48 protein-coding genes (1 of these 48 running past the window's edge) are annotated in these 53,996 nt (G+C 73.4%); 27 read left to right on the top strand and 21 right to left on the bottom strand.

The genetic code is table 11. The features are described from left to right. Nucleotides 1-590: 590 nt before the first annotated feature. From LG395_RS34005 to LG395_RS33955, 11 genes are all read left to right on the top strand, one after another. Entirely contained in the window at nt 591-1,430 is an 840-nt protein-coding gene (locus tag LG395_RS34005; RefSeq protein WP_225812490.1) for an alpha/beta hydrolase, read from the top strand. Between the two features lie 66 nt (nt 1,431-1,496). Continuing rightward, nucleotides 1,497-2,000 (top strand): nuclear transport factor 2 family protein, encoded by a 504-nt coding sequence (locus tag LG395_RS34000; protein WP_225812477.1) that lies wholly within the window; start codon nt 1,497-1,499, stop codon nt 1,998-2,000. A gap of 255 nt (nt 2,001-2,255) precedes the next feature. Beyond that, nucleotides 2,256-3,278 carry a methyltransferase gene (locus tag LG395_RS33995; protein WP_225812476.1) on the top strand — a complete coding sequence of 341 codons (1,023 nt, stop codon included), beginning with the start codon at nt 2,256-2,258 and terminating at the stop codon, nt 3,276-3,278. 90 nt (nt 3,279-3,368) lie between these two features. Continuing rightward, complete coding sequence (locus LG395_RS33990) at nt 3,369-4,289, top strand: LLM class flavin-dependent oxidoreductase (RefSeq protein ID WP_225812475.1); 921 nt, start codon at nt 3,369-3,371, stop codon at nt 4,287-4,289. A gap of 273 nt (nt 4,290-4,562) precedes the next feature. After that, nucleotides 4,563-6,185, top strand: a complete 1,623-nt coding sequence (locus tag LG395_RS33985; protein ID WP_225812474.1) for an ABC transporter substrate-binding protein — start codon at nt 4,563-4,565, stop codon at nt 6,183-6,185. Nucleotides 6,186-6,234: 49 nt separating this feature from the next. Next, nucleotides 6,235-7,194 (top strand): ABC transporter permease, encoded by a 960-nt coding sequence (locus tag LG395_RS33980; protein ID WP_171159309.1) that lies wholly within the window; start codon nt 6,235-6,237, stop codon nt 7,192-7,194. Next, nucleotides 7,191-8,123 carry an ABC transporter permease gene (locus LG395_RS33975; protein ID WP_225812473.1) on the top strand — a complete coding sequence of 311 codons (933 nt, stop codon included), beginning with the start codon at nt 7,191-7,193 and terminating at the stop codon, nt 8,121-8,123. The genes LG395_RS33980 and LG395_RS33975 overlap by 4 nt, the downstream gene beginning before the upstream one ends. Beyond that, nucleotides 8,120-10,036 carry a dipeptide ABC transporter ATP-binding protein gene (locus tag LG395_RS33970; protein ID WP_171159311.1) on the top strand — a complete coding sequence of 639 codons (1,917 nt, stop codon included), beginning with the start codon at nt 8,120-8,122 and terminating at the stop codon, nt 10,034-10,036. The genes LG395_RS33975 and LG395_RS33970 overlap by 4 nt, the downstream gene beginning before the upstream one ends. Continuing rightward, the gene (locus LG395_RS33965) at nt 10,027-11,079 is read left to right on the top strand and encodes an LLM class flavin-dependent oxidoreductase (protein WP_225812472.1); all 1,053 of its coding nucleotides are present in this window, start codon (nt 10,027-10,029) and stop codon (nt 11,077-11,079) included. Before LG395_RS33970 ends, LG395_RS33965 begins: the two co-directional genes overlap by 10 nt. Next, the gene (locus LG395_RS33960) at nt 11,072-11,458 is read left to right on the top strand and encodes a TIGR03618 family F420-dependent PPOX class oxidoreductase (protein WP_171159313.1); all 387 of its coding nucleotides are present in this window, start codon (nt 11,072-11,074) and stop codon (nt 11,456-11,458) included. The genes LG395_RS33965 and LG395_RS33960 overlap by 8 nt, the downstream gene beginning before the upstream one ends. Nucleotides 11,459-11,537: 79 nt before the next feature. Then, the gene (locus LG395_RS33955) at nt 11,538-12,404 is read left to right on the top strand and encodes a sulfurtransferase (protein ID WP_225812471.1); all 867 of its coding nucleotides are present in this window, start codon (nt 11,538-11,540) and stop codon (nt 12,402-12,404) included. A gap of 9 nt (nt 12,405-12,413) precedes the next feature. On the opposite strand, the gene LG395_RS33950 is transcribed toward LG395_RS33955, so the two are convergent. Further along, the gene (locus tag LG395_RS33950) at nt 12,414-14,048 is read right to left on the bottom strand and encodes an LLM class flavin-dependent oxidoreductase (protein ID WP_225812470.1); all 1,635 of its coding nucleotides are present in this window, start codon (nt 14,046-14,048) and stop codon (nt 12,414-12,416) included. A 15-nt stretch (nt 14,049-14,063) separates the two neighbouring features. Next, nucleotides 14,064-15,542 carry an MFS transporter gene (locus tag LG395_RS33945; protein WP_225812468.1) on the bottom strand — a complete coding sequence of 493 codons (1,479 nt, stop codon included), beginning with the start codon at nt 15,540-15,542 and terminating at the stop codon, nt 14,064-14,066. A 148-nt stretch (nt 15,543-15,690) separates the two neighbouring features. Between LG395_RS33945 and LG395_RS33940 the strand changes: the two genes are divergently transcribed. Then, nucleotides 15,691-16,191, top strand: a complete 501-nt coding sequence (locus LG395_RS33940) for a MarR family winged helix-turn-helix transcriptional regulator (RefSeq protein ID WP_171159317.1) — start codon at nt 15,691-15,693, stop codon at nt 16,189-16,191. A 155-nt stretch (nt 16,192-16,346) separates the two neighbouring features. Then, a complete protein-coding gene (locus LG395_RS33935) occupies nt 16,347-17,150 on the top strand; it encodes an SDR family NAD(P)-dependent oxidoreductase (RefSeq protein ID WP_171159318.1) in 804 nt (267 codons plus the stop codon). A gap of 70 nt (nt 17,151-17,220) precedes the next feature. Here the strand turns inward: LG395_RS33935 and LG395_RS33930 are convergent, their stop codons facing one another. After that, entirely contained in the window at nt 17,221-18,732 is a 1,512-nt protein-coding gene (locus LG395_RS33930) for an FAD-dependent oxidoreductase (RefSeq protein WP_171159319.1), read from the bottom strand. A gap of 502 nt (nt 18,733-19,234) precedes the next feature. On the opposite strand from LG395_RS33930, the gene LG395_RS33925 reads away from it, so the two are divergent. Next, on the top strand, nt 19,235-19,939 hold the full coding sequence (locus tag LG395_RS33925; RefSeq protein WP_171160350.1) for a response regulator transcription factor: 705 nt from the start codon (nt 19,235-19,237) through the stop codon (nt 19,937-19,939). Here LG395_RS33925 and LG395_RS33920 read toward each other — a convergent pair. Together LG395_RS33920 and LG395_RS33915 are read right to left on the bottom strand one after the other, a co-directional pair. After that, complete coding sequence (locus tag LG395_RS33920) at nt 19,911-20,993, bottom strand: bile acid:sodium symporter family protein (RefSeq protein ID WP_225812466.1); 1,083 nt, start codon at nt 20,991-20,993, stop codon at nt 19,911-19,913. The genes LG395_RS33925 and LG395_RS33920 overlap by 29 nt on opposite strands. A 36-nt stretch (nt 20,994-21,029) precedes the next feature. Further along, on the bottom strand, nt 21,030-21,188 hold the full coding sequence (locus LG395_RS33915) for a hypothetical protein (RefSeq protein WP_225812464.1): 159 nt from the start codon (nt 21,186-21,188) through the stop codon (nt 21,030-21,032). Between the two features lie 317 nt (nt 21,189-21,505). On the opposite strand from LG395_RS33915, the gene LG395_RS33910 reads away from it, so the two are divergent. Then, on the top strand, nt 21,506-22,438 hold the full coding sequence (locus LG395_RS33910) for a quinone oxidoreductase family protein (protein ID WP_225812489.1): 933 nt from the start codon (nt 21,506-21,508) through the stop codon (nt 22,436-22,438). A gap of 354 nt (nt 22,439-22,792) precedes the next feature. Here the strand turns inward: LG395_RS33910 and LG395_RS33905 are convergent, their stop codons facing one another. Further along, nucleotides 22,793-23,359, bottom strand: a complete 567-nt coding sequence (locus tag LG395_RS33905; protein ID WP_225812462.1) for a TetR/AcrR family transcriptional regulator — start codon at nt 23,357-23,359, stop codon at nt 22,793-22,795. A 110-nt stretch (nt 23,360-23,469) separates the two neighbouring features. Here LG395_RS33905 and LG395_RS33900 point away from each other — a divergent pair, with 110 nt between their 5' ends. The 4 genes from LG395_RS33900 to LG395_RS33885 all read left to right on the top strand — a co-directional run bounded on the left by LG395_RS33900 (nt 23,470) and on the right by LG395_RS33885 (nt 27,405). Further along, nucleotides 23,470-24,483, top strand: a complete 1,014-nt coding sequence (locus tag LG395_RS33900) for an NADP-dependent oxidoreductase (RefSeq protein WP_225812460.1) — start codon at nt 23,470-23,472, stop codon at nt 24,481-24,483. Between the two features lie 467 nt (nt 24,484-24,950). Further along, nucleotides 24,951-25,754, top strand: coding sequence for an alpha/beta fold hydrolase (locus LG395_RS33895; RefSeq protein WP_225812458.1), 804 nt, complete (start codon nt 24,951-24,953; stop codon nt 25,752-25,754). Next, a complete protein-coding gene (locus LG395_RS33890; protein ID WP_225812456.1) occupies nt 25,754-27,070 on the top strand; it encodes a PP2C family protein-serine/threonine phosphatase in 1,317 nt (438 codons plus the stop codon). Before LG395_RS33895 ends, LG395_RS33890 begins: the two co-directional genes overlap by 1 nt. Continuing rightward, nucleotides 27,067-27,405, top strand: coding sequence for an STAS domain-containing protein (locus LG395_RS33885; protein ID WP_225812454.1), 339 nt, complete (start codon nt 27,067-27,069; stop codon nt 27,403-27,405). The genes LG395_RS33890 and LG395_RS33885 overlap by 4 nt, the downstream gene beginning before the upstream one ends. Nucleotides 27,406-27,537: 132 nt before the next feature. Here the strand turns inward: LG395_RS33885 and LG395_RS33880 are convergent, their stop codons facing one another. From LG395_RS33880 to LG395_RS33870, 3 genes are read right to left on the bottom strand one after another with little or no spacing between them, the layout of a single operon-like run. Beyond that, the gene (locus LG395_RS33880) at nt 27,538-28,230 is read right to left on the bottom strand and encodes a 3-oxoacid CoA-transferase subunit B (RefSeq protein ID WP_372463505.1); all 693 of its coding nucleotides are present in this window, start codon (nt 28,228-28,230) and stop codon (nt 27,538-27,540) included. Continuing rightward, complete coding sequence (locus LG395_RS33875; protein ID WP_225812453.1) at nt 28,227-28,922, bottom strand: 3-oxoacid CoA-transferase subunit A; 696 nt, start codon at nt 28,920-28,922, stop codon at nt 28,227-28,229. The genes LG395_RS33880 and LG395_RS33875 overlap by 4 nt, the downstream gene beginning before the upstream one ends. Next, nucleotides 28,919-30,115, bottom strand: a complete 1,197-nt coding sequence (locus tag LG395_RS33870) for a thiolase family protein (protein ID WP_225812450.1) — start codon at nt 30,113-30,115, stop codon at nt 28,919-28,921. Before LG395_RS33870 ends, LG395_RS33875 begins: the two co-directional genes overlap by 4 nt. A 71-nt stretch (nt 30,116-30,186) precedes the next feature. Here LG395_RS33870 and LG395_RS33865 point away from each other — a divergent pair, with 71 nt between their 5' ends. Further along, entirely contained in the window at nt 30,187-31,068 is an 882-nt protein-coding gene (locus LG395_RS33865) for a LysR family transcriptional regulator (RefSeq protein WP_225812448.1), read from the top strand. 81 nt (nt 31,069-31,149) lie between these two features. Here LG395_RS33865 and LG395_RS33860 read toward each other — a convergent pair whose 3' ends face one another. The 6 genes from LG395_RS33860 to LG395_RS33835 all read right to left on the bottom strand — a co-directional run bounded on the left by LG395_RS33860 (nt 31,150) and on the right by LG395_RS33835 (nt 37,440). Further along, nucleotides 31,150-32,049 (bottom strand): PfkB family carbohydrate kinase, encoded by a 900-nt coding sequence (locus LG395_RS33860; RefSeq protein ID WP_225812446.1) that lies wholly within the window; start codon nt 32,047-32,049, stop codon nt 31,150-31,152. 114 nt (nt 32,050-32,163) lie between these two features. Next, nucleotides 32,164-33,165, bottom strand: coding sequence for an SIS domain-containing protein (locus LG395_RS33855; protein ID WP_225812444.1), 1,002 nt, complete (start codon nt 33,163-33,165; stop codon nt 32,164-32,166). Between the two features lie 73 nt (nt 33,166-33,238). Then, nucleotides 33,239-34,084, bottom strand: coding sequence for an ABC transporter permease (locus LG395_RS33850; protein WP_225812442.1), 846 nt, complete (start codon nt 34,082-34,084; stop codon nt 33,239-33,241). After that, nucleotides 34,081-34,956, bottom strand: coding sequence for an ABC transporter permease (locus tag LG395_RS33845; protein WP_225812441.1), 876 nt, complete (start codon nt 34,954-34,956; stop codon nt 34,081-34,083). The genes LG395_RS33850 and LG395_RS33845 overlap by 4 nt, the downstream gene beginning before the upstream one ends. Then, nucleotides 34,953-36,224, bottom strand: coding sequence for a polyamine ABC transporter substrate-binding protein (locus tag LG395_RS33840; RefSeq protein ID WP_263983355.1), 1,272 nt, complete (start codon nt 36,222-36,224; stop codon nt 34,953-34,955). The genes LG395_RS33845 and LG395_RS33840 overlap by 4 nt, the downstream gene beginning before the upstream one ends. Nucleotides 36,225-36,240: 16 nt before the next feature. Then, nucleotides 36,241-37,440, bottom strand: a complete 1,200-nt coding sequence (locus LG395_RS33835) for an ABC transporter ATP-binding protein (protein ID WP_225812438.1) — start codon at nt 37,438-37,440, stop codon at nt 36,241-36,243. Between the two features lie 264 nt (nt 37,441-37,704). Here LG395_RS33835 and LG395_RS33830 point away from each other — a divergent pair, with 264 nt between their 5' ends. Next, the gene (locus LG395_RS33830; RefSeq protein WP_171159336.1) at nt 37,705-38,778 is read left to right on the top strand and encodes a LacI family DNA-binding transcriptional regulator; all 1,074 of its coding nucleotides are present in this window, start codon (nt 37,705-37,707) and stop codon (nt 38,776-38,778) included. Nucleotides 38,779-38,990: 212 nt separating this feature from the next. Next, the gene (locus LG395_RS33825) at nt 38,991-39,764 is read left to right on the top strand and encodes an HAD family hydrolase (protein WP_225812436.1); all 774 of its coding nucleotides are present in this window, start codon (nt 38,991-38,993) and stop codon (nt 39,762-39,764) included. Between the two features lie 12 nt (nt 39,765-39,776). On the opposite strand, the gene LG395_RS33820 is transcribed toward LG395_RS33825, so the two are convergent. After that, entirely contained in the window at nt 39,777-41,210 is a 1,434-nt protein-coding gene (locus tag LG395_RS33820) for a gluzincin family metallopeptidase (RefSeq protein WP_171159338.1), read from the bottom strand. 451 nt (nt 41,211-41,661) lie between these two features. On the opposite strand from LG395_RS33820, the gene LG395_RS33815 reads away from it, so the two are divergent. Then, a complete protein-coding gene (locus LG395_RS33815) occupies nt 41,662-42,009 on the top strand; it encodes a DUF6191 domain-containing protein (protein ID WP_225812434.1) in 348 nt (115 codons plus the stop codon). Between the two features lie 245 nt (nt 42,010-42,254). Here LG395_RS33815 and LG395_RS33810 read toward each other — a convergent pair whose 3' ends face one another. Next, nucleotides 42,255-42,596, bottom strand: coding sequence for a WhiB family transcriptional regulator (locus tag LG395_RS33810; RefSeq protein ID WP_171159340.1), 342 nt, complete (start codon nt 42,594-42,596; stop codon nt 42,255-42,257). Nucleotides 42,597-43,098: 502 nt separating this feature from the next. Between LG395_RS33810 and LG395_RS33805 the strand changes: the two genes are divergently transcribed. The 4 genes from LG395_RS33805 to ku all read left to right on the top strand — a co-directional run bounded on the left by LG395_RS33805 (nt 43,099) and on the right by ku (nt 47,269). Beyond that, complete coding sequence (locus LG395_RS33805; RefSeq protein WP_225812432.1) at nt 43,099-44,184, top strand: alkene reductase; 1,086 nt, start codon at nt 43,099-43,101, stop codon at nt 44,182-44,184. Nucleotides 44,185-44,353: 169 nt separating this feature from the next. Further along, the gene (locus tag LG395_RS33800; protein ID WP_225812431.1) at nt 44,354-44,875 is read left to right on the top strand and encodes a MarR family winged helix-turn-helix transcriptional regulator; all 522 of its coding nucleotides are present in this window, start codon (nt 44,354-44,356) and stop codon (nt 44,873-44,875) included. Nucleotides 44,876-44,949: 74 nt separating this feature from the next. After that, complete coding sequence (locus LG395_RS33795; RefSeq protein WP_171159343.1) at nt 44,950-46,242, top strand: hypothetical protein; 1,293 nt, start codon at nt 44,950-44,952, stop codon at nt 46,240-46,242. Between the two features lie 106 nt (nt 46,243-46,348). Continuing rightward, nucleotides 46,349-47,269 (top strand): non-homologous end joining protein Ku, encoded by a 921-nt coding sequence (gene ku / locus LG395_RS33790; protein WP_225812430.1) that lies wholly within the window; start codon nt 46,349-46,351, stop codon nt 47,267-47,269. Nucleotides 47,270-47,407: 138 nt separating this feature from the next. Here the strand turns inward: ku and LG395_RS33785 are convergent, their stop codons facing one another. From LG395_RS33785 to LG395_RS33770, 4 genes are all read right to left on the bottom strand, one after another. Beyond that, the gene (locus tag LG395_RS33785) at nt 47,408-50,392 is read right to left on the bottom strand and encodes a helix-turn-helix transcriptional regulator (RefSeq protein WP_225812429.1); all 2,985 of its coding nucleotides are present in this window, start codon (nt 50,390-50,392) and stop codon (nt 47,408-47,410) included. Between the two features lie 197 nt (nt 50,393-50,589). Further along, nucleotides 50,590-51,693: a Gfo/Idh/MocA family protein gene (locus tag LG395_RS33780; protein ID WP_225812428.1), complete on the bottom strand. Its 1,104-nt coding sequence runs from the start codon at nt 51,691-51,693 to the stop codon at nt 50,590-50,592. Between the two features lie 382 nt (nt 51,694-52,075). After that, nucleotides 52,076-53,188 carry a Gfo/Idh/MocA family oxidoreductase gene (locus tag LG395_RS33775; protein WP_225812427.1) on the bottom strand — a complete coding sequence of 371 codons (1,113 nt, stop codon included), beginning with the start codon at nt 53,186-53,188 and terminating at the stop codon, nt 52,076-52,078. Between the two features lie 8 nt (nt 53,189-53,196). Then, on the bottom strand, nt 53,197-53,996 hold the final stretch of the coding sequence (locus LG395_RS33770; RefSeq protein ID WP_225812425.1) for a Rossmann-fold NAD(P)-binding domain-containing protein. Its footprint extends 859 nt past the window's final position; only the last 800 of its 1,659 coding nucleotides appear in the window; its start codon lies beyond the right edge, outside the window; its stop codon occupies nt 53,197-53,199.

Raw genomic sequence — 53,996 nt, 5'->3', positions numbered from 1 at the left:
TGTGCCGATGAGGAGACGCGGCCCTACCGGCCCGCTGACGGGGGCGGACGTTCCGTCCAGGGCGGGGGACGGCCTGCCGGCGCGGGCCCCGGCTCCGGCGGGCGTGCCGACGAGGTCACGCCGGCCGTTCGGCGCGCGGGCGAGGGGACGCGTTCCCCGCGGGGCGCGAGCGCGGGCACGCGTGCCGTCCGGAGCGGCGACCGGCCCGCCGGAGGTGCCCCGCGCCCCGTTCCGGGCGGGGGCACCGGACGGGAGCGGCCGGTCGGCACGGGGCACACGGCGTCGGGCGGCGGCTCCGGCCGCGGCCCCGTGCTCCCGGCCCTGCCCGGCGGGCTGGTGCCCTGGGCCGGGAACATCGGCGCGGCCGACGCGGGCGGCGGCGAAGGCGCCGGGCGGCTCGCCGCCGCCGGGGGCGACCGGACCGGCACGCCCGGGCCCCGCCCGGCCGGCCGATCCGTCCGGCCGTGGCCGGGCAGACCCGGGGGCGGCGTACCGGCCCCCGGGACGGCCGCCGCCGGGGGAGCGGCGTGAGCCGGGCGACCGTCGCCGCCGGCCGGGCGACGACGGCACCGGCACCCGTGTCCAAGGGCGTGCGCCGCATCGAGCTGGACGCGGCCGGCACGGTCCTGTCCGCCCTGCTGAGCGAACCCGCGCGCGGAGCGCCGCGGGCGACCGTCGTCGCCGTTCACGGAGGCGGTCTGCGCGCGGGCTACTTCGACGGGCAGGCCCATCCGGACGTGTCCCTGCTGACGCTCGGGGCCCGGCTCGGCTGCTCCGTGCTCGCCGTCGACCGCCCCGGTTACGGCCGGTCGGCGGCCCAGCTGCCCGCCGGGCTGCCGCTGGCCACGCAGTCCGTACTGCTGCGGGCGGCCCTCGACGACTTCACGGCCCGTCACCCGGCCGGCGCGGGACTGTTTCTGCTCGGCCACTCCTTCGGCGGAAAACTCGTCCTGCGGGCCGCCGCCGACGGACTCGGGGTACTCGGCCTGGACGTCTCCGGGTGCGGTCACCGCCCCGCCGTACCGCTCACCCCTGCGCGGGCGCACCACGGGGCCCCGGCATGGACCCGGTACTGGGGGCCGCTCGGCCTCTACCCCCCGGGCACGTTCAGGGCGTGCGAGGCACTGACGGCGCCGGTGCCCTCCCAGGAGGCGGCCGAACTCCCGCACTGGCCCCGCTACTTCGACCGGATCGCGCCGCTCGTCAGAGTCCCGGTGCGGCTGACCTTCGCCGAGCACGAGCGCTGGTGGCGGCACGGCGCGCAGGACCTGACCGACCTGGCGGCCCGGTTCACCGGCTCCCCCCGCGTCCTGGTGGAGCGGCAGCCGGCCGCGGGCCACAACATCAGCCTGGGCTGGGCGGCCCGCCCCTACCACCTGCGCGCCCTGGCCTTCCTGGAGGACTGCGTGACCGGTTCCGCACCGCGCTGACTGCCGTACCGCACACCGTCGTACCGCCCGCAGACACCCGAGCCCGCCCCACCGGAAGGGAACGCCATGTCCACCACCTCCGCCCCCGCCTCCACCTCCCTGACCGAGGAACTGCGGGAGCTGCGCGGCCAGGTGCGGCTGCTCACCGACCGCGCCGAACTGACCGCCCTGGCCGACCGCTACCTCGCCCACCTCGACCACGACCGGGACCGCGACGACTGGTTCGGCTCGGTGTTCACCGAGGACGCCCACCTGGTCTTCCCGATGGGCGAGTACCAGGGGAGCGCCGGACTCGCCCGGTTCCAGCAGCTGGCCCGCACCACCTTCGAGCGGACCCACCACCAGGGAACCAACTACGCCGTCGACATCGACGGTGACCGCGCCCTCATCCGGGCCCACCTCACGGCCGTCCACGTCGAACGGGCCGCGGAACCCGGTGCGCACTTCGACATCGGCGGCCACTACGAGGCCGAGGCCGTACGCACCCCGGACGGCTGGCGGCTGCGCCGCTTCGTCTTCGGCCTCGTCTGGCACGCGGGCAGTGGTCCGCTGACCAGGGCCGGCCACTGACCGCTCCACCCCACCGCCCCGGGGCACCGCCGGCGGTCCCCTCACCCGGGACCCCACCGGCCGCCACCCCGGCCGCTCCACCCCGGCCGGCCGCCACCGCGGCCGTGCCCGGCCGCTCTGCGAAAACCTGACGCGAGTTCACCAAAACCTGACACAGGACCGCCTTGAACGGGCCACCCGCAGCGAAGAGGCTTCAGGTGGGACCCGTCGGGTGCGTCCCGGTCCGCTCATCCGGTACTCAGGAGGAAGTTCGTCATGCCGTCAGACACCTCCCGGCTCCCCGCACCCGCCCGCATCCTGAACCTGCTCGCCGGCGGCTGGCTCGCCCAGGCCGTGAGCGCGGTCGCCGAGCTGGGCGTCGCCGACGCGCTGGCCGACGGCCCGCGCTCCGTCCACGACCTGGCCGCCGCCACCGGGACGCACGCGCCCAGCCTCCACCGGCTGCTGCGGACCGCTGCCGACGCCGGCCTCCTCGAAGAGCTCGACGACCAGGCCTTCGCCCTGACAGAGCTGGGGCAGGCGCTGCGCGAGGACAGCCCCGGCTCCCTGCGCAACTTCGCGATCTGGACCGGGCTGCCCGCCGAACGCCACGCCTGGACGGGGCTGGCCGACGCCGTGCGCACCGGCCGCACCGCCTTCCCCGACGTGCACGGCACGTCGGTCTGGGACTACCTCGGCGAGCACCCCGACATCCTCACCGTGTTCGACAAGGCCATGACCGAGGCGTCCCGGGGGATCATCGCCCCCGTCGTGGCGGCCTACGACTTCGGCGCCTTCCGTACCGTGGTCGACGTCGGCGGCGGCCGGGGCGCGCTCCTGGCCGCCGTCCTCGACGCCAACCCGGGGGTGAGCGGCACCCTCTACGACCGGCCCGAGGTCGTGTCCCAGGCCGAGGACACCCTGCGGGCCGCCGGAGTGCGCGACCGGGTACGGCTGGTCGGCGGCGACTTCTTCGACACGGTGCCCGGCGGCGGCGACGCCTACGTCCTGTCCAACATCATCCACGACTGGGACGACGAACTCTCCCGGCGCATCCTGCGCAACTGCCGTACCGCGCTCGGCGACGACGGCCGGGTGCTGCTGGTCGAGGCCGTCCTGCTGGAACGGCCCCGTCCGACCCCCACGGTCTCCCTGATGGACCTCGACATGCTGCTCGTCGCCGGCGGGAAGCAGCGCACCGCGGGCGAGTTCGAGGTCCTGCTGGAGAAGTCGGGCCTGCGGCTGACGCGGATCGTCCCCGGCGGCCACTGCAGCGTGGTGGAGGCCGTACCGGCGTAGCACACGCGCACCGGCGGCCGGCGCACGCTCCCGGCCGCTGACCCGGCACCACGTCCCTGACCCGTCCAGCGAAAGAGGTACGCACCAGCCATGCCAGAACGGCTCGCACGCAAACTGTGGTTCGGATACGGCCCCGGCTCGACCCTCGCCGAGGCCGACGAGATCGTGCGCGGGGTGGAGCACGCCGACCGCGCCGGACTCGACTTCTTCGCCGTGTCCGACCACCCCTACTACGGCAGCCGGCTGGAAGCGTACGCCGCCCTGGGACTGCTCCTCGGCCGCACCCGCGCCATCACGGGTGTCGTCACCGTCACCAATCTGCCGACCCGGCCGGTACCCCTGCTGGCGCGCACGCTCAGCACGCTCTCCGCGCTCGCCCAGGGCCGTGTCGTCCTCGGCATCGGAGCCGGCGGTTACTGGGACGACATCGTGAGGTTCGGTGTGCCCCGGCTGGAACCGGCCGCCGCCGTGCGCGCCCTGGAGGAGGCCATCGGCCTGGTCAGGTCGCTGTCCGGCGGCGGCGCGCCCGTCACCGTCGAGGGCGAGTTCACCCGGGTGGAGGCGCTCGACCCGGCCCCCGTGCCGGCTCCGCCGGTGTGGACCGGCTCGGTCGGGCCCAAGTCGCTGGCCGTCACCGGCCGCCGGGCCGACGGCTGGATACCCGGCAACGCGGCCGACTGGCACAGCCCCCGCTACCAGGCCTCGCGGCGGATCGTCGAGGAGGCCGCCGTCGCCGCCGGCCGTGACCCGGCGGACATCGCCACCGTCTTCAACCTGCCGGTCCGCATCACCGACCGGCCCGTCGACGCGCCACGGGACGAGAGCGGACGGTGGACCGGCGGCTCCGTCCAGCAGTGGATCGACGAACTGACCGAAGCGGTGCTGGAGCACGGGGCCTCCGGTTTCGTGTTCTTCGCGGCGGGCGATCCCTCCCGCGCGAAGGGCCTGGAACGCTGGACGCAGGAGATCGTCCCGGCCGTACGCGAAGCCGTGGCCAAGGAACGGGGCTGACACACCCCTTACCGGACGGTCCATCCCGCCGCATCACCCGCCTCCCCGGCCGCCGCGCCCTCCTCGGGCGGCCACCGCGCCGTCCCGCCCGCACCAGCCCCCACGTCAGTCCCCACGTCACTCCCTCGACGTCCCCGCGTGAGCGCCATGTGACAGCCCCACGCGAGTCCCCCCACATGCGAGTCCCTGCACCGCGTGCGCCGCGGCACCGCTCGACCCGGGCGGCGCCGCAGGCGTGCGCCGCACGTCAGTACGTCCCAGAAAGGGCCTTGGATGTCCAGAAGCCGAACCGGTCCGAGCCACTTCGACCGGCTGCCCCTCCGCCCGGCGGCACTCGCGCTGCTCGCGCTGGCGCTCACCGCCACCGCCTGTTCCGGGGACGGCTCCGGCACCTCGGCCGGCGGGGCGGCCGGCGCACCGCGCGACGGCGGCACCCTGGTGGTCGGCGCGGAGGCCGACCCCGCCTGCCTCGACCCGCAGCAGACCGGGCAACTGGCCGCCGTGGACATCACCCGCTCCATGGTCGACACCCTCACCGACCAGGACCCCAGGACCGGCAGGATCGTGCCGTGGCTCGCCAAGTCCTGGAAGCGGAGCACCGACGGCCGCGACTTCACCTTCGTCCTGCGCGACGGCGCCACCTTCAGCGACGGCGCGCCCGTCGACGCCAAGGCCGTGAAGCTCACCTTCGACAACCTGATCAAACAGCCCGCCAACGGCGCCCCCGCCTACCTACGCGGCTACCAGGGCACCACCGTCAGGGACGCGCACACCTTCACCGTCCGGTTCGACGCGCCCAACGCGCAGTTCCTGCAAGCCAGCTCGGGCGTCGGTCTGGGCATCCTGTCACCGGCCACCTTCGAGAAGTCCAACGCCCAGCGCTGCCGCGGCCAGTTCCACGGCTCCGGCCCGTACGTACTGGACCACTACACCGCCAACCAGGAAGTCGTCCTCAAACGGCGCAAGGACTACGCCTGGCCGTCCTCGCTGGACGACAACCGGGGCGCGGGCCACCTCGAGGAGGTGAAGTTCACCTTCGTCTCCGAGGCGGGCGCCCGCACCAGCGCCCTCAGCTCCGGACAGGTCCAGGTCGCCAAGAGCGTCCAGCCCACCGACCAGGCGCAGTTCCAGGGCAACGGCTTCCACCTGCTGTCCAAGCCCGCCCCCGGACTGGTGCCCCCGCTCTCCCTGAACCACGTCGGCGCCCTCGCCGACGAGAAGGTGCGCAAGGCGCTGCTGGTGGGCATCGACCGCGAGCAGCTCGTCGACACCGTCTTCAACTCCTCGTACAAACCCGCCACCAGCATCCTGGCCTCCACCACCCCCTACTACACCGACGACAGCGACAAGCTGGGCTACGACCCGGACGGCGCCGCGCGGTTGCTGGACGAGGCGGGATGGAAGAAGGGCGAGGGCGGCATCCGGGCCAGGAACGGCAAGCGGCTCACCCTGACCTGGCTGATCCCCGCCCCGATGCCGCCGGTGGACGAGTACGTCCAGCAGCAGCTGCGCAAGCTGGGCGTGGAGGTCAGGCTCAAGGCCGTCCAGCCCGCCGCCTACGTCGAGCAGCAGCAGAAGGGGCAGTTCGACATCACCGCGGTCGCCGTGACCCGGGCCGACCCCGACGTGCTGCGCAACATCTTCTACTCCAAGGGCTCCAACCTCTGGCACCTGCCGGCGAGCCGGCTCGACACCTACCTGGAGCAGCAGGCGTCCGCGACCGACGACAAGGCCCGCCGCGAGGCCGTCACCAGGGCCACCGACTGGATCCTCGACCACGCGGACACCGTCCCGCTGTACGAGGGCTCCCTGGTGCACGGCGTGTCCGACCAGGTGCACGGGCTGACCCTGGACGCGTCGACCCGGCTGAACCTCCACGACGCGTGGCTCGGGTGATGCCGGTGCGAGCCCCACACAAGGCCGGCACCGGACCGGGCGGTGCGCCATGACCCCCGCGCGGTACCTGGCGGGACGTGTGCTGCGCGCGGTGTTCGTCGTCTGGGCGGCGTTCACCCTCGCCTTCGCCGCCCTGCGGCTGCTGCCGGGCGACCCCGTCGCGCTCATGCTGAGCGGACGCGGCGGGTTCGACACCCTCAGCCCGCGGGACATCGCCCGGGCCAAGGCCGAACTCGGCCTGGACCGGCCGCTTCCGGTGCAGTACGGCCACGCTCTCCTGGACGCCCTCCACGGTGACCTCGGCGCGTCGCTGCAGACCGGGCAGCCCGTCACCCGCATGATCGCCGACGCGTTGCCGTCCACGCTGGCACTCGGCGGCACCGCCCTGGCGCTCGCGTTGACGGCCGGGTCCGCGCTGGCGGTCTCCGCCCACCTCGCCGTCTCCCCGGCGGTACGGCAACTGCTGCGCTCCCTCCCCGCGTTCGCCGTCTCGCTGCCGTCGTTCGCGGTCGGACTGCTGCTGATCCAGCTGCTGTCGGTCAGATGGCACCTCTTCCCGTCGCTGGGCGGCACCGGGGTGGCCGGACTCGTCCTGCCCGCCTGCACCCTGGCCATCCCGGGGGCGGCGCTGGTGGCCCAGGTGCTCGGCAAGAGCCTGCACACCGTCCTGCGGGAGCCGTACGCCGACACGGTCCGCGCCACCGGCGCGGGCCGGGCCCGGCTGCTCCTCGGGCACGGGCTGCGCAACGCGGCCATCCCGGCGGTGACAGTCGTCGGCCTCCTGGTGGGCTACCTCATCGGCGGTGCGGTCGTGGTGGAGACCGTCTTCTCCCGGCCCGGCATGGGCCGGATCACCCAGGCCGCCGTCGCCACCCAGGACCTGCCCGTCGTCCAGGGGGTGGTCGTCCTCGCGTCGTTCGTCTTCGCCGTGGTGAACCTCGGCGTCGACCTGCTGTACCCGGTCCTGGACCCGCGGATCAGGGCGACCGGCCGGCTGGTGACGTCATGAGCGGCCACGGTACGGCCCCCGGCGCCGTGGCCGACCGGACCCCGGCCGATGACGCGCCGGTGTCGTCCGGTTTCGGTGCCGTGGCCGGCCGCCGCCTGCGGGGCGTGCGCGGCGCCACGCTCCGGCACGTGCCGCGCTCGCCCGGCGCGGTCCTGTCCGTCCTGGTGCTCCTGCTGGTGCTGGGCTGGGCGGTCGCCCCCGAGTGGTTCACCGGCCAGAGCCCCACCGCCGGGACACCGGCCGAGCGGTTCCGGCCGCCGAGCGGCGCACATCTCTTCGGCACCGACCAGCTCGGCCGGGACGTGTACGCCCGGGTGGTGCACGGGGCGTCCCTGTCGCTGCGGGCGACGGTCGTCGCCATCGCCGTGGCCCTGGTCGTCGGCATCCTGCTGGGCCTGGCCGCCGGATCCTTCGGCCGGTGGGCGGACGCGGTGATCATGCGGCTGGTCGAGGTGATGCTCTCGGTGCCGCCGGTCCTGCTCTCGCTGACCATCGTCGCCGCCATCGGTTTCGGCACCGTCCAGGTGGCCGTCGCCGTCGGTGTCACGAGCGTCGCCGCGTTCGCCCGCGTGATGCGGGCCGAGGTGCTGCGGGTGCGCACGGCCGGCTATGTCGAGGCCACGATGCTGCTCGGCTCCCGCTGGTGGCGCGTGCTGTTCCGCTACGTCCTGCCCGCCGCCGTCGGCCCCGTACTGGCCCTCGCCGCGCTGGACTTCGGGCTGGTCGTGCTGGCCATCGCCAGCCTCAGCTTCCTCGGCTACGGGGAGCCGCCGCCCGCCCCGGAGTGGGGCGCCCTGGTCGCCGACGGCCGCAACTACCTCGCCACGGCGTGGTGGCTGACGACGCTGCCCAGCCTGGTCGTGACCGCCGTGGTCCTCGCCGCGAACCGGCTGTCGAGGATCCTGGAGACCCGAGGAGAACGCCCATGACCTCCGCACCGGCCGGGACGACCCGTCCCGAGGCCGTGTCGCAGGACACCCCGGTGCTGCGGATCACGGACCTGCGGGTCGGCTACCGTACGGCGGCCGGGACCCGGACCGCCGTCGACGGCCTCGACCTGACGGCGGCGCCGGGCCGGATCACGGCCGTCGTCGGCGAGTCCGGTTCCGGCAAGAGCACCACCGCGCACGCCGTGATCGGCCTGCTGCCCCCGGGAGGCCGGGTGGAGCACGGTTCCGTCCGCCTGGAGGGCGAGGAACTGACCGGGCTGAGCGAGCGGGCGTGGCGGGACGTACGCGGCCGGCGCATCGGCTTCGTGCCCCAGGACCCCGGCGTGTCGCTGGACCCGGTGAAGCCGGTCGGCCGGCAGGTCGCCGAAGTGCTGCGCGTCCATCACCTGGCCACCGGGCGGGGCGCCGCGCAACGGGCCGTCGACCTCCTCGCCGCGGCGGGACTGCCCGACCCCGCCCGGCGGTCCCGCCAGTACCCGCACGAACTGTCCGGCGGCATGCGCCAGCGCGTGCTGATCGCGATGGCGACCGCGGCCCGGCCCCGGCTGCTCGTCGCGGACGAACCGACCTCCGCCCTGGACGTGACGGTGCAGCGGCAGATCCTCGACCACCTGGAGGCACTCGCCGCGGACACCGGTACCGCCGTGCTGCTGATCACCCACGACCTGGGTGTGGTGGCCGACCGGGCCCAGCACGTCGTGGTGATGTCCCGGGCGAGGGTCGTGGAGGCCGGACCGACCCGGGAGGTGCTCGCCGACCCACGGCACCCGTACACGCGCCGGCTGCTCGCCGACGTCCCCCGTCTCACCCCCCGCGCCCGCCCGGCCACCCCGCCGGCGCCACCCGCCGAGGCGACGTCCCTGCCCCGGCCGTCACCGGGACCGGCCCCCGGGTCCCGGCCGGCCCCCCTGTCCGGATCGGCACCACCGGTCCCCGGACCCGGCCCGGCGTCCGCGGCCGGCCCGTCCGGCGACGCGCCGGACCCCGGCGTGCTGCTGCGGGTGCGCGGTCTCACCCTCTCCTTCCCGTTGCGCGGCCCCGGCCCCCGGCGCCGGCACCTCGCCGTCGACGGAGTCGGCTTCGACATCCCGCGCGGCCGCACCCTCGGCCTGGTCGGGGAGTCCGGCTCCGGCAAGTCCACCACCGCCCGCCTGGTGCTCGGCCTGGAACGGCCCGAGGCAGGCACCGTGGAGCTGGACGGCGTCGACGTCACCGCGGTACGCGGCGCGGCCCGGCGCCGCCTGCACCGCCGCGTCCAGCTCGTCCACCAGAACCCGTACGCCTCCCTCAACCCCCGCTTCACCGTCGAGGAACTGCTCACCGAGCCGCTGCGCAACCACCGCGTCGGCGACCGCGCGCAACGCGCCGCGACCGTACGGCGGCTGCTGGACGACGTGGCGCTGCCGGCGGACGTACTGCGGCGCAGGGCCGCGGAGCTCTCCGGCGGACAGCGCCAGCGGGTGGCCATCGCCCGCGCCCTCGCCCTCGGCCCGGACCTGCTGGTCTGCGACGAACCGGTCTCCGCGCTCGACGTGACCGTGCAGGCGAGGATCCTGGAACTCCTGCTCGGACTCCAGGAACGCCACGGGATGGCCTATCTGTTCATCTCCCACGACCTGGCCGTCGTCGGACAGGTCAGCGACCGCGTCGCGGTCCTGCGCGCAGGACACGTCGTCGAGGAAGGCGCCACCGACCAGGTCCTGCGCACACCCCGGCACCCCTACACCCGCGAACTGCTGGCCGCCGTACCCGGACGGCGGAACCCGCACACTCCGCACGATCCGGACACCCCGGACGTCCCGGAGGAGGAGCCGGGGGAGACGCCGGGGGAAGCCGCCGCCCGCACCCCGCACCGCCACGACCGTCCCACGGAGGACACCCCATGGAGCTAGGCCTCATCACCTTCGGCAGCCTGCTGCCCGACCCGGTCACCGGGACCGTCCTCACCCAGCGGGAACGGCTGCGGGACGTCGTCCGGGCGGCGGCCGAGGCGGAGCGGTTCGGCTTCTCCTGGTACACCCTCGGAGAGCACCACTTCGGGGAGCGGGACGTCATCCCCTCCCCGGCGCTGGTCCTGGCCGCGATCGCCGAACACACCTCCACCATCCGGCTGGCCACCGGCACCACCCTGGTCGCCAACCGCGACCCGGTACTCGTCGCGGAGGACTACGCGCTGCTGGACCTGCTGTCCGACGGGCGTCTCGAGATGGTCGTCGGCGGTTCCTTCTTCCCCGAGCCGTACGCCGTCTTCGGCCAGGCACCCGAGTCCAAGGCGGCCCGCAAACGCGAGAACACCGAACTGCTGCTGCGGCTGTGGACCGAGGAGCGGGTGACCTGGCAGGGGCGGTTCCGTCCGCCCCTGGACAACGTGCTGGTACAGCCGCGCCCCCTGCAGCCCCGGCCGCCGTTCTGGATCAGCGGGGGAGTGGGCTCGGAGTCGGTCGGGCTGGCCGTCGACCACGGGCTGCCCCTGGTGGTCGGCACGACGGCGCGCCGCCCCGACGTCTTCGTCCCGGTGTTCGACTCCTACCGCGCGCTCTGGAAGGAGCGGCGGACCGGGCCCACGGGCCGGCTGGGCGCCGCCAGCCACGTGTTCGTCGCCGAGACCTCGCAGGAGGCCCGCGCCCGCTGGGCCCCCTACATCGAGACGTATCTGACGGTGAGGAAACCCGGCGACGTCGGTCCCCCGGCCCCGCCGGACTTCGACACCTACGTCGGCCCCGACGGCCCCGCGATCTGCGGCAGCCCCGCCGAAGTGGTCGACCGGCTCGGGCGGTTGCAGGAGCTGTGGGGTCACGACCTGCACCTGCTCGCCATCGACGTCGGCGGCCTGCCGTACGCCGACGTCCAGGCGGCGACGGAACTCGTCGCCTCCGAGGTACTGCCCCAGGTGCGCACCCTGGGCCGGGACGACAGGGTGGCGGCCGGTGCTTGACGACGACGTCCGTGAACTCGCCCTGGCCCGGACCCTCGGCGTCTTCACCACGCTGATGCCGGACGGCGGACCGCAGACGAGCCTCGTGTGGCCGCACGCCGACCGCCGGCACATCCTCGTCGGCACCAACACCGCGCGGCAGAAGTACCGCAACGTGCTCGCCGACCCCCGCGTCAACATCCTGCTGCTCGACTCGGAGAACAGCCGCCGGTACATCGAGGTCCGGGCCCGGGTGGTGGACATCGAACCCGGCGAGGCCGCGCTGCGGCTGGCCCGCACCACCTTCGGCAAGTGGACGGGCAGCGACCGGGTGCGGCAGGCCGAGGGCGAACGGGTGCTGCTCCGGCTGGAACCCGACCGCGTCCACCGCAAGGAATGACCCCGGCCGCCCCGGACACGCACCGCGCCCCACCCGCCGACGGCTCCGCCACCGCCCTGATCCGAGAGGAAGCCCCCACATGACCGTTTCCCCCGCACCGCCCCCCGCACCGCCGTCCGCCGTCGTCGACGCCGGCTGGGTGCGGGAGCACCGCGGGCGGATCGTCCTGGCCGACGTCCGCTGGTACCTGGACGGCCGCGACGGACGCGAGGCCCACCTCGCGGGGCATCTGCCCGGCGCCGTGTGGGTCGACGTGGACACCGTGCTCTCCGCGCCGCCCAGCGAGTCGGGGGGACGCCATCCGCTGCCCGACGAGCGGGAGTTCGCCCGAGCGCTGGGCGCGCTGGGCATCGGCGACGACACGACGGTGGTCGCCTACGACGACAACGGCGGCGCCTACGCGGCACGGCTGGTCTGGCTGCTGCGCCGCACCGGAGGCGGGGCCGCCCTGCTGGACGGCGGTCTCCAGGCCTGGGACGGGGACCTGGAGACCGGGCCGGTCGCCCCCGCGCCGGCGAGCCGCACCCCGGTGGCCTGGCCCAAGGAACTCCTCCGGTCGGCCGACGAGGTCGAGGCGGCGCTCGCCGCGGGCACCGCCGTCGTCCTGGACGCCCGCGCCCCCGACCGGTACTCGGGCGCCACCGTGCTGCCCAGCGACGTGCGCTCCGGACACGTCCCCGGGGCCCGCAGCGCCCCCTGGGCCGCCAACCTCACCGACGAGGGCCGCTTCGCCCCGGCCGCGCGGCTGGCCGCGCACTACGCGGCCCTCGGCGTCACCCCTGGCACCGACGTCGTCGTGTACTGCGGCAGCGGCGTCACCGCCTGCCACGACCTGCTGGCGCTGGAACTGGCCGGCGTGCCCACCGCGGCCCTCTACCCAGGCTCGTGGTCCGCCTGGTCGGCGGACACCTCGCGCGCCGTGGCGACGGGCGAGGCGCCGCGGTAGCCGGCCGGTTCACCAGCCGGTGCCGAGCCGGGCCATCGGCTCGATCAGCTCCCGCTCCTCGTAGGCCAGATGGGACAGCAGCGCGTCGGTGAGGAGGTCCACCGCCGCGCGCAGTCCCCCCGGACGGACCGCCGCACCCGGCCCGCCCCCGATCCGGGCGACCAGCTCACGGTCGATGCGCTCGATCACCCCGTGGATGGCGTGGTGCTCCTCGGTCAGCCGGTCGAGCACCGGCGCGAGCCGAGGGTCTCCCCGCCGCAGGTGCGGGAAGAGATCCTCATCCTCCCGGGTGTGGTGCACGGTCGTGATCCGGCAGTACGAGGCGCAGTAGGCGCCCAGCGTCCAGGAGTTCTGCCGCAGGCTCAGTTCCTGGAGCCCCGACCGGGCGTCGCCGGGGTCCAGGGTCTCCGCCAGCACCTCGTCGACGATCTCACGCAGCCGCGCCAGGTCCGCGCGCAACTGGTCGTGGGCGGCGACCAGGTTCCCGGCCGGGGCCTGCCGGGCGCGCGAGTAGCGCCGCTGTGGATCCGGGGCGGGGCCGGTGGGCCGGTGCTCCTCGTCCCACAGTCGCTCGTCGCTCAGCCACTCGGCGGGCGCGGGCGTGGGTTCGACGAAGAGGGAGCCTCCGGCCGCCGCGCCGCCCGCCGCGGCCGGACGCTGCTGAGGGCGCGGGGTGACGGCCGGCCCGGAGGCGGCGGGCGCGCCGGACCCGACGGACGCGACGGACCGCGCGACGGACGCCACGGACCGTGTGGCGGCCCCGGCGGGCCGCTCGCGTGCCGCGGCGACCAGTGCGCGGGTGGCCGGGGCGACCTCCTCGCCGAAGACCCGCAGCAGCTCCGGGTGGTGCGCGGGCAGCAGATAGGCGCTGGTGCCCACGTCGACGGTGAGCGCGGCCAGCTGCTCGGGCCAGTCGCGCGGACCGCCCCGGGGGAAGCCGCCCGCCGCTCCGGGCGAGAGGTTGTACAGCCGTCGTACGGCCGACGGCTCCCGCCCCGCGGCCGCGGCCCCCTCGTCGACGAGCCGCTGGCCCGCGGCGAGGCGGGCCGGCGGCACGTGCGGCACGCTGGGCAGCCAGCCGTCCGCCAGCTCGCCCGTCAGCCGCAGCATCCGGGGGCCCACCGCGCCGATCCACACGGAGATGGCGTGGGCGGGCGCCGGCCCGGCGGCGGCCCCGTCGAGCGCGTAGTGCTTGCCGTCGCTGCGTACCCGCCCACGGCCCGACCACAGGGCGCGCAGCACCCCGACGGCCTCCCGGGTGGCGGCCAGGGCCTCACCCGGAGTGCGCCGAGGACCGCCCTCGGCGGCGATGTCGTCCCAGTACGCCCCCGCGCCCAGCCCGAGTTCGACCCGGCCGCCGCTGAGCAGGTCCAGGCTCGCGGCGGCGCGGGCCAGGGCGGCGGGGGGCCGCAGGGGGAGGTTGGCGACATTGGGGAGGACCCGGACGCGGGAGGTGACGGCGGCCATGCTCGCCAGCACCGTCCACGCGTCCAGGAACTCCGGCCGGTAGGGGTGGTCCGGCACGCTCACCAGGTCCAGCCCGGCCCGCTCCGCCGACCGGGCCGACGCCACGGCGTCGTGCGGCTGTCCGGAGGAAGGCACCAGTACGGCGCCGAAGAGCAGGTCGTGCCCGTAGTCGGTCATGCGCGTGTCCCGTCCTCAGCTCGCGGCGGGGCCGCTGGTCTCGGGCCGGGGCCCCGGCGCGGCCGCCTTCGCCGGGGTGCGCCACAGTGTGCCCGGCCCGGAGAGCGCGGCCAGCGTGGCCACACCCAGGGCGATCGCGGACATCACGAAGGCGGTGGTGTAGCCGGACTCCGCGGGCAGGCCGCTGCCGGCGAGGGTGTGGGAGGCCACCAGCGAGGCGGACACCTGCGCGCCCAGCGATCCGCCGATGGTGCGCATGATCGTGTTGATGCCGGTCGCCTCGCCGGTCTGCCGGGGGTCGACCGCGGCGACGACGAGGTTGGCGAGCGCCGCGAAGGCGAAGCCCACGCCGATGCCCAGGATGCCCGAACCGACGTACAGCGCCCACTCGGTGTCATGGGCCCCGGCGTACACGGCGAAGCCGACGACGCCGATCAGGCAGGCGAGGACGAGGGGCAGCTTGAAGCCGACGGCGGCACCGATCCGGCCCGCGAGCGGACTGGCGACCAGCATGGTGGCCGCCATGGGCACCATGAACAGTCCGGCTCCGGTGACCGAGGCGCCGAACCCGTAGCCGGCCTGCGGAGGGGTCTGGGCCAGCAGCGGCACCAGGGTGAACGCGCCGTACATCCCGAAACCGATGATGAGCGCGGTGACATGGGAGGCGGCGACCGCCGGACGGCGCAGCAACTCCATGTCGATGAGCGGTTCGGACAGGCGCCGCTCCACCAGGGCGAACACCGTCAGGAGCAGCACCGCCGCCACGAACAGACCGATCACACCCGCGGACGCCCAGCCCCAGGACTTGCCCTCGCTGATGGCGAGCAGCAGGGCGACGACACCCGCGCTGAGCAGGACGACACCGGTCCAGTCGATCCGGCCGGGGGAGCGGACGGGCGACTCCTCGACGAAGGTGACGACGGCGAGGACGCCCAGGACGATCACGACGAGGCCCAGCCAGAAGATCCAGTGCCAGTCCAGGGCGTCGACGATCGGGCCGGGAATGACGAGCCCGACGCCGAATCCGATCCCGAACGTCGAGCTGATGAGCCCGATGGCCACGGGCACGCGTTCGCGCGGGAACTGGTCGCGGACGATGCCGAACGCGAGGGGGAACGCGGCGGAGCCGACCCCCTGCACGGCGCGGGCGGCGATGAGCAGCCCGATCGAGTCCGACAGGGCAGCCAGCAGCGTCCCGACGGCGAACACGGTGAGGCTGGCGACGAGCACGCGCCGCTTGCCGAACATGTCGCCGACCCGGCCGAGCAGCGCGGTGGCCACCGAGGCCGTGAGGAGGAAGGCGCTGAGCACCCAGGAGACCACGGTGGTGCTCACGTCGAACTCCCGTCGCAGGTCCGGGAGTGCGGGCACGACCATCGTCTGCATCAGGGAGAAGGAGAGCACGGCGATCAGCAGGGCGGTGAACGGGGCCGCGACGCCCCGCCGCGCCTCCGCGGCCGGCGGGTGGGCCGGGGTGGTCGTCGGATCGGTCATGGAAAGGTCCTCCGCTCTGATCGGCGGGTGCGTGGGCGCGGGCGGCACCACACGCCGAGCACCGGCACTCGCGAAATCGTGTCGTGTCGTAATGATTACATCGCGACATGCTTACGTCCAGTCGCTTTCCGTGGTTATGCTGCGCTCCATGAACGACGCCTCGGACTGCGGAGGGCAGACCCCCCGGCCGGACACGGAGATCCGCCCGCCGAGCCTGCTCGCGCTGCCCTCCTACCTGGTCAGCCATGTCGCCCGGCTCGGCCACGACGTACTGATCGCCGCGGTCGCGGAGCACGGCCTGAGGCTCCCCCACTTCGCCGCGCTCACGGCGCTCGCCGACTTCGGCCCGCTCCCGCAGCACGTCCTCGCCGACCGGCTCGCCCTCAACCGCAGCCACCTGGTCGGCTACCTCGACACCCTGGAGCAGCGGGACCTGGTCCGGCGCACCCGCGACCCCGCCGACCGCCGGCGCCAGGTCGTCGAACTCACCCCCGGGGGCGAGGACCTGCAGCGCCGGCTGCTGGTCGTGGCCGAACGCTCCCAGGAGGCCTTCCTGCACGACCTGTCCCCGGCCGAGCGCGCCACCCTGATCGCCCTGCTGCGCAAGGTCCTGGTCACCGAGGACCACAGCGCGCGGACAGGAGGCTGAACCCGCCTGCCGCACGCCGCCCGCCCCTCGGGGGGCGTGCCGTCCACCCCTCCCGGGAACCGGATCGATCGCGACACGTTCCCGCAGCACGGCCTTCACGCGAGTCCGCCAGAATCGGGGGCGACTCCCCGTCCTGAACGAGAGGTCGTCGACCGATGGGCAATGGAACGCACTCCCTCGCCGGCAAAGTGGCCGTGGTCACCGGCGGGGCGGGAGGGATCGGCGTCGCCACCGTGGAGGCGCTCGCCACGGCCGGTGCCGACGTCGTACTCGCCGATGTCGCCGAGGCGCCGACCCGGGCCGCAGCCGAGGAACTGGCCGCCAAGGGCCTGTCGGTGGTCGGGCACACCGTCGACATCGCCTCGGAGGACAGCGTCAAGCGCCTGGTCGACTTCGCCGTGGACACCTTCGGCGGCATCGACGTACTGGACAACAACGCGGCCCTGACATCGGCGATCCGGCAGGACCGGGACGTGGTGTCGATGTCCGTGGAGCTGTGGGACGAAGTCCTCGCCGTCAATCTGCGCGGCCCCATGCTGCTGTGCAAGCACACCGTGCCGGTGATGATCGAGCGCGGTGGCGGCTCCATCATCAACATCACCAGTGGCCAGGGCCTGTCCGGGGACCGCGTGATGGTCGCCTACGGCAGCTCCAAGGGCGGACTGGTCGCGCTGACCCGCTTCGTGGCCGCCGCGTACGGCACGGACGGCATACGCTGCAACGCCGTCGCGCCCGGACTGGTCCGCACCCCGGCGCTGGAGGCGGACATGCCCGTGCCGGTGCAGCGGATGTTCCAGAGCGCGAACCTCATCCCGCGGCTGGGCACCCCGGACGACGTGGCCCACCTGGTGACCTTCCTGGCCTCGCCCGCCGCCTCCTTCATCACCGGGCAGGTGCTGTCCGTGGACGGCGGCTTCCTCTCCCACCTGCCCACGCTCTCGCCGCTGCCGCCGCGCTGAGGACGCGGCCCGGTGCGAGCGGCCCCCGCAGCGGGGCCGCTCGGCGAGGGGTTCCGCCGGGCGGGCCCGCTCACCCCACCCACGGTGCGATGCCCGCCTCGATCGACGGTCCGTCCGCCGCTCCGGCCCAGGCGTAGTAGCCGTCCGGCCGCACCAGGACCGCCTCCCGGGCGGCGTCGACGCCGTCCGCACGGCGGGCGAGGACCAGCCGCCCCCGCCGGCCGGCGGTGTCGGGCCCGGCCGGGGCGCCGGACTCCCCGTCAGGCGGCAGGACCAGGACGAACCGCCCTTCCCGCAGCGCCTCGTAGAGCCGGCCGCCCTCCAGCTCCAGGTCCGGCGCCCGTCTGCCCACCAGCGGGTGCGCCCCGCGCGCGGCCGGGTAGGAGTGGCCGATTCCGGTGATCTCCCCGACCGCCTGCCGCGTCACCGGCCGCACATGGGTGACCACCAGCTTCCGTACCGTGCGCAGCGCGATCTCCAGCGGATTGTGCGCCATGGCCAGCCGAAGGTTGAGGCCACTGCTGCGCAGCACCGCCCGGCCGATCGGGTGGCGCTCACTGTGGTAGGTGTCCAGCAGCGCGTCGGAGGCCCAGCCACCGAGCACCGCCGCCAGCTTCCAGCCGAGGTTCACGGCGTCCTGGAGGCCGGTGTTCATCCCCTGCCCCCCGGCCGGCGAGTGCTGGTGGGCGGAGTCGCCGGCCAGCAGCACGCGGCCCACCCGGTACCGGGGCACCTGGCGCTCGTCGCTGTGGAAGCGCGAGATCCAGCGCGGGTCGTGCATGCCGAAGTCGGAGCCGAAGGCACGCTCGATCAGGGAGCGCAGCTCCTCGAACGCGACCGGGGAGTCGTCGGGTTCCCCCCGGTGGGCCCGGTCCCAGCCGCCGACGCGCCAGTAGCCGTCGCCGAACGGGGCGATGAAGCCGAAGGCGTCGCCCGTACCGTGCACCTGCACCACCAGGCTGGGCCGCTCGGTGAACTTGACGTCGGCGAGTGCCACCGACCGGATCACCACCTTGCCGGGGAAGGGGAGCCCGAGGGCCTGGCGCACCGCGCTGCGCGTTCCGTCCGCGCCGACCAGATAGCGGGCCCGCAGAGCCGTCCCGCCCGCCGCGTCGCGCACCCGCACGGTGACACCCCCGTCGTCCTGGGAGAGACCGAGGACCTCGGTCCCGTAGCGGATGACCGCACCGTTCTCCAGGGCCCGGCGCAGCAGCAGCTTCTCCACCTCGTACTGCGGAGTGACCAGCAGGAAGGGGAAACGGGAGGGCAGCGCGCCGATGTCGAACGGTATCGCTCCGAACAGCCGCAGCTCGCGGATGACCTGCCCGGTGGCGACGAGTTCGTCGGCGAGACCGCGGGCGTCGAGGAGTTCCAGGGTACGGGCGTGGACACCGAAGGCCCGGGTCAGGTTGCTGATGCCTTCCGGGCGCTTCTCGACCACCACCACGTCCACGCCGGCCGCGGCCAGGTCTCCGGCGAGGAGGAGACCGGTGGGACCGGCCCCGGCCACCACGACCGAGTGCGGGCCGGGAGGCGTCGTCCCGGGGCCGTCGACGGCGGAGGACTGAGAGGTGTGCGACATCCGCAACTCGCTTCCTGTGAGAGGGAATCGGGTTCCTGCCCTGGGCCGCCGGCGCCGGAGGAGCGGACGTACCGGCCTCCGGCCGTGTCCATCCTGCACCGCGCGTGTGAAGCCGGTACTGCGGCAGCGTGACGGACCGGTCGCCGCGCCGATCCCGTCGCGGCCGCACGGTGCGTTCGGCGCGGCCCGCGCATTCACCCCGCGGCCCGCGGAGGCTCTCCACGGCCGGCCGGCGACAAACCCGTGGGCACGTCAGAACGCCGCGCACAACCACAGATCGATGACCATGTAATGCACCTTCATGAACCCGCAACGATGTATTTACGACAGAAGTCTTTGAATGGACTACAAGCGACCGATAAATTTTCGAGCGCAGGTTCGACATCCACGCTGACCGGATGAGCCGGGGGAGGCCATGGGTCCATACTCATCAGCGGTGAAGCCGGAGAACCATCCGCCCATCGAGCGCGTCGCACGCGGACCGCAGACCGTGCTGGAGGACATGCCGGGGCCGGCACGGACGGTGCCCGCACCCGCGGCCGGCTGGCAGATCCTCCTGGTGGAGAGCGACTCCGCCGACGCCGAGTCCCTGGCGGCAGGACTGCGCAGACACGGACACGAGGTCACCCACGTGGCCCTCGGCGTCGCCGCCCTCGAAGCCCACGAGGACGCGGACCTGATCCTCCTCGACCTGGAGCTCCCGGATCTCGACGGACTGGAGGTGTGCAAGAGCATTCGCTCCGTCAGCTGTGTGCCGCTGCTCGTCGTCACCGGCCGCGGATCCGAACTCGACCGTGTGTTAGGGCTTCAGGCCGGCGCGGACGACTACCTCGTCAAGCCGTACGGATTCCGCGAACTGATGGCACGCATCGAGGCCGTCATGCGCCGCACCCGGTCCTCGCGCACCGTCGACCGGGAAATCACGCACGGCCCCCTGCACATCGACGTGAATGCGCGTCAGGTCAGCCTGGCCGGCCGTGGTGTGGGGCTGACCCGAAAGGAATTCGACCTCCTCTGCATTCTCGCCTCGCACCCCGACACCGTGATTCCCAGGAAACGGCTGTTGCAGCAGGTGTGGGGCGATTCCTGGTCCAGGAGAACCGTCGACACGCACGTCAGCAGCCTGCGCACCAAGCTCGGGGACAGCGACTGGATCATCACGGTCCGGGGCGTGGGCTTCAAACTGGGCACCGGCTGCTCCGTGTGACGTGCCGGCGCCCGGGGCCGCGGCGCACCACCCGGTTCGCCGCCGTCTTCTGCAACAGCCCGTAGGCGAGGACCGGCAGGAGCAGGTGGGGCTTGTCGGGCAGCGTGGTGGTGATCAGGACGGCACTCGCGCTGCTGTTGTTCATGCCGCAGGCCAGCGTGAGGGACGACGCCGCCGGGGCGTCCAGCTTCAGCAGGCGTGCGGCGCCGTGGCCGAGGGCGAAGGACAGCAGGCAGACCAGCGTGGCCACGGTCAACGCGGCGGCGAGCAGCAGCGGTCGCGGGCGTGCGAGAAAGGAACCGAGGGCGCCACTGGCATTGACGTAGGTCAGGAGGAGGGAGCCGGCCAGGGCGGTCGGCACGACGGCGCCGAGCACCCGGCCGAGCAGCGGCGCGGGCAGTGCCAGGCGGCACAGGACGCCGGCCGCGCAGGGCAGGACGACGCCGAGCAGGGCGAAACCGCCGTGGGCGTCCTCGATCCGGCCGAGCGTGGACCCGTAGCCGCCGCCGAGCAACGGCAGCAGGGCGCCGATGACCAGGGGGGTGGTGAGGGGGCTGAGGAGGGTGGAGGCGAGGACGAGTCCGACCATGGTCGGCTGGTCGCCGTCGCCCTTGCCGGTCCACACGGTGGCTCCGGCGGCGACGGGCATGGTCACGATCAGGATCATCGCGGTGACCAGGCCGCTGCCGCCGTCGGTGTCGGGGGTCCGGCGCAGCAGGAACGCGACGGCCGGGATGGCCAGCAACGGGATCGACAGGTGCAGGGCCAGCCCGGCCAGCAGGGCGACCGGGCGCCGCAGCAGGGTGCCCAGCGCGCTCAGGGGGACCTGGAGCCCGGCCGAGAGGAGCACCAGGGAGAGCAGGAACTGCGGGAGGGGTAACGGCAGGGCGCGTCCCCAGCCGAGCGGCAGCGCGTGGGTCCGGCGCAGCCACAGTCCGGGGCCCGGCAGGAGCAGTGCGGCGGCGTAGGCCAGGACGACCGCGCGGCCCAGCCGGTGCCGCAGCCAGCCCGTGGCCCGGTCGGCCGGTGAGGGGGCGGGAGTTCGGGTGTACAAGGCGACCCTCTTCCGTGTCACCGAAGAGTCAGGAGGTCAGCGGCGGGGCGGCTGGGCGGCGGGTGGCGGGCCACCGTGCCGAGGTCGCGGACTGCCGAAGAACAGGGCGATGGCAGCGGGGGCGGATATCGCCGCGTGGTCGCCGGGGAAGGACCAGTCGGGCCGGCTGGTGGCCGGGTGCGGGGAGCTGGTCATGGGGGCCTTCCGTACGGAGCGGGCGCACAGGGGCACCCGGAACCAGACGACTACAGCGCAGTAGACCGTCTACCGAACTGTAGACGAACGGCGGCCGGTGCGCGTCCCGAGCGGTGCACCCGTGCACCGGGCCCTGCCACGACGGCGTGCGCCTCGGCGGCGGCTCCGCCCGGCCGGCCGGAGCCGACGCCGGCGCGCAGCACGCCCGCCCGGTGCGCGCCGTCCGCCAGGTCGTCCAGCGCCGCGCGCGACCGCTGCGCGGCGGTGGAATGACCGTTGTCGGCACCGTGTTGCCCATGGGCATGAGCGAAGCAGTAGTGGCGAGCGCCTACGGCGGTCCTGAGGTCCTGTCAGTGATCGACGTGACCGTCCCGGAGCCCGGGCCCGGTCAGGTGCGCATAGCGGTCCGTGCCGTGGGTGTGAATCCCTTCGACTACAAGATGTACAGCGGCGCCTTCGGGGCCGATCCGGCGAAGCTGCCGCTGCCGCTGGGCAGCGAAGCGGCCGGGGTCGTCACCGCGGTCGGCGCCGACGCGACCGGCCCCGCGGGTCCCGTCCGGGTGGGCGACGAGGTGATCGTCTACCGCGCGCCCGGCGCGTACGCCGCGGAACTCCTCGTCCCGGCCTCGTCCGTGGTGCCGAAGCCGGCCGTCCTGTCCTGGGAGCAGGCCGGCGGACTCATGGTCGCCGGCGTGACCGCCGTACACGTCCTCGAAGCGGTCGGGCTCGCCAAGGGTGAGACGGTGCTGGTCCACGGGGCCGCGGGAGGGGTCGGGCTGGTGGTCGTCCAGCTGGCCGTGGCACGCGGCGCCACCGTCGTCGCGACGGCGAGCCCCGCCAAGCACGAACTCCTCAGGGAACTGGGCGCGGTCCCGGTCGCGTACGGGCCCGGCCTGGCGGACCGCGTACGCGCGGCGGCGCCGCGGGGGATCCAGGCGGCGGCCGACCTGGTGGGTACCGACGAGGCGGTGGACGTCTCCCTGGAACTCGTGAGCGACCGCTCCCGCGTCGCCACCATCGCGGCCTTCGAGCGCGGGGCCGAGGCCGGGATCAAACTCCTCGGCGGCGGGCCCGGCGCCGACCCCGGCACCGCCATCAGGCAGGCCGCCCGCCTCCAGCTCACCGAGGCCGCGGCGGCGGGTCGGCTGCGCATCCTGATCGCGTCCAGCCACCCGCTGCGTGAGGCTGCCGCCGCCCACCGCGAGAGCATGGCCGGCCGCACCACCGGCAAGATCGTCCTGCTGCCGTAACCCGTCCCCGCTCAAGGGGCCGCCTCAGCCGCCGCTCGCGCGCCGACCGGTTCCGGCTCACGCCGGATCAGCTCGGGGTCGGGGCGCTGAGGCGGCCGAGGCGCGCTCGTGCATCGCACGCGGCGGCGAGCGGGAAGGGCGGGCGCATGCCCGCGAGGCTGCGGGCCGGTGGGCAGGGCGCCGCGGGACAGGCCATTCGGGCCGTGTCCACACGCTCGCGTGCGGCGGTTTCCCTTACGGGCGGCACGGCCGCCGAGCATGGCTCCGGCCGGCACCGTCATGGCCGCTGAGCGCCCCCCGTGCCTTCCGTACCCGGCCCGCCGCGAACGACGCGGGGACGCCGGGCGGCGGCGTTCACTCGGCTCCGGTCCTCGCCGGGCTCGTCACGATCGCGTGCGCGACGACCTCGAAGAGGTGGTCCGCCCGTGGCGCGAGCGAGGGCTGATCACCGAGCCACGCGAGCGCCGCCACCAGCGCGAACAGATCGGCTCCGTCCACGTCGGTCCGCGCCGCGCCCGCGGCCTGGGCGCGTGCGAGGAGGCGCGCCCCGGCCGCGCGCAGGGTGACGCACGAAGCGTGGAGTGCGGATTCGGTGTCCTCGATGGCGGCCGCCATCAGCACGGTCACGCCACGGTACTCGGTTGTCCACGCGACGCAGTCCCGCAGCCACGAGACGAGCGCGTCCCGGGGCGAGTCGGACGCCTCGAGCGCCTCCGCCCTCGCCGTCAGCTCGTCGAAGCTCGTGCGCAGCAGGGCGTCGAGCAACGCCTCGCGCGTCGGGAAGTGCCGCAGCAGCGTCGCGAGTCCGACATCGGCCCTGCGCGCGATGTCGCGCAGTGACACGTCGGCACCATGCTCGGCGATGGCGGTGCCCGCTGTCGCGAGCAGGTGGTCGCGGTTCTTCCTGGCGTCGGCCCGCATGTGTCCCTCTTGACGATCCGGATCAGTGGTCCATATATTCGGATCAGTGGTCCGTTTATGTGGACCGCTGCTCCGGATAGCGTATCCCGCAGCGCGGGCAGGAGAAGACGATGCCGACACACACGATGAGGGCCGTCCGGCTCCATGAGCACGGTGGCCCCGAGGTGCTGCGTTTCGACGAGGTGCCGGTCCCCGTACCGGGACCGGGCGAGGTGCTGGTCCGCGTGCACGCGGCCGGCGTCAATCCGCCGGACTGGTACCTGCGCGACGGGCTGACCACGCTGCCCGGGGAGACGGAGCCGTCGGTGAGCCTGCCGGTGATTCCGGGAACGGACGTGTCGGGCGTCGTCGAGGCCGTCGCCGCGGACGTGGAGGGTTTCGCCGTGGGTGACGAGGTCTTCGGTCTCCTGCGCTTTCCCGGCTTCCACGGCAGCGCGTACGCCGAGTACGTGGCCGCTCCCGCGTCGGACCTCGCACGCAAGCCGGCCGGCATCGACCACGTGCACGCCGCCGGAGCGCCCATGGCCGGACTGACGGCGTGGCAGTTCCTGATCGAGCTGGGCCACGACCACCCCTCGCCCTTCCAGGACACACGGCACCGCCCGACGGCACTCGACGCCGGTACGACGGTGCTCGTCAACGGCGCGGCGGGCGGCGTGGGCCACTTCGCCCTGCAACTGGCGAAGTGGAAGGGCGCACGGGTCATCGCGGTGGCGTCGGGCGCGCATGAGACGTTCCTGGGCGAACTGGGCGCCGACCGGTTCGTCGACTACACCAAGGACCGTGCCGAGGAACTCGTGCGCGACGTCGATCTCGTCCTCGACGCCGTCGGCGGCCCCGGCAGCAAGCGTTTCTTGCGCACACTCAGGCGTGGCGGTGCCCAGTTCCCCGTGCTCCCCGGGGACTTCGACGAAGAGGAGACCGCGAAGCTGGGCGTCACGGTCTCCAGCACCCAGGTCCGCTCCAACGGCGCGCAGCTCGCCGAACTGGGGCGCCTGCTCGACGCGGGCACGGTCCGCGTCGCGATCGACAGCACGTACGCTCTGGCGGATGCGCGAGCGGCGCACGAACGCGCGGCCCGGGGGCACATCCAGGGCAAGATCGTGCTCACGGTCGCCCGGTAGCGAGGAGCCCGCGGCACAGGCAGTCCGGCGACCTGGCACCCGCCTGTCAGCCCCGGCGACGGAGCGACGGACGGGTGCGGGCGGCGGCCCGCACGAGGAGGGCACCGCGCTCCCGCCGCACCGGGCAGCCAGGGCCCGAGGCAGGATTCGGGCGGGCGGGGATGGCCACCAACCTGGCCCCCACCCCCGCCTGAACGGTCCCGGCACCGCGCGCGACGGCGAACAGCACGGCGACGGCGAACTGCGCCGCGACGGCGCACCGCCACCACACGGCGGCCGGCCGCTCACCCCCGGACTCCGCGAGCGCCGAACGGCTCAGCGCAGAGCACGGCCCCGCCGAAAGGCCGGCCGTGTGCGACGGGCTCGGAGGCCGGACGGCCCGCCGGGTCCGTGTCGGAACCGCGGCGAAGGGGGCCGGGCCCGGGGCCGTGTGGGAGAGGTGGTCCGGGCCTGGGAGACTGGCGGGTATGGATATCGCTCGCAGGAACAACGTCGCCGTCACCGGCAACCCGCACGGGCGTACCGTGGTGCTGGCCCACGGGTTCGGCTGTGACCAGAACATGTGGCGACTGACGGTGCCTGCCCTGGCCGAGGACTACCGGGTGGTGCTCTTCGACTACGTCGGTTCGGGCCGCTCGGACCTGTCCGCGTTCTCGGAGAACCGTTACGGCTCTCTGCACGGCTACGCCCGGGACGTGGTGGAGGTGTGCGAGGCGCTCGACCTGCGGGACGCGGTGTTCGTGGGCCACTCGGTCAGCGCCATGATCGGGGTGCTGGCCGCGGAGGCGGCCCCGGAGCGCATCGGGGCACTGGTGATGGTGGCTCCGTCCCCGCGGTACATCGACGACGACGGTTACCGCGGCGGGTTCAGCGCGCAGGACATCGACGAACTGCTGGCCTCCCTGGAGTCGAACTACCTGGGCTGGTCGGCGGTGATGGCGCCGGTGATCATGGGGAACCCGGATCGCCCCGACCTCGGCGAAGAACTCAAGAACAGCTTCTGCGCCACCGACCCGGACATGGCGCGCGTCTTCGCCCGCACCACGTTCCTGTCGGACTCGCGGGCCGACCTGAAGAGCGTACGGGTGCCGACCCTGGTGCTCGAATGCAGCGAGGACGCCATCGCCCCCCGGGAGGTCGGCGCCTTCGTCCACCGGGCGGTCCCGGGATCGACCCTGGTGACCCTGCGGGCGACCGGGCACTGCCCGCACCTGTCCGCGCCCGAAGCCACCAACGAGGCGATCCGGGGCTTCCTGGCCGGCCTGCGGTGATGTGCCGCACCGGGCAGCAGCCCGACCCCCACGACCCCTACGACCCCCACGACCCCCACGACACCGGAGACGACAAGGCGGCGGACGCGGCCTTCGCCGCGTTGCTGGAGGACAGCGCCGAGGAGCTGTACGAGAACGCGCCGTGCGGATACCTCTCCACGCTCATGGACGGCACCATCGCCAAGATCAACGCCACCCTGCTGGGCTGGCTGGACATGGAGCGGGAGGCGGTGGTGGGCCGGATGCGCTTCACCGACCTGCTGACCGTCGGCGGCAAGCTGTACCACGAGACACACTTCGCGCCGCTGCTGCGCATGCAGGGCGAGATCAGCGGGATCGCCCTGGAGATCAAGCGGACCGACGGTGACCGGATACCGGTGCTGGTCTCCTCCGTGGTCAAACGCGGCGGCGACGGCGAGCCCCTGCTGATCCGCACCACTGTCTTCGACGCCAGGGACCGCCGGGCCTACGAAGAGGAACTGCTGCGCGGCCGGCGGGCGGCCGAGGCGGCACGCGGACAGGCGGAGGCCGATCGGGCCCGGTTGCAGGACGCCCTCGCCGTGCTCCAGCAGTCCCTGCTGCCCGACACCCTGCCCTCCATACCCGGCGTGGAGACGGCCACCCATTACCACACCGCCTCTCCCGACCGGCTCGGAGGCGACTTCTACGACGTCTTCCCCCTCGACGGCAGACGCTTCGCCTTCTTCCTCGGTGACGTGTGCGGCAAGGGACCCAAGGCCGCCGCGCTCACCTCGCTCACCCGCTACACCCTGCGCGCCGCCGCCCTGCACGACCCCGACCCCGTCGCCGCGCTGACCACCCTCAACAAGGTGCTCCACGAGCGCTACGCCGGCAGCGGCGACCCGCGCTACTGCACCGCCGTCTTCGGCACCCTCGATCCCGACCCGGCGACCGGGCAGCTCACCGTCCACCTCGCCTCGGGCGGCCACCCGCCGGTCATCGTGCTGCGGGCCGACGGCACCGCATGCTTCCTTCCCACCCCCGGCGGCCAGCTCGTCGGCGTGCTGCCCAGCGCGCGTTTCACGCCCGCCACGACGGTCCTCGCGCCCGGCGACACCCTGCTGCTCTACACCGACGGCCTCACCGAGGCCCGTACCGGCCCGGACCGCACCAGCCTGTACGGGGACGAGGCACTGCTCGCCTTCACCGCCGGCCACGGCGGCAAGCCGCCCCACGCCCTGATCAAGGCCCTCACCGGCCTGCTGGACAGCTTCGGCGACGGCCTCGACGACGACACCGCCCTGCTCGCCCTCGGTATCCCGGCCGCCGACCACCCGATGAGAAACACACGATGAGCCCGCTGAAGATCACCACCCGCGACGCCCCGACCGGTCCTGTTCTGGAGATCTTCGGCGAGCTCGACTACGCCAACGCCGGCGAGCTGCGCGAACGGATCGCCGCTCTCACCCTCCAGCCCGGGCAGCGCCTCGTCCTGGACCTGGGCGGCATGCAGTTCTGCGACTCCAGCGGCATCACCGCCCTGATCGCCGCGCGCAGCCACGTCCAGGCCGCCCGGGCGGACATCGCGCTGGCGGCGGTACCCGCCAACACCCTGCGGATCCTGCGGATCGTCGGCCTCGACCAGATCTTCGCTCTCCACCCGGACAGCGACACCGCCATCCGCTCCTGAGCCGTCGGCGGACGGGGCCGCGCACACCGCCGGTCCGCACCCGCGGCACGTCTCGCCGGGCTGGGCGTGAGCGTGCGTCGAACCGGCCGTGCACGGGGAGCACGGCCGGAAGCCGCCGACCTGTCGAGAGGGTCAGTGCAGCGCGACGTCGAGGCGTGAGCGCAGCTCGTCGAGGGTGACGCCGTAGGTCTCCCGCACATGGACGCCCTCGGGCCCCAGGTCGAAGGTGGCGACCTCGGTGTAGACCCGGCTGACGCAACCGGTGCCGGTGAGCGGGTAGGTGCACCGCCGCACCAGCTTGGGCGCGCCGGACTTCGTGAAGAGCGACATCATCACGTAGACGTCCTTCGCGCCGATGGCGAGGTCCATCGCGCCGCCGACGGCGGGGATGTCGCCGGGCTTCCCGGTGTGCCAGTTGGCCAGGTCGCCGTGCTCGGAGACCTGGTAGGCGCCCAGGACGCAGACGTCGAGGTGGCCGCCGCGCATCATGGCGAAGGAGTCGGCGTGGTGGAAGTACGCCGCTCCCGGAAGCTCGGTGACCGGGACCTTGCCGGCGTTGGTGAGATCGGGGTCGATCTGGGAGCCTTCCGCCTTCGGGCCCATGCCGAGCATGCCGTTCTCGGTGTGCAGGACGACGCCGAGTTCCTCGGGCAGGTGGTCGGCGATCCCGGTGGGCCGGCCGATGCCGAGGTTGACGAACGCGCCGGCCGGGATGTCCCGTGCGATCACGGCGGCCACCTCGTCCATGCTGAGCGGACGGTCGGCGGTCATCGGCGCCTCGCCCGGGGGCGCCGAGCGTGCCGCGGCGGTGGTGTCGGTGGTCATCGTGCCCCCTGGACGGTGTAGTGGCGGGCCTCGACCGGGACGACCCGGTCGACGTAGATCGACGGCGTGACGACCGCCTCCGCGTCGAGCGCACCGAGGGGGACGACCTCGTCGACCTGGACGACCGTGGTGGTGGCGGCGGTCGCCATCACCGGGCCGAAGTTGCGGGCGGTCTTGCGGTAGACGAGGTTGCCCATCGGGTCGGACCGGTGCGCGGAGACGAGGGCGTAGTCGCCCTTGATCGGATACTCCAGCAGGTAGTCGCGTCCGTCGATGGTGCGCACCTCCTTGCCCTCGGCGAGCGGGGTGCCGACCGCCGTCGGACAGTAGAACGCGCCGATCCCGGCGCCGGCGGCCCGCATCCGCTCGGCGAGTGTGCCCTGGGGAACGACCTCCAGCTCGATCCTCCCCTCGCGGTAGAGCGCGTCGAAGACGTGGGAGTCGGCCTGCCGCGGGAACGAGCACACCACCTTGCGGACCCGGCCGGCCGCGAGCAGCGCCGCCAGCCCGACGTCGCCGTTCCCGGCGTTGTTGGAGACGATCGTGAGGTCCTTCGCGCCCTGCCGGATGAGGGCGTCGATGAGGTCGAACGGCATCCCGGCCAGCCCGAAGCCGCCGACCAGGACGGTGGAACCGTCCTCGATCCCGGCCACGGCCTCGTCGGCCGAGTCCAGCACGCGCGCGCGGCTCACTCCGACACCTCCGGGTTCTCCAGGACGACGGCCAGCCCCTGGCCGACGCCGATGCAGATCGCGGCCACGCCGTACCGCTCGCGGCGTTCCCTCAGGACCGCGGCCAGGGTCGCGAGGATCCGGCCGCCGGAGGCACCCAGCGGGTGCCCGATCGCGATGGCCCCGCCACGCTGGTTGACGACCCCGGGGTCGCGCAGGCCGTCCTCCAGCCAGGCGTCGACGCAGGCCAGCGACTGGACCGCGAACGCCTCGTTGAGCTCCACCGCGCCGACCTGGTCCCAGGTGATCCCGGCGCGGGCGAGCGCCCGGTTGGCGGCCTCGACCGGGGCGTAGCCGAACTCCCGGGGGTCCAGCGCCATGGCGCCCCTGCCGGCGATCCGGCCGAGCGGGTCGGTGCCGAGGGCCGCCGCCGCTGCCTCGCTGCCCAGGAGCAGGGCGGACGCGCCGTCGGAGAGCGGGGAGGCGTTGCCCGCTGTGATGGTGCCGTCCGGCCGGAACGACGGCTTGAGCGCGGAGAGCTTCCCGGTGTCCGAGTCCGGGCGGACGCCCTCGTCGCGGACCAGGTCGCCGACGGGGGTGACCAGCGCGTCGTAGAAACCGTCCTCCCACGCCCGGTGCGCGAGGCGGTGGGAGCGGACGGCGAACTCGTCCTGGCGTTCGCGGGAGATGCCGAAGCGCTCCTGGAGCTGCTCGTTGCACTCGCCCAGCGAGACGGTCCACTCCTTCGGCATCCGCGGGTTGACCAGCCGCCAGCCCAGCGTCGTCGACACCGCGGTGACGTCGCCGGCCGGGAAGGCCCGCGACGGCTTGGGCAGTACCCACGGCGCCCGTGTCATCGACTCGACACCGCCCACGAGCACGATCTCGGCGTCGCCCGTCTCGATCGCGCGGGAGCCGGTCATCGCCGCGTCCAGGCTCGACCCGCACAGCCGGTTGACCGTCGTGCCGGGCACGCTCGCCGGCAGGCCGGCCAGCAGCGCGGCCATCCGGCCGACGTTGCGGTTCTCCTCGCCGGCGCCGTTGGCGTTGCCCCACACGACCTCGTCGATCGCGGCGGGATCCAGCGCCGGTGCCTGCCCGAGGACACCGCCGATCGCCGTGGCGGCCAGGTCGTCGGGCCGGACGCCGGCCAGCGCTCCGTTGAACTTGCCGAACGGTGTCCGCGTGGCGGCGTAGAGGAATGCGCTCTTCATGGGTCGAAGGCTAGACGGCGGCGTCGATACCGGGAAGTATCGATATCGCCCTCGATTGATATCCTGAGCATATGGATCTGCGTCAGCTCCGCTACTTCCTCGCCGTCGCGGAGGAGCGCCACTTCGGGCGTGCGGCCGAACGGCTCCACATGGCACAGCCACCGCTCTCGCAGGCCATCCGGCAGCTGGAGGGCGAACTCGGCATCGCTCTGTTCCACCGCACCACACGCCGGGTCGACCTCACCGAGGCCGGCCGCGCCTACCTCGAACGGGTGCGAGCGATCCTCACCGAGGTCGACCAGGCCGCCGACCACGCCCGCCGGGTCGCCGCCGGCTCGGTCGGCCACCTCACCCTGGGCTGCGTCGGCTCGGCGACGTACAGCCTGCTGCCGACGCTCTCGCGTCACCTCGCCACCGAACTGCCGGGCATCGACTTCTCCTTCCGCGGGGAGATGCTCGCCCCCGACCAGGTGGAGGCGCTGCGCGGCGGCGCCATCGACGTGGCCCTGCTGCGCCCGTCCGCGGCCGACCCCTCCCTGGTCGTCCACACCCTGCGCCGGGATCGTCTCGTGGTGGCCCTCCCGGCCGAGCACCCCCTCGCGGCGAAGACCCGGGTGCGCGCCGCCGACCTCGCCGGCCTCGACATGATCATGCACTCGGCGGACCGCCGCTCGGTGATGCACGACGTCGTGCTCGGTGTCCTCCGCGACGCCGGCATCGAGCCGCGGATCCGGCACGAGGTCGGGGAGACCTCGACGCTCATCACCCTCGTCGCCGGCGGCCTCGGAGTAGCGGTCGCGCCCGAACCGGTGACCGCGCTCGCGCTCGACGGCGTCGTCTACCGGCCCCTGGTGCGCCCTACGGCGTCGGTCGAACTGGCCGTCGCCCACCGCGCCGACCGCGGCGAACCCCACCTGGCACGCGCGGTCGAGGTCATTCGCCGGCTCTTGTGAACCGAAGGCCCGCGCCGAGCCGGGCGCGGGGAGGTGTCCCGCGTACGCACCGGCGCGTGCGCACCGTCCGCGCGCCGCTGCTCAGGCACCAGCCGGGGAGGACGTCGCCGCCTTGAGTCCCGGGGCGGGCCGGCCGTGGCCGAAGGCGGCCTCGACGAAGCACTGGTCGTGGGCCGACCGCGCGCCGTGCCGCAGGGCGCGTTCCAGGAAGGTGCGGGACGGCGGATTGCGGCGGGACCAGCCGTCGTGGAGCAGGGACACCGTGAAACCGGCGAGGAACGCGTCACCGCAGCCCATGGTGTCGGCCATGGTCCGTGCGTCCGCGGCGCGGGCCGGCGCCGTGGCCAGGGTGCGGCCGTCGTACACGGTGGCCCCCGCCAGACCCCGGGTCGCCAGGGCCATGCGCGCGCCCCGCGCCACCACGGCTTCCAGCAGCCGCCGCGTGGCCGTCTCGTCCAGGTCCGAGCAGGACAGCAGGGCCAGGTCGAGGTGGGGGCAGACCCGGTCGAGGTAGGCGGGGGAGCGGAACTCGGCGTCGTCGGAGAGGTCGAAACTGACCAGCGGACCGGCCGCGGCCAGCTTGGGCAGCTCGCTCTCGGTGCGCGAGTAGACGCTGGAGTGCACGAGCGAGAACGACGCCGCGTACGCCAGCAGCGCGTCGTCCAGGAGGAGCGGTTCGCGCACGGTGACACCGCCGCCGTTGTAGCCGAGGAACACCCGGTCGCCGCCTTGCACATGGAGGGTGGAGACGCCGGACTCACCGTGACGCACCACGCTGCGCTCGACCGCGACGCCCTCGGCCGCCACGGCCGTACGGAGGAAGGCGCCGAGGTCGTCGTCGCCGAACACTCCCAGATAGGCGGTGTCGAGACCGAGACGGCGGGCGTACACGGCGACGTTGACGCAGTTGCCGCCCGGGTAGTCGATGCCGCGGTCCACGAAACGGTCCACGACGTTGTCGCCGAAACCGAGGATGTTCATCAAAGTCTCCAGGAGGGCGGGCGCCGCGCGGGTGCGCGGCGCCCGCTCGGGGCGTGCCGGTGCGCGGGCACGGGCACGCCGGGGCGGATGGAGGCGGGGCGGGGCGGACCGCGGTCAGTAGTCCATGACGCGGTAGTAACGGCGCAGGTCCAGGGAGTGGTCCCGCACCCGCTCCAGGTGCTTGCTGACCCGGTCCATCACGGTGTCGAGCACCAGCGGCGCCAGCAGCCCCCGGAACTCGGGGCTGATGCCGGTAAGGGGGTAGTCACGGGTGTCGAAGACGGTGACGTCCTTGGAGACGCGCCGGGCGAAGGCCTCGGCCCGGTCGGTCAGCGCGCGGGTCTCGTCCTCGCCCTGGAAGACGATGACGCTGGTGTCCTCCTCCAGCAGTTCCAGCGAGCCGTGGAAGAACTCGGCGCTGTGCACCCGGGTGGTGCGCAGCCACTGCATCTCCTCGAGGATGCACATGGAGTACAGGTAGGTGAACCCCCACAGGTTCCCGCCGCCGATGAGGAAGTGGTAGTCGGTGTCCTTGTGGGCCTCGGCGAAGTCGGACGCCACCGGCTCGGCCTGACGGGCCACCTCCACCAGGATGCGCGGCAGGCCGGCGAGTTCGTCGGCCAGGCGGTCGTAGCCGGTGAACTCGCCCCTCCGGGACAGCAGCCGGCCCATGAACAGCAGCAGCTGGACGTCGAACGGCCAGGCCTTGGGCGCCGAGAGCAGCGCGGTGTCCACCCGCTGGGCGACGGGGGAGTCGGGGTGGCCGGTGAAGCCGATCGTGTACGCGCCCCGCTCCTTGCAGTGGTCGATGGCCTTGAGACTGTCCTCGGTGGTGCCGGAGACGGAGGTGAACACGGCGGCGGTCCGTTCGCCCAGGCGGGCGTCACCGGAGACGACCAGCTCCGCCGCGATGGCCGCCCGCACCGGCAGCACCGAGGCGCGCCGGGCCAGGTGCTCGTAGGGCCACATCTGCGCGTAGGTGCCGCCGGCGCCCACCAGCAGGACGTTGTCGTACCCCTCGTCCACGAGGCGGTCGGCGACCTCCTCGATCCGGGGGCGCAGCGCCACGAGGCTTTCCGTCTGGGCGACGAACTCGGCTTCGTTGAAAGAGAGCACGGTGATGGTTCCTTCGAGGGTTGTTTCCGACCGGCCGCGACGTGGCCGGTGTTCTGGCGGGACGGGAAAGGTCTCAGGCCGCGCGGCGCCGGGAGAACAGCACGTTCGCACCGGCGATGACGAGGCCGCCGACGAAGATCAGCGTTCCCATGACGTTGACCTGCGGGGGCACGCCGGTGCGGCTGGCGCTGTACACCCACAGCGGGAAGGTGACCGTCCGGCCGGCGTTGAAGCTGGTGATGACGTAGTCGTCGATGGACAGGGCGAAGCACAGCAGGGCACCGGAGGCCACACCGGGCAGCAGGGCCGGCAGGGTGACCAGCCGGAACGCCGTCCACGGCCCGGCTCCGAGGTCCCGGGCGGCCTCCTCCAGCGTCGGGTCGTGACCCGCCATGCGGGCCCGTACGGTGATGGCGACGTAGGGGATGCAGAACGCCACGTGCGCGATGACGACGGTCCAGTAGCCGCGCGGCACACCGAGGACGATGAACAGCGACAGCAGGGCGGCGCCCAGGGCGATCTCGGGGGCGGCGATGGCGGAGAACAGCAGCAGGTCGACGGAGCCGCGGCCGCGGAAGCGGTGGCGGCCGAGGGCCAGGCCGATCGGGGTGCCCAGCAGGGTGGCGACCACCGTCACGACCAGCGCGACGGTCAGGCTGTTGACCAGCGCCGCGGTCAGGTTGGGGATGGCGAACAGGTGCCGGTACCAGGTGAGCGTGAAGCCCTGCCAGGTGAAGTTCACCTTGCTGTGGGTGTCGTTGAAGCCGAACAGGACCATGACGGCGATCGGCAGCAGCAGCCAGGCCAGCACCAGCCAGGTGTACAGGGTGAGTGCGGGACGGCGGCGCGGGCGGCGTGCGGTGCGCGGCCCGGGCGCAGCGACGGTGTCCCCGGCGGGGGCGACGGTGCCGTTGGTCATCGCGCGGCCACCTCCAGCACGTCGTCGGTGCCCAGGGCGCGGGCGTAGGCGAACACGGCCAGCAGCAGGGCGCCCATGAGGACGAAGGACAGGGCGGCGGCGGCCGGGTAGTCGAGGTTGGTGAAGTACTCGGTCTGGATGATGTTCCCGATCATGGTGGTCGAGGGGCCGCCGAGGATGCCGGCGTTGACGTAGTCGGCGGAGGCGGGCACGAAGGTCAGCAGGACGCCCGCGAAGACTCCCGGCAGGGACAGCGGCAGCACCACGCGCCAGAAGGTCTGCGCCCGGGACGCGTACAGGTCGGTGGAGGCTTCGAGCACCCGGGCGTCCACCCGTTCCAGCGCCACGTACACGGGCAGCACCATGAACGGCAGGAAGTTGTAGGTCAGTCCGCCGATCACCGCGTACGGGGTGGCCAGGACGTGGAAGCCTTCGGGCAGCAGCCCCAGGTGCTTGAGCGGGCCGAGCAGGATGCCGTTGTCGGCGAGCACCACGTTCCAGGACTGGGTGCGGATGACGAAGGAGACGAAGAACGGCAGCAGGAGCAGGAAGAGGAAGACCGACTTGTGCCGGCCGGCCCGGAAGGCGATCCAGTAGGCCACCGGGTAGCCCACCAGGGCGCAGCCGGCGGTGGCCGCGGCGCCGTAGAGGAGCGAGCGGACCAGCTGCACGTGGTAGGTCTCCACCACGTGGGCGTAGGTGCCGAAGTGGAAGGTCTGGCGGAAACCGTCGATGAAGTCGCCGGTCTGCAGGGACAGCGACACCATGACGATCACCGGCGTCACGAAGAAGGCGGCCAGCCACAGCCAGCCCGGCAGCACCAGCAGATACGGGGCCAGGGCCGCGCCGGGGCGCCGCCGGCGGCGCGTCACGACTGGTAGATCGGTTCGAACAGCGCGTTCCACTGCTTCTCCTCCGTTTCGTCGAGCACCCGCAGGTGGCGCAGCTTGGCTTCGTCGGCCTTGGTCGGGAACACCAGGGGACTGCTGCTCAGGGAGCCGAGCAGGGACCTGCGCTCGCCGGTGGCGGCGGCCGCGTCACGGGCGATCACCGGCTGGGCGTCCGGGACGGGGCAGACGAACTGCACGGTCTCGCTGATCCTCGCGGCGACCTCGGGCCGGTAGGCGTAGTCCATGTACGTCAGGGCGTCGACGGGGTGCGCGGCCGTCGAGGGGATGCACAGGTTGTCGGTCCACAGCAGTCCGCCCTCTTCGGGGATGACGAACTCCAGCCGGGAGCCGCTGCGGTTGGCCTGGAAGACGTCGCCGGAGTACACCAACGAGGCGTACAGGTCGCCGCGTTGGAGTGAGGACTGGTAGGTGGTGGTGCTGTAGGAGCGGACCAGGCCGGCGTCGCGCTGCCTGCGCAGCCAGGCGGCGGCCTTGCGCCAGTCGGCGTGCGTGGAGGTCTCCGGGTCGACGCCGACGGCCAGCAGGGCGACGTTGCCCAGTTGCACCGCGTCGTTCCACATGCCGACCTTGCCGTGCAGCTTCGGGTCGAGCAGGTCCTGCCAACTGGTGATCTTCCGGCCGACCTTGGCCGGGTCGTAGCCGATGCCGGTCATGCCGGACTGCCAGGGGACGGTGTAGACGTTGCCGCGGTCGAAGGAGGAGTTCTTGAACGCGGCGCCGCCGTACCGGGCGAAGTGGGGGAGCCGGGCGTGGTCGAGCGGGGCGAGGTAGCCGAGTTCGATGTACTTGGGCAGGTAGCTGTCGCCGCCCAGCACCATCAGGTCGTAGCCGATGCCCTGCCCGGAGGCGAACTCCGGCTGGATCTTGCCGAACCAGGAGGCGCTGTCGTCGATCACCTCGTCGTAGGAGACCTTGATGCCGGTCTCGCGGGTGAACGCCTCCAGGGTGGGGTGCCGGCTCTGGTCGCCGGGGTCGGTGTCGATGTACTGGGTGTAGTTGGCGAAGCTGAGCCGGCCCTTCTTCTTCCGTCCGGTCCAGAAGTCGCCGACGGCGGCGGCGATCTCGGCGGCCGTGCCGGGTACGGGCTTGCGGGCGCCGGGCACGCTGCACGCGGCGAGCGGGGCGAGGGCGGCGGCACCGAGGGCGGCGCGCAGCAGACCGCGCCGGGAACAGCGGCGCTCGGTCAGTCCGCGCAGCCAGGGCGCGGGAGGTGTGGGCTGCAGGGGCATGATGGTCGACCTGTCGTCAGCTCGGGGTGAGGGAACCGGAGTCGGGGACCGCGTGGCCGGCCGCGCCCGAGGTGGCCGGGGCCGCGGGCGCGCTGCCGAGCGGGTAGGAGTGGGCGGTGGCCCAGGACAGCCAGACGGTGTCGCCGCGGGCGGGTACGACGCAGGCGGTGCCGTCGTTGGGCTGGAAGACGGTCATCTCCGCGCCGGTGCTCGTGGCCACGGTGTAACTGGTGGAGGTGCCCAGGTAGACCACCTCGCTGACGGTGCCGCGGATCCGGCTCGCGTCCCCGGCCGGGCCGGTGGTCAGGGTGATCTTCTCGGGCCGCACGGTGATCTGGACGTCCGATCCGGCGGTGGACGCGGCGGCGGTCGGCGGGACGGTGATGCGCTGTCCGTCGCCGAGGTCGATCACCCCGCCCTGCGGTCCGGCGGTGGTCAGACGGCCGCTGATCAGGTTCGAGGTGCCGATGAAGCCGGCGACGAACGCGGTGGCGGGGCGCTCGTACACCTCCCGCGGACCGGCGACCTGCTCGATCAGGCCGCCGTTCATCACCGCGATCCGGTCCGACATGGTCAGCGCCTCGGCCTGGTCGTGCGTGACGTAGATGAAGGTGATGCCCACCTCGCGCTGGATGCGCTTGAGCTCCAGTTGCATGGACTGCCGCAGCTTCAGGTCGAGCGCGCCCAGGGGTTCGTCGAGGAGCAGGGCGCGCGGGCGGTTGACCAGCGCCCGTGCCAGGGCCACGCGTTGCTGCTGGCCGCCGGAGAGCTGCCGGGGCCGGTGGTCGGCCTTCTCGGCGAGTTCCACGGTGCGCAGGATGCGGTCGACCCGGTCGTGGATCTCGCCCTTGGAGACACGGCGGCGGCGCAGCCCGAACGCCACGTTGTCCGCGACGCTCAGGTGCGGGAAGAGCGCGTAGGACTGGAACACCATGTTGATGTCCCGCTTGTCGGCCGGTACGCCGACCATGTTCCGCCCGTGCAGCAGGATCTGCCCGCCGCTCGGCTCCTCGAATCCGGCGATCATCCGCAAGGTGGTGGTCTTCCCGCAGCCGGACGGTCCCAGCAGGGAGAAGAACTCCCCTTCGGCGATGGTGAGGTTCACCCCGCGTACCGCCGCTCCGCCGCGGACGCCGCCGAAGTCCTTGACCACGTCGACGAGGGTGATGGCCGGTTCTGCGCCGACCGGCGGCGGCGAAAGGGTGTCGGTTGCCATCGCGGAGACCTCCGGGATTCGGATAGGGGAGAGCGGGCGGCCGTCGGGCGGGGCGCGGGGACGGCCGTCCGGGAGAGGGCAGGAGGATGCGTTCTGACCGGACAGAATTGATAACGTTACCAACGCGGTCGTACCTTACCCACGCCTCGACGCCCCGCGTCAATGGTTGAATGGCGCTGAATCCCACCGCCCCGTTCCCCGGCGTTCGCCGGGCCGACACGAAGAGATCCGCACATGCCCCCTGGAGCACAGCCGAGGCGTCGCGTGACCATCCCCGACGTCGCCCGGCACGCCGGTGTGGGACAGGCGACGGCCGCACGCGTCCTCGGCGGGTACGGATCGGCGAGCGCGGCCACCCGGGAGCGGGTGCTCGCCGCCGCCGCCGAGCTGGGCTACAGCACCAACGCCGTGGCCCGCAGCATGATCAGCGGCCGGACCGACACCCTCGGCGTGGTCGTCGCCGACGTGGAGAACGCGTACTTCGCCCGGGCCGTGCGCGGTATCGCCGACGTCGCGGCCAAGGCGGGACTTCAGGCCATCCTCGCCAACAGCGACGAGGACAGCGAGAAGGAGAAGGCCGCGGTCCAGCTGTTCATCGAGCGGCGCGTGGACGGCCTCGTGGTGGCGCCGGCCGCCACCGACGACGCGCACCTCGCCCGGGCCGTCTCCGCCGGCATCCCGGTGGTGCTGCTCGACCGCGTGCTGACCGGGGCGGCCCTGGACACGGTGGTCGTCGACAACCGGGGGGCGGTGAAGGCGGCGGTCACCCGGTTCACCGAGGCGGGACACACCCGGATCGCGGTGATCACCTCGGCCATGCCGGGCGACGACGGCACCCGTCTGGCGCCGGGCGCGGACATCTGGACCACCACGGAACGTGTCGCCGGCTACCGCCAGGCCCTGCGGGCGGCCGGCATCCCGCGTTCCGCGGAGCTGATCCGGCACACCGGGTACGAGCGGGCCTGGGCGCGGTCGGCCGTACTGGAGCTGATGACCTCCCCCGACCGACCCACCGCCCTGTTCACCACCGACAACGTGGCGACGCTCGGCACCCTCGACGCCCTGCTCGACCTCGACGCCCGCATCCCCGACGACGTCTCGGTGATCGGCTTCGACGACGCGGAGTGGACCACGCTCATCCGGCCGCGGCTGAGCGTGGTCAGCCAGCCCGTGCAGGAACTGGGCGGCCTCGCCGCGGACATCCTGGTCCGCCGCATCAACGGAGCCGCCGCCCGCCCCCGCCGGCACACCCTGAACACGACGTACATCGCCCGGGAGTCGACCGGCCCGGTACCCGCCCGGACGCGACGCCTGCGGGCGCCCACGGGCGGTTCCTGATCCCGGACCGCGCCACGCGTACGGCGCCGGGCCGCCCGGAGGCCGCCGCCCGCCCCTGAGCCCTGCTCCGCAGACGGCTCAGGGCGCCGTGGCGCGGGCACGGCAGCCCCGAGCGGAAACGGGCCGGACGGCCGACCGCCCCGGTACGGCACCAAGGCGTCTCACCCAGGTGGGCCCGACTCGGAAGCGGCCGCCGCGGGGAGGCACTGCACATGCCTGTGATCTTCTTCGACGTCGGGGCGACCCTGGCGGACGCCCGTGTGGAACCCGACGGCTCCCTGACACTGCGTCCCCGGCCGCGCGTCATGGCCGTGCTCGACGCCCTGCGCGACGCACGCACCGGCATCATCTCCGACCCCGGGCCGGGCGCCGGTGCCGCGGCACGTGCCGCGGACGCGCTGTGTACGGCGTTCCCCGGCCGGTTCACGGACGAGGCGCTGGTGCACTGGGGTGCGAAGGACGGTCGCGGGATCTTCGACCGGGCGGTCGCGGGCGCGGGGGAGACCACGGCCGGCGACTGCGTCTTCGTCGGCGACGACGCCCGGGAACGCGCGTTCGCCCGCGAGGCGGGGCTGCGCACGGCGGCCGACCCGGTGTTCGCGCGCGCCGCGACGGAGAACCGTCCGGTGCACCAGGCATGGATCGAGCTGCCGGACGGCCGGGACCCGGCCGAGCTGACCACGGCGGTGGACGACACGGAGGCCGTCGTCGTGCGCAGCGTCTCCGACCGTCTCGTGCTCGCGATGGTCACCACGCGCGGCGCCGAAGCACTCGAACGCGCCGGTTTCCCGGTGGACCTGAGGGAACCGGTGGACGCCGGACCGACGGACGACGCCGAGCGCCGGGCCTCCGAGAAGTTCATCAGCGATCTGCTCGCCCGGGGCGAGGCGGTGTACGAGGGCGAGGAGCCGACGCCGCGTACGACGCACGTCGTGCGGAGCGAGGACGACGGACGGCTCACCGTCCGCCGTCTGCGCTTCCGCTGATCCGGCCGACGCTCAGTCGAAGCACCGCCGGACCAGGGCGAGACCCTCACCGGCCGCGCTCCGGGTGACCTCGTGGGTCTTCAGCCGGGAGGGGCTGTCGTCGACGAACGCCTCGGCGGTCCGGTGCTCCTCGGGCACGTGGACCCGGCCCCGCCGGAAGAGGTCCTCGAGGTACGACGTGGCGACCTGCTCGGGGTCGGCGGGCCGTACCGAGCCGCCCGCGGGATCGGAGCCGGCGATGCCGAAACGCCGTTCCTGCGCCGGGGCGGCCAGGGTGAGGGGCTGCGTGATGCCGTACGTCGCCCCGTGCACGGTGACGGCCGTCAGCCCCTCCTCCTCGCCGCCGCCCGGTGTCGCCTCCGCCATGCCGGCACCCCGGCGGGCCACCTCGGACTCGGTGATGGCCGTGGCCGCCTCCAGGGAGAGGATGCCGTGCCGGGTGAACGCCGAGCGCAGGGCCGGGCCGTAGCTGCCGCCGTTGCGGCGCTGGTCCGCGGCGATCATGTGACCCGCGACCTGCGCGTAGTACGCGGACACCACGGGCGCGGCCACGACGGCGTCCACCAGCAGCTGTCCCGCGATCTCGGCCGCCCTGGCCAGACCGGCCTGGTCCTGGAGGTCCTGCTGGCGGAAGATCCCGGCGACGATCTTCAGGAACGCGCCGCTGAACACCCGGGAGAACGAGTGCGGCTCGCTGCACAGCGTGTTCGCGGGCCCGCTGGGCGGCAGGTGGACCGGGTCGCGGTAGAAGAAGCTGTTCGACATGTTGCGCAGGCAGTCCGGGTCGACCGCGTTGGGGTGGCCCTGCCGGATCGCGGCGCCCAGCTGCTCGGCCATCCTGGACACCCGGGAGGACAGCTCCAGGTCGCTCTGCGTCTCGGCCAGTACCGCGATCCGCAGCTGTTCGAGCCGGAGCGAGGTCAGCAGTGCGCTGATGTCGCCGAAGGCCTCGTGCAGGGCGGCCGTCTCCGCGCTCGCCGCGTTGAACAACTGGGGGCGGAGGGCGTCGAGGACCGCGTGCCCCGTCTCGTGCGCGACGACCTCGGGGCTCTCGCAGGCGGCGACGGTGACCCCCGCCACCGTGCTGCGGAAGAACCACAGGCCCTTGCGGTCGTAGTAGGCGTTGAGGTCGACCCCCGCGTCGAGGTGCGCGGTGAGGGCGCGGCCGACCGTCGGGTGCCACTGGGTTCCGGTGGGAACCAGCGGACCCCAGGTCTGGGCGGCCCTGCTGAGGGCGTCGGCCGCCACCCAGTAGCGGAACGCCTCGGTGCCCGGCCCGGCACCGTCCGGCTGCGGCGCGGCGTCCGCGATGGCCGTCGGGAACGGCTGCGTGTCGAGCTGGGGAACGGGATGCGGTACGGGCATGTTGACCCGGGGAGGAAATCCGGGGTCGTCCTCGTACACCAGGACCGTCGGGCTGGTGGCTGTCTGTTGCTGCACCGTCATGGTGACTCCCTGACAGGGGAGAGGCTGCAGATGATGGAGGGTGACGGGGGCACCTTGACAGGAGCCCGTCGTGTTCAGTACGAGGCCGCGGCAGCCCGGCGTCAATTCGAACAAGGCAGCTGGGTCCCCCGGTCCGGCGGCCCCTGTCGGCGGGACGGGCTGTTGTCCCGGCCCCCTTGAGGGTCCGCGCCGCCAGAGGACCGGGCGGGTGACATGACGGCCGGACGAGTGACGCCGCCGCCGTGAGCCGCGGACCGCCACCAGGTGACCGACGGCCTTGGGCCGCTCCCCGCACCCACGGCGGGAGCGCGCTCGCCCCGCCGGCGCAGGCTCCGGGGCGACCGTCGTCGCGCCCGCCCGCTTCCCCCCGAGCGAGTTCGGCCACGGCGTACCGAGCCGGACCGTGTTCGTCACCCGGTGCACGGGTCCCTGCGTCCCGGATACTGACCGCATGACCTTCCTCGTCTTCATGACCTTGCCCGGTCTGGTGATCCTGCTGACCGCTCTGGCGTTCGTGGACCAGCTCCTGTTGCGCGCGGGCAGGGCCGGGGTGCTTCCGTGGCGGAACGGGGCACGTCAGGGCCAGATATCGGCGACGGGCTTCGAGCAACTGCACGCGAGCCTTTCGCCGGGCAAGCAGAACGAGCTGAAGGAGCGTCAGTCGGCACTCGTGCTGCGCGACGACGAGGAGGACGGGGCGCCACCGAGCCGGACCACGGTGGATCTGGACGGAGGAACCGCGGTCGTCCGGATGCAGCCGGCCGCTCGACGGAGCCCGCACCGGTGCGAGGCCGGCTGACGAACGGGCCCGGGAGGGGAACCGCGGCCACGGAAACCTCCGATGCGGCGGTGCGGTCGACGGCGAGGACCGCCCCCCACGAGCAGGACGGTCGGCTGGGCCCCTGACTCCGACGCCCGGGTACGCGCCCGCGACCGCCGGCGCGACCGGATGACATCAGCCGCCCCCGACGCGGTCGCACGACGCGTCCCCCCGCACCGCCCTCCCGGACTCGGCGACGAGCAGCACGTGCGCACGCACGTCTCCTAATCACCGCAGCGGTGCTGATCGGCAAGCGACTCCTCCCCGGACCCGTCACCACGCCGCCTGACCACGGGGACGGTCTCCGTCATCGCGCGCCGGATGGCGCGACGCTGGGCTGCCGTCGTCGCCCCCCAGATGCCGTCGTCCTCTCCGTGGTCGAGCGCCCAGGTGCGGCACGCGATGATGACCGGGCAACGACGGCATATAGCCCGGGCCAGGGCGGCTTCTGTCCCGGGAGCCGCCAGGTCGGAGAGAGGGAAGAAGATCTCGGGATCCTCTCCGACGCATGATGCTCGATCGCGCCAGTCGGAAGCTGCCGGGTGTCCACTGGACGAACAGGTCATGACGCACCTCTTCATGGCCGCGTGAGGCCAGGCGGAACGGCTGCGGCACGGCCCTTTGCGGCGCCGCAGTCCCGGCAGAGGTTTGTGGCAGTTTATGCCTGTTCACCGCATCCGCGGTAGGTCGCCGGCGTGCCCTCTGCGACCAGGCGGACGGCAAGGCGCCGGCCGTCCTCTGCCGCCTGCACTCGCCGTGCCCGGATGACGTCAGCCCGCGGTCGGGAGGGGTCCGCGGTCGGGGGTCTCTCCTTCGGTCGGGGCTCGACGCCTCTTTCCGTCCGGATCAATGTTGGCCGGGCAAGTAATGGACATCGGCCTCCCGGATGTCCGATCACTCTGAGCCTCGGTAAGCCTTTGACTCCGCGAGCCGTTGCCGAAAAGCAGGAGTGACGCGGCTCACACGCCGACTCGGGAAGGTGAACCAGGCAGTTTCCTGTTCGGACAAGTAATGGTCGCAGACCATCGCATCCCTCGAACACCTCCTACTCCCAGGAAAGAGCCGACGATGTCGAAGGCATTCGAGCCGTACGAGCTGGGCGGCAAGCGCCTGGCCAACCGCCTGGTGATGGCGCCGATGACCCGTAGCCGTGCCTACGGCCCCGGCCAGAGCCCCACGCCGTTGACGGCCGACTACTACGCGCAGCGCGCCTCGGCCGGGCTGATCGTCACCGAGGGCGTCCAGCCCTCCAGGGTCGGCCAGGGCTACCCCGACACCCCCGGCATCCACACCACCGGGCAGGTCGCCGCCTGGCGTCAGGTGACCGAAGCCGTGCACGCCGAGGGCGGTGTGATCTACCTGCAGATCATGCACACCGGGCGGGTCGGACACCCCGCGCTGACCGGCCTGCGGCCCGTTGGCCCCTCCGCCGTCGCGGCCAAGGGGCAGGTATACACCCACGAGGGCCCGCAGGACTTCGTCACCCCGCACGAGCTGACCGACGCCGAGATCCGCGCCACCGTCACCGACTACGCCACCGCCGCCCGCAACGCCGTCGAGGCCGGCTTCGACGGCGTCGAGCTGCACGGTGCCAACGGGTACCTCGTCCACCAGTTCCTCGCCCCGAACAGCAACCAGCGCACCGACGCCTGGGGCGGCAGCCCGGAAAAGCGCATCCGGTTCGCCGTGGAGACCACCGAGGCCGTCGTCGGAGCCATCGGCGCGGACAAGGTCGGCTTCCGCCTCTCCCCGGGCAACCCCTACAACGACATCGACGAGTCCGACACCGCCGACATGGAGGCCACCTACACCGCGCTGGTCGAGGCCCTCGCCCCGCTGAACCTGGCCTACCTGCACCAGCTGGAGGCGCCCGGCGTGCGCGACCTGATGCTCCGGCTGCGCAAGGCATGGCCCACGACCTTCATCCTCAACCCCTTCACCGGGCGGGAACCCACCGGGCCGGCCGAGCTGGAACTCGTCGAGAACGGCACCGCGGACCTGCTGGCGTTCGGGGCTCTCTTCCTCGCCAACCCCGACCTGCCCGCCCGCCTGGCCCAGGGCGGCCCGTTCAACACCCCCGACCCCGCGACCTTCTACGGCGGCGGCGAGAAGGGCTTCACCGACTACCCCACGCTGCGGGAGGCCCGCGCCTGACGGATGTGCGGAGGACCCGGACCCGCCGGGCCTGCCCCACCTGAGCAGGACATACCCTGCCCGCAGGACGCGGACCCGAGGGCCCGCACGCGGCGGCCGGCGCCGGCACCGGCCGCCGCGTGCGGATCCGGCAAGGACGGCCGCACGGGAGAAGGCAGAAGGAAGCACCATGGAACCCGAGGCAACGCCCCAGGTCCCCGGGACCGGGGAACTCCCTGAGGCCGCACGCCGTGGACCGATCAGCCATGCGATCTTCCGGGTGGCCCGCCTGCACCGCACGCTCGCCGGGCAGCTGCTGCGCGAGGTCGGTCTGCACCCCGCCCAGGAGCTGGTCATGATGCAGTTGTGGGAGCGCGGCCGGATGCGCCAGACCGACCTGGCCCGGCATGTCGGCGCCGACGCCGCCACCATGACCCGGACCATCCAGCGCCTGGAGAAGGCCGGCTTCGTGCGCCGTGTGCGCTCCACCAGCGACAAGCGCTCCGTCCTGGTCGAACCCACCGCCGCAAGCCAGGCACTGCGCCGACAGGTCGAGGACCTCTGGGCCCGCCTCGAGGACTACGCCGCCGGCGACCTGACCCCCGCCGAACGCGGCGAGACCCTCGGCGCACTCGAGCGCCTCGAGACCAACCTCGCTGCCCATGTCGGCGACGCCGAACCGGTTTCGCGCCCCGGCGCCCCCGACGCCTGACCGGGCGACCGTCCGCCCGGCAGGCCGCCCCAACCCAGCCGCGTCCCACGGTCGTTGATGTAGCGTCAGCGCGCATGAACAGAATTCTGTGCGGGACGAGCCACCGGTGGAGCGGGGCGGTCGGCGCGTTCCTGGCCCTGCTGCTCTCGGCGGCCACCCTGTCCGTGGCTCATCCGGCGGCAGCCGCCTCCGCCCTCGCCCCGATCGACCCCAGCGGGTTCACGATGCGGGCGGGGGACTTCACGAACCGCGGCACCGCGATCCAGCGGATCGAGGCATCGGGGAGCGTCTCGGTGCGCACCTCGCCCGACCAGGTGCTCGCCGACGGCGGCCACGCCGGGCGGGCGGCACTGTGCCACGACACCAACCTGGACGGCTCACTGAAGTACGACGGCTTCTGCTGGGACCAGGCCGACGACACCTCCGCCGTCTGGACGCCCCAGGGACTGACCGGTTCGCACGACGCCCAGCCGAGCGGCACCTGGAACGGCCACTACCTCTACATCGCCTCCTGGCACTACACCGACAACGACTACGCGCGGATCACCATCGCGGAGTCGACCGGCACGTCGGTCACCTACCAGCACGTCCTGCTGGTCGACCCGTACTCCACCGGCAGCGGTTACACGTTCCGCCCGGTGGGCGGGGCCGGCGACCGGTCCGGGATGGACGTGCTGAGCGGCCACGCGGACGGTGTCACCTGGTACGGCAACAAGCTCTTCGTCGCCACCGGCCACCAGATGCAGGTCTACGACCTGCGGCACCTGTGGAAGATGAGCGACACCTCCACCGACCAGGTCGGCATCCTGGGCGACGGCAGGTCCTCGGCCCGCTACCACAACTGGGCGCTGCCCATGGTCGGCGTCTACTTCACCGGCAACACCGGTGACCCCTGTGACGCCACACGGCCGTGCCTGACCTCGCTCAGCCTGGACCGGACGTCCTCACCGGACGCCCTGGTCACCTCGCAGATCGCCACCAAGGGCGGCGGACCGCTGATCCGCTGGCCGCTGAACGCGAGCACGGCGCTCCCGGACACCGACACCGCCGACGACTACACCGGGACGGTCACGGCGACCGGTGCCTACACCGTGCCGATCTGGAAGGTGCAGGGAGCCGCCACGGACGGCACCTCCTACTACTTCAGCGGCGAGTGCCCCGAGACGGCGGGCACCACGGACTCCGACGTGCCGTACTGCATCCACCGGGCGCTTCCGGGCGCCGCGCCGCACGTCCTCACCCATGCCCCGCCGCTGACCCAGAACCTCTCCTACGCCCCGTCGTCCGGACGCCTGTGGGGGCTCAACGAGCGGCAGAACACCACCACCGGGAAGCGGGTGGTCTTCTCCCTGGTGCCGTCCGCCTGAGCCCCTCGGGGCGTGGCCGGCGCCGGGGCACGGCGGTACGGACACATGCGGGCCGCCCGTGATGTTTCTAGGCTGAAGGTGCTCGGGGTGAGTGGGAAGGTGTGCCATGCCCCGAGCGATCTGGTCCGGCGCGATCTCCTTCGGCCTGGTCACGGTGCCGATCCAGGTGGTCAGCGCCACCGAGGACCACAGCATCCACTTCCACCAGTACCACCTGCCAGACCAGGGACGTGTCCGCTACCGCAAGGTGTGCGAGCTGGAGGACCGCGAGGTCTCCCAGGACGAGATCGGCAAGGGATACGAGCTGACCAGGACGCAGGTCATCCCGATCACCGACGAGGACCTCGGCAACCTGCCCCTGCCGACCGCCAGGGCGATCGAGATCGACGCGTTCGTCCCCCTGGAGTCGGTCGACCCGATCCGCATCGCCGACGGCTACTATCTCCAGCCCGCCGGCCAGGTCGCGGCCAAACCGTACAAACTCCTGGTCAAGGCCCTGTCACGGTCGTCGAAGGTGGCCGTCGCCAAATACGCCTGGTCCGGCCGGGAGAGACTAGGCCTGCTGCGGGTGCGCGACGACGTCCTGGTCCTGCACGCCATGCGCTGGCCCGACGAGATCCGCGACCCCACCGAGCTGCTGCCGCCGCCGACCGAGGTGTCCGAGGCGGAGATCGAGGGCGCACTCGCGCTCATGGACACCATGACGGTGGACGAGCTGGAGGGCCCCGAGTTCCAGGACCGCTACACCGAGGCCGTCGCGCAGCTCATCGAGGCGAAACGCGAGAGCAAGCCACTGCCTGAGGCACCGGAGCCCGAAGAGCCGGCCGCGGTACTGGACCTGATGGCCGCGCTGCAGGAATCGGTGTCGAAGGCGAAGGCATCCCGAGGAGAACACGCCGGCCCGGCCGAGGTGCACGAGCTTCCGCCGCCGAAGAAGGCCGCGGCGAAGAAACAGCCCGCCAAGAAGACCCCGGCGAAGAAGCCGGCCGCGAAGAAGACAGCGGGCCGCCGGCCCCGCAGCGCATAGGCCCTGCCGTTCGGACCGGGCCGCCCACCCGTCGGACACGGTTCGCCCAGCCGCTGCCGCGCCGGCGCCGACGGCGAAGGCTCCGCAGCGCCTCGCCCGTGCGGTGCCGGGCGAGGCACCGTCTGTCCGGACGGTCGGTCACGGTCCGGCACGGGACGCCGTCGTGTGCGCTGCTCGCGTACGCCGGGCGCCCCTGGCCCGCCGGTCGTCCTCGGGGGAGGGCTGAGAGCCGGGCGGCGCGGTGGGCACGCCGGACGTGGAGCCGTGCTCGGGGCGGCCCGGGAGGGGAGCGCAGCGGGCCGGTTCCCCCGCCTGGTGCTGGAGCCCCAGCAGGTCTGCCAGGTCCGACCGGCGGCGTACGCAGAGCTTGCGGTACACGCGGGTCAGGTGCTGCTCCACGGTGCTCACCGTGATGTACAGCCGGGTGGCGATCTGCCGGTTCGACCTGCCCGACGCGGCGAGCGAGGCGACCCGCCACTCGGCCTCCGTCAGACTGCCGACGGCGACGGTGACCGTCGGCGGGACACCGGCTCCCGCCGGGTGGCCGCGTTCCGCCAGGAGGGGCTCGGCCGCCGGCGAGGGCTCGTCGTGCGGGGTCGCCAGGTGCCGTAGCAGGTGGGGCGCGCCGCATTCGGTGGCCAGGCTCAGCGCCTCCCTCCACCGTGCCCGCGCGGTACGGGTATGACCGTCCGCCAGGTCCACCTGGCTGAGGTGGGCGAGGGCCCGGGCGAGCGAGAGCCGGCTGCCCGCCGCGCGCAGCACGCGCTCCGCCTCCTCCAGGTGATGCCTGCGCCGCTCCGGCCCGTCGACGGCGGCCAGGGCCAGCAGGGCGCGGCCGCGGGCGTCGGCCGGCCGGTGGGCCCGCATGAGTTCGGTGACGGCCGTTCCCCGGGCTCGCTCGGTCTCGCCGAGGGCCAGGTAGGCCTCCGCCACGCAGGCGCGCCGGCCGAGAGGGCCGAGCACGTTCGCCTGAGGGGCCTCGTCGGACGCGGGGCACGCGAGGAATTCGTTCAGTGCCGCGCGCGGCCGGCCCGTCTCCAGCAGGTGGCGTCCGCGGGCCATCCGGTACAGCGGGCCGAAGGAGGAGTCCCACATCTCGTCGGGGACCGGACGCTCCAGGTACCGGGCCGCCTGTCCCGGATCGCCCATGAGGGTGTGCGCGGCGATGAGGACCGACAGCGGCAAGCCGACCGCGACGCCCCAGCTGTGGTCGGGCAGCAGGTCCAGGGCGGAGGCGGCACAGGCCACCGCCGTGCGCAGGTCTCCCAGGCTCCACCGGATGTGCGCGCGCAGAGCGGCCTGGAACGCCTGCCGGGCCGGCAGTTCCGGCCCGGTAAGGCGGTGCCACTGCTCCTCGCAGAACCGGCCGGCGAGCGCCGTCTCGCCCTTCTGCATCAGTTCCAGTACGGTCGCGAGATCCGACTCCCAGAACCGGTGGGCGTCCACGACCGCCGGCGCGGGCCGCCGCTCCGCGGCATCGTTGTCAGTTCCGTCGACGCAGGTCGCGGGCGCCGGAAGCCGCGGCCGGCCGCCGGAGTCGTCGGGCGCGGCGGGGAACGGAGGCATCGGCGTCGCGCCGTACCGGACGGACGCGGTGACGTCCCGGGCGGTGCACAGGTACAGACGCACCGCCGCATCGTCCAGCAACTTCGGCCACAGGCAGCCGATCAGCGCGTGGAAGCCCTGCACACCGTCGTGTGCGTGGGACGGCTCGCACGTCGCGACCAGCAGGGCCATCACCTCGCGTGCCTGGTCGTGGCAGCCGAACCAGAGGAACCAGGTGACGAGGAGCCGCAGCGCGGAACAGTCGGCCTGCCCGGCGCGCGCCGCGGCCAGCAGCCGGCGCACCTCCGGCTCCGCCGCCAGGGGATTGACGCGGCACAGCGTGCCGACCAGCGCGGCCGTGATCCTGCTGCGCTCTCGTTCGTCGAGGCCGGCCCGGTCGGCCAGGCGGAGGCAGGCGAGTGCCTCGTCCGGGCGCCCTGCCCTGACGAGCTGCTGCGCGGCGTGCCGCAGCACCCGCACCCGGGACGGGGCGGGGGGCTCGTCCGCGGCCACCAGGTGCCGGGCGACGGCGAGTGCCGGCGCGCCCTGCGCGAACAGCAGCTCGGCGGCCCGCCGGTGCAGGCCCGGCAGTTCCGCGTCGAGCATGCCCAGGACGGCACCCGGGACGGCCGGATGCCGGAAGCCGTCGTCCCCGAGCAGACCCGCCCGTTCGAGTTCCGCGATGTGCCGCCCGGTCTCCTTGGTGGTGCACTCCAGCAGGTGGGCGACTCGTGCGGGAGTCGCGGCGTCACCCAGCACGGCGAGGGCCTGGACGGTCTGCGCGAGGTTCGGGTGGCGCACCAGGCAGGCGAGGTAGGCGGTCCGGAAGGCGTCGCCGACCGGGACGGACGCCTCGGGAATGGCGGTTCCCGCCAGGAGCAGGTCGCGGACGAGCGCGGTGGCCAGGGCCGGGTTGCCGCCGCTGATCCGGTGGACCGGTGCGGCCAGCCGGGCGGCCGCTTCGGCACCGAGCCCGTCGACCAGCAGCTCCCGGACCTCCTGCTCCCGCAGGCCGGCGGCCTCGATGAGGCGGGCGCCGGGGATGCCGACGAACTCCAGGTGGGCGCGCATGCCTTCGCGCAGGATGTGCGGATAGGCCACCACGAAGGTGATGTCGTGGGACTGGGCGCGGCGGGCGAGATAGAGCAGACAGGCCTGTGAGGCCGGGTCCGTGTACTGGGCGTCGTCGACGAGGACGAGGATGCCGCTGTTGCTGGCCGCCGCGACCAGAGCGGAGACGAGATCACGTAAGAGGTGCGCGGAGGCGGGGCCGGTCGGTGTGGCGGGTGCCGCACCCTTCACGAGCTGCCGCACGGCCGCCCGTATGCTCTCGGGAATTCCGGGGACGTGGAGGAACTGTTCGACGACCGAAAAGGGTATGTCGCGTTCCTCGCGGAATCCGGTGGCGTGCAGGCATAAGGAACCGGATGTCAGGGCACGTCTTTTCGTCTCTTCCAGGAAAAACGTTTTTCCAGTTCCTGGCCCTCCTTGCAGGACCAGGACGCCACTGCGCCGTTCGGCCTCCCGGAGGAGGTCACCGAACGGCGTGGAACATAAGTCGCAGTTCTCCCTGCGCATGGCACCGCCCTGTTCACATGCACGGCGCCGCCCGGTGCTTGCTTTCCGGCGCGACGAGTGGCCCCCCGTCCGTCGAAGATCGAGTGTAGGTCAGGCCGGGTGAGCCGCCCGATCACGCCCGCCATTTTGTCATCTTTTTGACTTCCGTTAAGGAACGCCAGACGGCCGGCGAAGGGCGATCCTTCCTGTTCATGTCGTCAGACTCCCGCCCGTTCCGCGGCACCCATGGTGTCCACCTGCTGTGGGCGGCCGGTCCTGGCGGACGCGTACACCGCCGTCACCACGGCCACCGCCTGCCGTCCGGCCACGCCGTCCACCAGCGGAGGGCGCCCCTCGCGCACCGCGTCGCAGAAGTCCAGGAGCTGGTCCCGGTGCGGCTGGTACAGCAGGCCCCCGGCGTCCCGGGCACGGTCCCGCACCAGCGACGCCGCGTACTCGGCGGACTGGTCGGCGGCGCCGAACGCCCCGTACGCCGGCGCGTCCTCGCCTTCCCGGGCGAGATGCAGGTAGGCGAGTTCGTCGTCGTCGATGACCACGGAACCCCGGTCCCCGTTGACCGCGGTCCGGGCGGTACGCCCCGGGTAGGCGGCCGTGGTGGCGAGCAAGGTGCCCAGCGCGCCGTTCGCGAACCGCAGACTGGCCGTCGCCAGGTCCTCCACCTCGATGCCGGGGTGGGCCAGTCGAGCGGTGTGCGCGGCCACCTCCACCACCGGTCCGGCCAGCCACTGCACCAGGTCGACCGCGTGGATCGCCTGGTTCATCAGCGCCCCGCCGCCGTCCAGGTCGGGGGTGCCGCGCCAGGTACCGGACTCGTAGTACCGCGGACCGCGCCACCAGGACAGCTCCGTCATGACGGAGGTGACCCGGCCCAGCCGCCCGGACTCGATCGCCGAACGGGCCAGCCGGGCGGCGGGGTCGAAGCGGTGCTGGGAGACCACGCCGAGCGTCCGCCCCGTCTGCCGGGCCACGGCGATCAGGTGGTCGGCGGCCTGCGGCGTCACATCGACGGGCTTCTCCACCAGCACGTGCTTGCCGGCACGCAGCGCCGCCTCGGCCAGCCCCGCGTGGGTGCCGCTCGGCGTGCACACGAGCACGGCGTCCACGTCCCGCCGGGCCAGCAGCTCCGCCACGCCGGTCGCGGGGCGGCCCACTTCGGCCGCCAGCGCCCCGGCACGCGCCCGATCCCGGCCGGCGACCGCGGCCAGCCGTGCCCGGCCGGCCAGCTCCTCGTCCTCACGGGTCAGCAGCCGGGCCAGGAAACCGCCGATCGACCCGCAGCCGATCACTCCGAACGTCAGCAAGGGAACCTCTCATCCAGTCGGGGCCATGACGCAGGCCGTGTGGTGGGGGGAGCGGAGCATGGTGAGACGGCACTCCCGGTCGTCGCGGTCGGCCGGGTGCTCCGCCCGGTGGCGCCCGGGTCACGTTCCCCGGGCCCCGGCCGCTCACGGGCGCCGCGCCGTCGCGGGCCCGAGCGGGCCTGTCGTACGGCGAGGTGCCGGCCGAGCGTCCGACGGGACCCGGCCGCAGCGCCCGCCACAGGGAACGGCGGGCATGACCGGCCGGATGCGCTCGGGACCGGCCGGATGCGTGCGCGACCGGCCGGAGGCGTGTGGGCACGGACCGCCGGGACGGCCGGTGTGCCGAACCCGCTCCGGGCGGAGGGGCCCGGGACGAGCGGTGTCACGTACGGACGGAGGGCGGCCGGGGAGCGGGGCGGGCGGTGTCGCGTAGGGCGGGGGCCTGCCGGCCGGCGGGGTGGGCGGTGTCGGCCAGCAGGCCGATGCGCGCCACACCGCGCAGGTCGAGGCCGGGCGGACCGGCGGGGGACAGCAGCGTGGCGACCGACCAGCGCAGGGCGTTGTCCAGGGGCGAGTCGTGGACCAGCCACTCGCGCCGCAGGTCCGGGCCCTCCACGGCGAGCCGGTGGGTGTTGCGTGGCAGCCGGGTGCCGCGCGGCAGGGTCACCGGGTCCAGGTCCAGTCCGAAGCGCACGGGCCCGACGAGCATTTCGACATGGCGCTGCCGGCTCTCCCCGGCCGCGGTGGGCCGGTCGAACCAGGCCGGCACGGCCACCCGCCCGGACGGGTCGGGACCGACGATGGTGGAGTACAACTCCACGTCCACCCCGTCGGCCGCGGCCTGCTCGTGGGCGGCGGTGCTGGTCAGTTCCGGATCGGTCGCCACCCGCAGACCGCACTCCTGCGGGCTGGTGCCCATGTAGCGGTCGTACGTCTCCGGTGGCAGCGCGCCGCGCACAAGGGCCAGCATGTGCAGCCACTCGTAGCCGAAGACGCCGTAGTCGTGGTCGACGAACCGCCCCGCCGCGATGTCGGCCCGCCGGTCCTTGCCGAACCCGACACGGACCGCCCGCAGCGCGTGCCGGGGCGCCAGCTCCCGCCGCAGCGTCCGCAGCAGGGCCATCGCCTGCGAGTGCCGGTACTGGTCCATGACCACCAGACGGGCCTCGGGATGGCGGTCCAGCAAAGAGGTCAGCTCGGGAATCTCCCAGGTGCGGCACAGCGGCTTCTCCACCAGCAGCCGGGCCCGGGGATCGACGGCGAGCACGTCCGCCGTCGTCGCGACGTGGGTGGCGGTCGGCGAGCACACCGACCAGACGTCCACGGGCCGGTGGCGGACGGCCTGCTCGGCCCGGTCGAAGACCGGGATCCCGGTGGGCGGGGTGCCCGGGGCGGGATCGACCACGCTGACGTCGAAGCCGAGGTCGGCCAGCAGCTGTTGGTGCAGCCGGCCCGCGGCCCCGTAGCCGATCACGCAGACGTGGGTGCCGGACACGCGGGGCCTCACCGGGTCTCCGGGGTCGTGCCCGCGGGAGCGGCCGGCGCGGCGGGGCGGCGGGCGCCGGAGGCCAGGTACTCCTCGTAGTAGGCGGCGAACAGCCCCGCGTCGTCGATCGCCCGGTCCACGGGTTCCAGATGGAGTCCGGGCCCGAGCCGCCCGGCCTCCCGGCACAGCGTCTTGGCGGCGATCAGGGTGCCGGCCCGGTAGGCGTCGTAACCGCGGTTGGCGATGCCCTCGTACTCGAAGAGGTTGAGCGAGCGGCCGTCGCCCAGCAGGGTGGCCGTGGTGCCCGTGGGCAGGGCGTAGCGGACGCCGACATGGGGGATCGTCGTGGACCCAAGCCCCTCGAAGCCCTCGCTGAGCAGGCTGAAGTCCTTGGTGGCGAAACCCGCGAGGTACACGCCGTCGGGCAGCAGCGGCAGATCGTCGTGGGTGATCGCCAGCTCACCGGTGTTGCCGATGACGAGGAAGGGGGCGTGGGCGCTCAGCGCCTCGCCCGCGCTGGTGTACGTCTCGTAGCCGTGCTCGGCTGCCGTGATCAGCGCCAGGATGTCCGTGTCCACCACGGCGACGCGGCAGCCCAGCGCGCGCAGCGCGTGTGCCACCCGGCCCCCCAGCGTGCCGTAGCCCAGCAGCAGTACGTGACGGCCGATGAACTTCTCGCCGGGCAGCACGGCACGCAGCCGGCGCACGCAGGAGTCGGCTATCTCGTTGTAGCCGAGCATGCTCTTCAGCCTCGAACGGGCCATGTTCAGCACCGGGACGGTCAGTCCACCGGGGGCGTTCGTGATGCGCTTCAGCC

It is taken from the genome of Streptomyces spinosus (assembly GCF_020400655.1).
GTDB lineage: Bacteria > Actinomycetota > Actinomycetes > Streptomycetales > Streptomycetaceae > Streptomyces > Streptomyces argyrophylli.
This window is presented reverse-complemented; position numbering and strand designations above follow the sequence as displayed.

Bases quoted from the DNA above. Each gene is read 5' to 3' on its own strand.
- LG395_RS34000 (WP_225812477.1), top strand. From the start codon at position 1,497: ATGTCCACCACCTCCGCCCCCGCCTCCACCTCCCTGACCGAGGAACTG.
- LG395_RS33995 (WP_225812476.1), top strand. From the start codon at position 2,256: ATGCCGTCAGACACCTCCCGGCTCCCCGCACCCGCCCGCATCCTGAAC.
- LG395_RS33990 (WP_225812475.1), top strand. From the start codon at position 3,369: ATGCCAGAACGGCTCGCACGCAAACTGTGGTTCGGATACGGCCCCGGC.
- LG395_RS33985 (WP_225812474.1), top strand. From the start codon at position 4,563: ATGTCCAGAAGCCGAACCGGTCCGAGCCACTTCGACCGGCTGCCCCTC.
- LG395_RS33980 (WP_171159309.1), top strand. From the start codon at position 6,235: ATGACCCCCGCGCGGTACCTGGCGGGACGTGTGCTGCGCGCGGTGTTC.
- LG395_RS33975 (WP_225812473.1), top strand. From the start codon at position 7,191: ATGAGCGGCCACGGTACGGCCCCCGGCGCCGTGGCCGACCGGACCCCG.
- LG395_RS33970 (WP_171159311.1), top strand. From the start codon at position 8,120: ATGACCTCCGCACCGGCCGGGACGACCCGTCCCGAGGCCGTGTCGCAG.
- LG395_RS33965 (WP_225812472.1), top strand. From the start codon at position 10,027: ATGGAGCTAGGCCTCATCACCTTCGGCAGCCTGCTGCCCGACCCGGTC.
- LG395_RS33955 (WP_225812471.1), top strand. From the start codon at position 11,538: ATGACCGTTTCCCCCGCACCGCCCCCCGCACCGCCGTCCGCCGTCGTC.
- LG395_RS33950 (WP_225812470.1), bottom strand. From the start codon at position 14,048: ATGACCGACTACGGGCACGACCTGCTCTTCGGCGCCGTACTGGTGCCT.
- LG395_RS33945 (WP_225812468.1), bottom strand. From the start codon at position 15,542: ATGACCGATCCGACGACCACCCCGGCCCACCCGCCGGCCGCGGAGGCG.
- LG395_RS33940 (WP_171159317.1), top strand. From the start codon at position 15,691: ATGAACGACGCCTCGGACTGCGGAGGGCAGACCCCCCGGCCGGACACG.
- LG395_RS33935 (WP_171159318.1), top strand. From the start codon at position 16,347: ATGGGCAATGGAACGCACTCCCTCGCCGGCAAAGTGGCCGTGGTCACC.
- LG395_RS33930 (WP_171159319.1), bottom strand. From the start codon at position 18,732: ATGTCGCACACCTCTCAGTCCTCCGCCGTCGACGGCCCCGGGACGACG.
- LG395_RS33925 (WP_171160350.1), top strand. From the start codon at position 19,235: ATGCCGGGGCCGGCACGGACGGTGCCCGCACCCGCGGCCGGCTGGCAG.
- LG395_RS33915 (WP_225812464.1), bottom strand. From the start codon at position 21,188: ATGACCAGCTCCCCGCACCCGGCCACCAGCCGGCCCGACTGGTCCTTC.
- LG395_RS33905 (WP_225812462.1), bottom strand. From the start codon at position 23,359: ATGCGGGCCGACGCCAGGAAGAACCGCGACCACCTGCTCGCGACAGCG.
- LG395_RS33900 (WP_225812460.1), top strand. From the start codon at position 23,470: ATGCCGACACACACGATGAGGGCCGTCCGGCTCCATGAGCACGGTGGC.
- LG395_RS33895 (WP_225812458.1), top strand. From the start codon at position 24,951: ATGGATATCGCTCGCAGGAACAACGTCGCCGTCACCGGCAACCCGCAC.
- LG395_RS33890 (WP_225812456.1), top strand. From the start codon at position 25,754: ATGTGCCGCACCGGGCAGCAGCCCGACCCCCACGACCCCTACGACCCC.
- LG395_RS33885 (WP_225812454.1), top strand. From the start codon at position 27,067: ATGAGCCCGCTGAAGATCACCACCCGCGACGCCCCGACCGGTCCTGTT.
- LG395_RS33880 (WP_372463505.1), bottom strand. From the start codon at position 28,230: ATGACCACCGACACCACCGCCGCGGCACGCTCGGCGCCCCCGGGCGAG.
- LG395_RS33870 (WP_225812450.1), bottom strand. From the start codon at position 30,115: ATGAAGAGCGCATTCCTCTACGCCGCCACGCGGACACCGTTCGGCAAG.
- LG395_RS33865 (WP_225812448.1), top strand. From the start codon at position 30,187: ATGGATCTGCGTCAGCTCCGCTACTTCCTCGCCGTCGCGGAGGAGCGC.
- LG395_RS33860 (WP_225812446.1), bottom strand. From the start codon at position 32,049: ATGAACATCCTCGGTTTCGGCGACAACGTCGTGGACCGTTTCGTGGAC.
- LG395_RS33850 (WP_225812442.1), bottom strand. From the start codon at position 34,084: ATGACCAACGGCACCGTCGCCCCCGCCGGGGACACCGTCGCTGCGCCC.
- LG395_RS33840 (WP_263983355.1), bottom strand. From the start codon at position 36,224: ATGCCCCTGCAGCCCACACCTCCCGCGCCCTGGCTGCGCGGACTGACC.
- LG395_RS33835 (WP_225812438.1), bottom strand. From the start codon at position 37,440: ATGGCAACCGACACCCTTTCGCCGCCGCCGGTCGGCGCAGAACCGGCC.
- LG395_RS33825 (WP_225812436.1), top strand. From the start codon at position 38,991: ATGCCTGTGATCTTCTTCGACGTCGGGGCGACCCTGGCGGACGCCCGT.
- LG395_RS33820 (WP_171159338.1), bottom strand. From the start codon at position 41,210: ATGACGGTGCAGCAACAGACAGCCACCAGCCCGACGGTCCTGGTGTAC.
- LG395_RS33815 (WP_225812434.1), top strand. From the start codon at position 41,662: ATGACCTTCCTCGTCTTCATGACCTTGCCCGGTCTGGTGATCCTGCTG.
- LG395_RS33810 (WP_171159340.1), bottom strand. From the start codon at position 42,596: ATGACCTGTTCGTCCAGTGGACACCCGGCAGCTTCCGACTGGCGCGAT.
- LG395_RS33805 (WP_225812432.1), top strand. From the start codon at position 43,099: ATGTCGAAGGCATTCGAGCCGTACGAGCTGGGCGGCAAGCGCCTGGCC.
- LG395_RS33800 (WP_225812431.1), top strand. From the start codon at position 44,354: ATGGAACCCGAGGCAACGCCCCAGGTCCCCGGGACCGGGGAACTCCCT.
- LG395_RS33795 (WP_171159343.1), top strand. From the start codon at position 44,950: ATGAACAGAATTCTGTGCGGGACGAGCCACCGGTGGAGCGGGGCGGTC.
- ku (WP_225812430.1), top strand. From the start codon at position 46,349: ATGCCCCGAGCGATCTGGTCCGGCGCGATCTCCTTCGGCCTGGTCACG.
- LG395_RS33785 (WP_225812429.1), bottom strand. From the start codon at position 50,392: ATGCGCAGGGAGAACTGCGACTTATGTTCCACGCCGTTCGGTGACCTC.